The following is a 52,900-nucleotide window of genomic DNA, read 5'->3' as shown; positions in this document are numbered from 1 at the left end:
GTTAATAGATATACCGCTGATATATCAGATGGAGAGATGATCATGTGGACCGGAGTTTTTCCCGCCGTCACGACCAAATTCACCGCGGATGATCGTCTCGATCATGCCGAGATGGAGCGCTGCTTCAGCCTGCAGATGGAGGCCGGCTGCGACGGCATCATCGTCTGCGGATCGCTCGGCGAGGGGCCGATGCTGTCGCCCGACGAGAAGATCGAGGTGCTGAAGACCGCACAGAAGGTCGCCGGCAAGAAGCCGGTGCTGCTGACCGTCAACGAGGCCGGCACACGCGAGGCGGCCAGTATCGCCAAGCGCGCCGCCAAAGAAGGCGCCAATGGCCTTATGGTCGTGCCGAGCCCGATCTACCACACCAATGCGGAAGAGACGGTCGCGGCCCTGCGCGCGGTCGCCGAGGCGGGCGACCTGCCGGTCATGATCTACTCCAACCGGCTTGCCTACCGGGTCGACGTCAGCGTCGACCAGATGGAGGAGCTGGCGTCGGACAAACGCTTTGTCGCGATCAAGGAATCCTCCGACGACATCCGTCGCTCGACCGAGATCATCAATCGCCTGGGCAGCCGCTACGACCTGTTCACCGGCGTCGACAATCTGGCCTTCGAGGCGCTGTCGGTCGGCGCCATCGGCTGGGTCGCGGGACTGGTCACAGCCTTCCCGCGCGAGACCGTCGCCATATTCCAGCTGATGAAGCAGGGCCGCCGCGAGGAGGCGCTCGCCATCTACCGCTGGTTCCGGCCGCTGCTCGATCTCGACGTCTCGACCTATCTGGTCCAAAACATCAAGCTTGCCGAAGTGTTCGCGATCAACACAAATGACCGCGTTCGCATGCCGCGCCAGCCGCTGTCTGGAGAGCGCCGCAAGGCTGTCGAGAAGATCGTCAAGGATGCGCTCGCCGTGCGGCCGACACTGCCGCAGTTCTGAGCTGGTATGAAGCGAGCGGGGCGGAGACTGGGACATGCATGCAGGGGTGACGTACAAAGATGAATAGCGATGTTCCAATCGACATCGCCATCATCGGTGGCGGCATCATCGGCATCTGTGCCGCTGCGTCTCTCGCCGAGGCCGGACGCAGGGTCACCGTCTTCGACCGCACAGGCATCTGCGAGGAGACGAGCTCCGGCAATGCCGCCGCCTTCGCCTTCTCCGACGTGCTGCCGCTGGCCCACAAGGGCATGATCCGGCAGCTGCCGAAATGGCTGGCCGATCCGCTTGGCCCGCTCAGCATTCCGCCCGCCTATCTGCCGAGGCTTCTGCCCTGGCTAATCCGCTTCTGGCGCGCCGGGGCGCCCGGGAAATACGAGGCGAGCCTTGCCGCTCAGGCGGGCATGATGAAGCTCGCCGAGGCGGAGTGGATGGGCTTGCTCGATCGCTCCGGCACGCGGTCGATGCTGCGCGAGGACGGTTCACTGGAGCTCTATGAAAGCGAAGCCGAATTTCAGGCCGGGCTGCCCGGCTGGGCGGCGCGTGAGCGTTTCGGCATCGGTTTCCGCCATGTCGAGGGCGAGGAACTGGCCGCCTTGCAGCCGGGGCTGTCGCCGCGCTTCATCAAAGGCACGTTCGTGCCGGGATGGAAGACGGTCGCCGACCCGAAACTGCTGGGCAAGGCGGTGTGGGCCTATGCGCAGGCCAAGGGCGCCCGCTTTGAGCTGGCCCGGATCAGCGAAGTCGCGGCGGATCAGGATGGTGCGACGCTGACGTTGGCAGACGGCACCACAAGGCAGGCGCGACAACTTGTCGTCGCCGCCGGCGCATGGTCGCATCTGCTGGCGCGGCAGCTCAGCGATCGCATTCCGCTGGAGACCGAGCGCGGCTACAACACCACGTTGCCGACGAGTGCCTTCGACGTGAAGCGGATGCTGATCTTCTCCGGCCATGGTTTCGTCGTCACGCCGCTCGAAACGGGCCTGCGTGTCGGTGGCGCCGTTGAACTCGGCGGCATCGAGCGGCCGCCCAATTATGCCAGGTCGAAAGCGCTGCTGCGGAAGGCACAGAAATTCTTGCCGGGGCTCGATCCCTCGGGTGGGCGCGAATGGATGGGGTTCCGCCCCTCGCTGCCGGATTCAGTGCCCGTCATCGGCGGCGCGCCGGGAAAGCGGTCGGTGGTCTATGCCTTCGGCCATGGCCATCTCGGCCTGACCCAGGCGGCGGCCACCGGACGGTTGATCAGGGATCTTGTCCTGGGGCAGACTCCACTGATCGATCTGGCCCCCTTCAGTCCGCAACGATTTTGATTTTTCGGGTTTTTGATTTTCGAGGAGCGTCATGGCCAAGAAATCCTTCTTCTGCATAGACGGCCATACCTGCGGCAATCCGGTGCGGCTGGTCGCCGGCGGCGGCCCGCTGCTGCAGGGCGCGACGATGATGGAGCGGCGTGCGCATTTTCTGGCCGAGTATGACTGGATCCGCACCGGGCTGATGTTCGAGCCGCGCGGCCACGACGTGATGTCCGGCTCGATCCTCTATCCGCCGACGCGCGAGGATTGCGACATCGCCATCCTGTTCATCGAAACCTCCGGCTGCCTGCCGATGTGCGGTCATGGCACCATCGGCACGGTCACGATGGCCATCGAGCACGGTCTGATCAAGCCGAAGACGCCGGGCGTGCTTCGGCTCGACACGCCGGCCGGCCTTGTCATCGCCGAATACAAACAGGTCGGCGACTATGTCGAGGAGGTGCGCATCACCAATGTGCCGTCCTTCCTCCATGCCGAGGGACTGACGGTCGAATGCCCTGGGCTCGGCGAAATCACCGTCGATGTCGCCTATGGCGGCAACTTCTACGCCATCGTCGAGCCGCAGGAGAACTATCGCGACATGGCCGATTATTCGGCGGGCGACTTCATCGCCTGGAGCCCGGTGGTGCGCCAGCGGCTCAACGAGAAATATTCCTTCGTCCATCCCGAGAACCCTGGCATCAACCGGCTGTCGCACATGCTGTGGACCGGTGCGCCGACGGTGGATGGCGCGGATGCCCGCAATGCCGTGTTCTACGGCGACAAGGCGATCGACCGCTCGCCCTGCGGCACCGGCACCTCGGCGCGCATGGCGCAGCTTCATGCCAAGGGCAAACTCAAGGCCGGCGACAGCTTCGTCCATGAATCGATCATCGGTTCGCTGTTCAAGGGCAAGGTTGAAAAGGATGTCACCGTGGCCGGCAAGCCGGCCATCATTCCCTCGATCGGCGGCTGGGCGCGGATGACCGGACTGAACACCATCTTCATCGACGACCGCGACCCGTTCGCTCACGGATTCGTTGTCAAGTGATGGGGATCCTGACCTTGCGGAAAGCAACGGCTTGAAAAATGGATTGTGCAAAAAACGCAAGGATTCCTTTCATCACCTAATTTTGACGGTGATTTCTTCGAAACCGAGCGCATGATGCGGTCGAATCGTCAAAGACATTGCGTTATGCCAATGATAGGGTCCGCGATAGTCCAGGGGCTGGATGATGGCAAACGGGCAATCGGACAGCGTGCTTCGAAAACACGCATGACGATTGAAAAATGACGTTGCAATCCGGGCTCGAAACTTTACGACTAGGGGAAATACGAAAAGGAATGCGTCTGCATGGGCGACATTCCAGGGGAGCCATGTACACATGCAGTATTTTGTCCAGCAGCTTATCAACGGGCTGACGCTGGGATCGATCTATGGGCTGATCGCGATCGGCTACACGATGGTCTACGGCATCATCGGCATGATCAATTTCGCCCATGGCGACATCTTCATGGTGGGTGCCTTCACGGCACTGATCGTCTTCCTCGCCCTTGGCGCGCTGTTCTATTCGGTGCCGGTTGTGCTGGCGCTGCTGATCATGATGATCGTGGCGATGCTGCTCACCAGCCTCTATAACTGGACGATCGAAAAGGTCGCCTACCGGCCGTTGCGCGGTTCGTTCCGACTGGCCCCGCTGATCACTGCCATCGGCATGTCGATCGCGCTGTCGAACTTCGTCCAGGTGACGCAGGGTCCACGCAACAAGCCGATCCCGCCGATGGTCAGCCAGGTTTACAACATCAACGGCATCAGCGTGTCGCTGAAGCAGATCATCATTGTCGTCGTCACGGCGCTGCTGCTGGCGCTGTTCTGGTATCTGGTCAACAAGACCTCGCTCGGGCGAGCGCAACGGGCCTGTGAGCAGGACCGCAAGATGGCGGCGCTGCTCGGCATCGATGTCGACCGTACCATCTCGATCACCTTCATCATGGGTGCGGCCCTTGCTGCGGTCGCCGGCACTTTGTTCCTGATGTATTACGGCGTCATTGCCTTCTCGGATGGCTTCACGCCGGGCGTGAAGGCCTTCACGGCGGCGGTGCTGGGCGGCATTGGTTCGCTGCCTGGGGCGGTGGTCGGCGGGCTGATGATCGGCTTCATCGAGAGCATGTGGTCGGCCTATTTCTCGATCGACTACAAGGACGTCGCGGCGTTCTCGATCCTGGCCATCGTGCTGATCTTCCTGCCTTCCGGCATATTGGGCCGGCCAGAAGTCGAAAAGGTCTGAGACCATGGCCGTCACCGTATCTCCGGAGCGCGACACCGTCGCCACCCCCATGCAGCGCGCGTTGCGCGAGGCACTTTATGCCGCTGCCATATCGTTCGGCCTGTTCGTGCTGTTCATCGGCCTGAAGACCGGCCAGAACATTTCCAATGAACTGGTCCTGACGACACGCTGGGGCCTGCTTGCCGCCGTGGTGATCGCCACGGCTGTCGGGCGCTTCCTCTATGTCGCCTATGGACAGCCCTTCCTGGCCAACCAGAAGATCACCGACGTCGCCACCGGCCTGCTGCCGGCCAGCGTGGCGTCCCGCTTCTTCCAGCTGCCGGCCTTCATCGTGGCCTTGGTCGCGGCGGTGTTGTTGTTTGCGGTCAACAGCTCTCTCGTCGGATGGGTGGGAGCGGAGCCGGCGGGCTATCTGCAATTCCTGCGCGCCCTGGCGGTCATCTATGTGCTGGCCTGCGTGATCTATTATTTCCGGGGCTTCATCCATGCCAACTTCACCAAACTCGGCATTGCCGCGCTGATCCTCTATCCGATCCTGGTGGTGGCTATCCTGTCGCTGATGTCCTGGTCGTTCGTCGGCGGGCTGCAAGGTTCGCTGAAATGGGTCGACAATTTCGGCATCCAGATCCTGATCTATGTGATGCTGGCCTGGGGCCTGAACATCGTCGTCGGCCTCGCCGGCCTGCTCGACCTCGGTTATGTCGCTTTCTACGCGGTCGGCGCCTATGCCTATGCGCTGCTCGGCACGCAGTACGGCCTGTCGTTCTGGATCCTTTTGCCGGCCGCCGGCGCCATGGCCGCCTTCTGGGGCGTGCTGCTCGGTTTTCCGGTGCTGCGCCTGCGCGGCGACTATCTGGCGATCGTCACCTTGGCTTTCGGTGAGATCATCCGCCTGGTGCTGATCAACTGGCGCGAGGTCACCAACGGTTCGGCCGGTATTTCCGGCATCCCGAAGGTCACCTTCTTCGGCCTGATGACCTTCAACGTGTCGGACCCCAATTACATCGCCAAGGTGCTGCACCTCGCCACCTCGAGCGCCTACTACAAGATCTTCCTCTATTACCTGATCCTGGCGCTGGCGCTGCTGACAGCCTTCGTCACCATCCGGCTGCGGCGCATGCCGGTCGGCCGTGCCTGGGAAGCGTTGCGGGAGGACGAGATCGCCTGCCGCTCGCTCGGCATCAACACCACCACTACGAAGCTTACAGCCTTTGCCACGGGTGCGATGTTCGGCGGCTTCGCCGGCGCGTTCTTCGCAGCGCGGCAAGGCTTCGTCAGTCCGGAATCCTTCGTCTTCCTGGAATCGGCCATCATCCTGGCCATCGTCGTTCTCGGCGGCATGGGCTCTCTGGTCGGCATCGCGGTCGCCGCAATGGTGATGATCGGCGGCACCGAGGCGTTGCGCGAACTCGACTTCCTCAAGCAGGTCTTCGGACCGGACTTCACACCGGAACTCTACCGCATGCTTCTGTTCGGCATGGCCATGGTCATCGTCATGCTGTGGAAGCCGCGCGGCTTCGTCGGCAGTCGTGAACCAACCGCCTTCCTCAAGGAGCGAAAGGCTGTCTCAAGCTCCTTCACCAAGGAAGGACACGGCTGATGAATGCGAATCCTGTTCAGAAAGCCACTTCGGGCATGAACGACGCTATCCTTCAGGTCGATCATCTGTCGATGAAGTTCGGTGGCCTGGTGGCCATCGGCGATCTGTCTTTTGCCGCCAAGCGCGGCGAGATCACCGCGCTGATCGGCCCCAATGGCGCCGGCAAGACCACGGTGTTCAACTGCATCACCGGCTTTTACAAGCCCTCGGAAGGCATGATCACGCTCAACCGGAACGATGGTTCGACCTTCCTGCTCGAGCGGCTGCCCAACCATGAGATCCCGGCGCGTGCCAAGGTGGCGCGGACCTTCCAGAACATCCGCCTGTTCTCCGGCATGACCCTGCTGGAGAACCTGCTGGTCGCCCAGCACAACAAACTGATGAAGGCATCGGGCTACACGGTGCTTGGCCTTTTCGGCTTCAGCGGCTATCGCAAGGCCTCGGCCGAATCGGTGGAACTCGCCAAGCATTGGCTGGAAAAGGCCGATCTTGTCGACCGTGCCGACGACCCGGCCGGCGACCTGCCCTATGGCGCGCAGCGCCGCCTCGAGATCGCTCGCGCCATGTGCACGGGACCCGAGCTTCTGTGCCTCGATGAGCCGGCGGCCGGCCTCAATCCAAAGGAATCGGCGGCGCTCAACGAGCTGCTGATCGACATCAAGGACACATCCGGCACCTCGATCCTGTTGATCGAGCACGACATGTCGGTGGTCATGCAAATCTCCGACCATGTCGTGGTGCTGGAGTACGGCCGCAAGATTTCCGACGGCAGTCCGCAGTCGGTACGCACAGATCCGCGCGTCATCGCCGCCTATCTCGGCGTCGACGACGAGGAAGTCGAGGCGGTCCTCACCGAAGTCGGCGACGAAGATGTCATCGAACAGCTCGATACAGGGCCGGATGCCGCGCATGGTCCGGGAACATCGTCGTCCTATCTCGCCGGGCCGGTGACCGACACTGTCGGCCATAGTTCGGGCGAGCGGGTTACGGTGGCCAAGGGAGCGTCAAAGGCCGGTCAGGTCGACGCCAGGTCGCTCGCCGCGGCAAACAAGGCAGCCTCGCTGGCAGCCGTGCCGGCGGCGAAGGCAAAGCCTGCTCCGAAAGCGGCGTCAAAGGCGGCAACCGGCACGGCGGCGAAGTCGACCGCGTCGGCCAAGCCGGCAGTCAAGGCCACGGCGAAGGCTGGAGAGATCTCCAACCGGCTGGCGGCGCCTCGCGGCGGCAAGGCCGACAATTTGACCCGCATCAAGGGCATCGGTACGGTCAACGAGAAAAAGCTCAACGATCACGGCATCTTCCACTTCGACCAGATCGGCGCCTGGAAAAAGGCCGACGTCGAGGCCGCCGAAGCCTATCTCGCCTTTGACGGACGTATCGCGCGCGAGGAATGGGTCAAACAGGCCAGGTTGCTCGGCCAAGGCAAGGACACGGAATTCTCGCGCCGCGTCGATGCGGGCAAGGTGGCGACAAGCCATGCTTCCGCAAAGACTGCAAAGGCAGCCTCCGGAAAGACCGCGAGCAAGACCGCTGCCAAGCCTGTGGCGGGCAAGCGTGGAGGGGGCAAGTGATGGCCGCGACAACGCTGCTCGATATCAAGGGCGTGCAGACTTACTACGGCAACATCCGAGCCTTGAACGGCGTCGATGTCACTGTGAAGGAAGGTGAGATCGTGGCGCTGATCGGTGCCAATGGCGCCGGCAAGTCGACGCTGATGATGACCATTTTCGGCGCGCCGCGGGCTCGCGCCGGCACCATCACCTTTGCCGGCACCGACATCACCCAGATGCCGACGCACGAGATCGCGCGCATGCGCATTGCCCAGTCGCCCGAGGGCCGGCGGATCTTTCCGCGCATGACGGTGATGGAAAACCTGCAGATGGGTGCCAGCCTCGACAACCTCAAGCATTATGACGAGGACGTCGAGAAGGTGTTCACGCTGTTCCCGCGTTTGAAAGAGCGCATCACCCAGCGCGGCGGCACGCTGTCGGGCGGTGAGCAGCAGATGCTGTCGATCGGACGCGCGCTGATGGCGCGGCCGAAGCTGCTTTTGCTCGACGAGCCGTCGCTGGGTCTCGCGCCGCTGATCGTCAAGCAGATCTTCGACGCCATCCGCGAACTGAACCGCACTCAGGGGCTGACCGTGTTCCTGGTCGAGCAGAACGCCTTCGGCGCGCTCAAGCTCGCCACGCGCGGCTACGTCATGGTCAACGGCAATGTGACGATGAGCGGCACCGGCAAGGAGCTGCTCGCCAATCCGGAAGTGCGCGCCGCCTATCTCGAAGGCGGACACCACTGAGTTAGGAGCGGAATGCGTGCATTCGCCATTCCGCTCCAGATTGTTTGTTTGTCGCATGATCTTGTCCGGAAAGTCCGCAACTTTTCGGGGTCATGCTAAGGAGACTTCACCATGCAGGGCATTCTTTACGAGGAACCCTCGATCTGGCAGTTTTTCTTCGTCACCTGTCTGCTCGGCGGCTGGGCGGCCTGGATGACCGGCAAGGCCAGTGCCCAGACATGGCGCAGCTTCATCCAACTGTTCGCCTATATGCTGGGCCTCGGCATCGCCATCCGCTTCATCCATCACGCGCTGTTCGGCGGCACCATGTTCTCGCTGCACTACTACATCGTCGACACCATCGTGCTGATGATCCTCGGCTTCGTCGGCTATCAATACACGCGCACCAACCAGATGGTGACACAGTATAATTGGCTCTACGAAAGAGCTTCACTCTTGAGCTGGAAACCGAAAGGTTGACGTTCATCATTAACGCCGTCTCGAAATTGAATCGGCGTGACAAGTGCCTGAAAATCGGCAAACTATGCTTTCTGCGATAAGGGTGGGCATCGCATGAAAGCTTCATCCACGCCCACTCCGTAAATGGGAGCGTTTAAATGAAAAAGTCACTTTTGTCCGCCGTCGCCCTGACCGCGCTGGTCGCGTTCGGCGGCAACGCGTGGGCTGACGTCATGTTCGGCGTCGCCGGTCCGATCACCGGTCCGAACGCCGCCTTCGGCGCGCAGCTTCAGAAGGGTGCGGAAGCTGCTGTCGCCGACATCAATGCCAAGGGCGGCATCAATGGCGAGCAGATCAAGCTCGAAGTCGGCGACGACGTTTCCGATCCGAAGCAGGGCATCTCGGTCGCCAACAAGTTCGTCGGCGACGGTGTCAAGTTCGTGGTCGGCCACTTCAACTCGGGCGTCTCGATCCCGGCATCGGAAGTCTATGCGGAAAACGGCATCGTCGAAGTGACGCCGGCCGCTACCAACCCGCAGTTTACCGAGCGCGGTCTGTGGAACGTGTTCCGCACCTGCGGACGCGATGACCAGCAGGGCAGCATTGCCGGCGCTTATCTCGCCGCGAACTTCAAGGACGCCAAGATCGCCGTCGTGCACGACAAGACCACCTACGGCCAGGGCCTTGCCGACGAAACCAAGAAGGCAATGAATGCCAAGGGCCTGACGGAAGTCATGTATGAAGGCATCAATGTCGGCGACAAGGACTTCTCGGCGCTGATCGCCAAGATGAAGGAAGCCGGCGTTTCGATCATCTATTGGGGCGGCCTGCACACCGAAGCCGGCCTGATCATCCGCCAGGCGGCCGACCAGGGCCTCAAGGCGACGCTGGTCTCCGGCGACGGCATCGTGTCGAACGAACTGGCTTCGATCGCGGGTGACGCGGTTGCGGGCACGCTCAACACGTTCGGCCCGGATCCGCGCCTGATCCCCGCCAACAAGGAACTCGTCGAGAAGTTCCGCGCGCAGGGTTTCGAACCGGAAGCCTACACGCTCTACTCCTACGCCGCCGTGCAGGCTATCGCCGAGGCAGCGACCGCTGCCAAGTCGAACGATCCGCAGGCAGTTGCCAAGGCGCTGCATGAAAACGGCCCGTTCAAGACCGTGCTCGGCGATCTGTCCTATGACGCCAAGGGCGACCCCACGCTGCCCGGCTACGTGATGTACGAATGGAAGAAGGGCGACGACGGCAAGTACACCTACATCCAGAAGATGTAAGACTCGTCAGTCTCCAGACCGTTTACGGATGCCCGGCGCCTCGCGCCGGGCATTTTCTTTTTGTCATCAGGGGCGGCCGATGGAGCCGGGTCCCTTAGCCGGGAATGATCGCGCGTCACGGCAGAGCCGGCGCTTTTTCTGGCTGTTTGGATGAATGCGAAGGCCTCTGGCGCAATGATTCCATTTCAATCGGTTTAAATGCGCGTCAAATTTGTTTGCACTGCAGCATTTTCACGCTAATCATTGCGCCGATTTCTCTTCCTTCCGTTGCTGGAGCCCAGTCCTTGGCCATCACGAAGATCCTCGTCGCCAACCGGTCCGAAATCGCCATTCGCGTCTTTCGCGCGGCCAACGAACTCGGCCTCAAAACCGTGGCGATCTGGGCCGAGGAGGACAAATACTCCCTGCACCGTTTCAAGGCCGACGAGAGCTACCAGGTCGGGCGTGGGCCGCATCTGACCCGGGACATGGGACCGATCGAAAGCTATCTGTCGATCGAGGAGGTGATCCGCGTCGCCAGGCTTTCGGGCGCCGATGCCATTCATCCGGGCTACGGCCTGTTGTCGGAAAGCCCCGAATTCGCCGACGCCTGTGCCGAGGCCGGCATCACCTTCATCGGGCCGAAGCCGGACACGATGCGGCGGCTCGGCAACAAGGTCGCCGCGCGCAACCTCGCCATCGAAGTCGGCGTGCCGGTGATCCCCGCCACGGATCCGTTGCCGGACGACATGGACGAGGTCAAGAAACTGGCAAAGGAAATCGGCTATCCGGTGATGCTGAAGGCATCATGGGGCGGCGGCGGCCGGGGCATGCGCGCCATCCGCGCCGAAGCCGACCTTGCCCGTGAAGTCACGGAAGGCAAGCGCGAGGCGAAGGCCGCCTTCGGCAAGGACGAGGTCTATCTCGAAAAGCTGATCGAACGCGCGCGCCATGTCGAGGTGCAGGTGCTGGGCGACACCCATGGCAATGCGGTGCACCTGTTCGAGCGCGACTGTTCGATCCAGCGCCGCAACCAGAAGGTCGTCGAGCGGGCGCCGGCGCCCTATCTCGAAATGTCGCAGCGCGAGGAGCTTTGCGGCCATGCGCTGAAGATCGCCCGCGAGACCAGTTATATCGGCGCCGGCACGGTCGAGTTCCTGCAGGACGCCGACACCGGCAAATTCTATTTCATCGAGGTCAACCCGCGCATCCAGGTCGAGCACACCGTCACCGAGCAGGTGACCGGCATCGATATCGTCAAGGCGCAGATCCATATCCTCGACGGCTTTGCCATCGGCACACCGGAATCAGGCGTGCCGGCTCAGAAGGACATAAGGCTGAACGGCCACGCGCTGCAGTGCCGCATCACCACGGAAGACCCCGAACACAACTTCATCCCCGATTACGGCCGCATCACCGCCTATCGCGGCGCAACAGGCTTCGGCATCCGCCTCGATGGCGGCACCGCCTATTCGGGCGCTGTCATCACCCGCTTCTACGATCCGCTGCTGGAGAAGGTGACGGCGTGGGCGCCGACGCCGGCCGAGACGATCGCCCGCATGAACCGGGCGCTGCGCGAGTTCCGCATCCGCGGCGTCGCCACCAATCTGACCTTCCTCGAAGCGATCATCAACCATCCGAGCTTCGCCGACAATTCCTACACGACCAAGTTCATCGACACGACGCCGGAACTGTTCCAGCAGGTCAAGCGCCAGGATCGCGCCACCAAGCTCATCAACTATCTCGCCGACGTCAGCGTCAACGGCCATCCCGAGACGCGCGGCCGGCCGCAGCCGAAGGCCGATGCCGCGGCGCCCGTGGTGCCTTACCTCAACGGCAATGTGCCCGGCGGTAGCAAGCAGAAGCTGGATGTGCTCGGGCCGGAGAAGTTCGCCGCCTGGGTGCGCGACCAGAAAGAGGTGTTGGTCACCGACACGACGATGCGCGATGGCCATCAATCGCTGCTCGCGACGCGCATGCGCACGCATGACATTGCCGGCATCGCCGGTACGTATGCGCGTGCCTTGCCCCAGCTTCTATCGCTGGAATGCTGGGGCGGCGCCACCTTCGATGTCGCCATGCGCTTCCTCACCGAGGATCCATGGGAGCGGCTGTCGCTGGTGCGCGAGGCAGCGCCCAATCTGTTGCTGCAAATGCTGCTGCGTGGGGCCAATGGCGTCGGCTACACCAACTATCCCGACAATGTCGTGCAGCATTTCGTCAAGCAGGCAGCAAGCGGCGGCATCGACCTGTTCCGGGTGTTCGATTGCCTAAACTGGGTCGACAATATGCGCGTCGCCATGGATGCGGTTGGCGCCGAGGGCAAGCTGATCGAAGCGGCGATCTGCTACACCGGCGACATCCTCGATCCGGCGCGGGCGAAATACGACCTCAAATACTATGTCGGCCTGGCCAGGGAATTGCAGGCGGCCGGCGCCCACATCATTGCCGTCAAGGACATGGCCGGACTGCTGAAGCCGGCGGCGGCACGCGTGCTGTTCAAGGCGCTGCGCGAGGCGACCGACCTGCCGATCCATTTCCACACCCACGACACGTCGGGCCTGTCGGCGGCGACGGTGCTGGCGGCGGTGGAAAGCGGCGTCGACGCCATAGACGCGGCGATGGATGCTTTCTCCGGCAACACCTCGCAGCCATGCCTTGGCTCGCTCGTCGAGGCGCTGAAGGGCACCGAACGCGACCCAGGTCTCGACCCGCAATGGATCAGGAAAATCTCGTTCTACTGGGAAGCGGTGCGCAACCAGTACGCCGCCTTCGAAAGCGATCTCAAGGGGCCGGCCTCGGAAGTCTATCTGCACGAGATGCCGGGCGGGCAGTTCACCAATCTGAAGGAACAGGCGCGCTCGCTCGGACTGGAGACGCGCTGGCACGAGGTGGCGCAGACCTATCACGACGTCAATCTGATGTTCGGCGACATCGTCAAGGTGACGCCGTCCTCCAAGGTCGTCGGCGACATGGCATTGATGATGGTCAGCCAGGATCTCACCGTTGCCGATGTCGAAAACCCGGACAAGGATATCGCATTCCCGGATTCGGTCGTCTCGATGCTGCGCGGCGACCTTGGCCAGTCGCCAGGCGGGTGGCCGGCGGCGCTGCAGGGGAAGGCGCTGAAGGGCGACAAGCCGATCACGGTGCGGCCCGGCTCACTGCTCAAGCCAGCCGACCTAAAGGCCAACCGCAAGGAAATCGAGGAGAAGCTCGAGCGCAAGCTGTCGGAGTTCGAATTCGCCTCGTGGCTGATGTATCCAAAGGTGTTTACGGATTTCGCCGGAGCGCAGGAAACCTATGGGCCGGTCAGCGTCCTGCCGACGCCGACCTATTTCTACGGCATGAAGCCGGAAGACGAGATCTTCGTCGACATCGAGAAGGGCAAGACGCTGGTGGTCCGATGCCTTGCCATCGGCGATGTCGACGAAAAGGGCATGGTCACCGTGTTCTTCGAGCTCAACGGCCAGCCGCGTCGTGTCAAGGTGCCCGACCGGGCGCATGGCGCGTCCGCCGCCAAGGCCCGCCGCAAGGCCGAACCCGGTAACGAGGCGCATGTCGGCGCACCGATGCCGGGCGTCGTTTCGGCGCTTTCGGTGGCTGCCGGCCAAGCTGTGAAGGCCGGTGACGTGCTGCTTTCCATCGAAGCGATGAAGATGGAGACGGCGCTGCATGCCGAGCGCGACGGCACCGTTGCCGAGGTGCTGGTCAAGGCGGGCGACCAGATCGATGCCAAGGATCTGCTGATCGCTTTCAATTAGAGTTCGCAAAACGGACCGGTTGTCGGCTTCTGGCGGCAGCCCGCGTAGCTTGGTCGATAACGGCTTGACCCGCCGCCGCCGGTCGGGCATCGAACCGGCTCAAATTTTGCCGCAGTCGTCCGCGAGTCGCGGAGCCGATGCTTTTGGAGAAAAATATGGCCGACGATATCACCGATACCAGCCAGACTGTTGCCGCCGGCCAGCTGCGTGCCTTCATCGAGCGCATAGAGCGGCTCGAGGAAGAGAAGAAAACCATTTCCGACGATATCAAGGAAGTGTTCGCCGAGGCCAAGGGCACTGGGTTCGACACCAAGGCGATGCGCACGATCATCCGGCTGCGCAAGAAGGACCAGGCCGAGCGGCAGGAAGAGGAAACCATCCTCGATCTGTATAAGGCCGCACTCGGCATGGTGTAGAGACTGTTTGGAAATTCTACTCCGGCGGTCATCTGGTGGCGTTTTCTGCGCTTCCGGTGCTCGCGTACTTTAAGTACGCTCCGCTCCGGTTCTCGAAACCACTACCATATGACTCGCCAGAGCGAATTTCGAAACAGGCTCGGGCCGAGCATGATGCCGGAGCGAGCATCGAGCCATGAGCGAATTCGACTTCGGCGCCCGCCGCGCCTCTGAATTCCGCCAGCGCGGCTTCTGGACGCTGTTCGCTGAGCGGCATCCGGAAGAAAGGGCTCTGATGGCGCGGCGCGGACCCTGGTTCTGGCAGCGCGGGCTGCCCGACTTCGCCTTGGTCCTTTCCATGTATGTCGCGCCGGCGCAGAACCAGGTCGGCGTCTTCTTCGGTCGCAACGAGAAGTTCGGCGCCACGCAAGCCTGGTCGCGGCTGAAGCCGTTTCAGCGTGAAATCGAAGACAGGCTGAAGCTCAGGCCGGAACAGAGTTGCGAGGGCCTCGGCATCAATTCGATGTGGCGGGTGAACTGCTATGCCGAGGATAACTGGCCAGCCATGGCCGACTGGCTGGTGACCGAATGTTCGCGCTTCGAGCGTGCGGTAACCGAAGTCCTGGGGCAGGGATAGATATCCGGTGTTGCCAGAAGGTATCGGCTCCTTTTTCCGCTCACGCTGGCAAGGCCAGGTGCCGCTCGACCGGCTGTTCTGGCGCGACCTTGTCCTCGTCGGCACCGCGGTCAGCATCGTCGCATCGGTGCTGGCGCTCGTCTTGCTCGGATTGAAGTTGCCGCTCGGGCTTGTGCTGGCAGTGCATTTCGCGTCGGTGCCCTACAGCCTGTTCCTGACCTTGGCGGTGTGGCGGACCACCGAAAAGATTCCCGGGGCCAAGGCCTGGATGATGACGCTGGGCGCCACGCTGTGGCTGGTGGCGATGATCGTGGTCTGATCGTCTGCCCAGAGGGGGGCGACGGATATTTAAACGAAAAGGGCGACAGATGCCGCCCTTTCATAGTGTCGAACCCGGATGGCTCAGGCCGAGGGCTCGAATTTCAGCGCCACGCCGTTGATGCAATAGCGCAGGCCGGTCGGCGGCGGGCCGTCCTCGAAGACATGGCCGAGATGGCTGCCGCAGCGGGCGCAATGGCATTCGGTGCGAACCATGCCGTAGCTGCGGTCGACGGTGTTTTCGACCGAGCCCGGCACCGGGTCGTTGAAGCTCGGCCAGCCGGTGCCGCTCTCGAACTTCAGCTTGGATTCGAACAAGGGCTGGTCGCAGCCGGCGCAGGAAAAGGTGCCGGCGCGCTTCTCGTAGAGCAAAGCGCAGCTTCCCGGCCGCTCGGTGCCGTGACCGCGCATGACGGCATACTGCTCCGGCGTCAGCCGGGCGCGCCATTCGGCGTCGGTGCGAGTTACAGGGTAGGTGTGGGTGTCCATGTGATCTCCTCAGCCTTGCCGGCTCGCTCCTACAGCGCCGCGCGTCCATCGGACGCGCAAAGGACGCTGTAGCACTTCGGTTTTGCGCATGATCCTTTCCGAACCGGAGGTTCGGGGTCATGCGCGGATTGCAACCTCATATTCGCACCAAGATAGGCATTTGTTACGGCATTTTCCCGCATTTTCGATTGGGTTCTCATGCGATCGCCGCCAGATAGCGATTGACCGAGCCAGCCAACGCCGCTTTTGCGCCCCCGATGATGTTCTGGTTCCACCACGCGCCGTAGATATGCTCGAACGCGAATGGCTCCATCGCCGCCGCGATGCGGCGCACGGCCGCTGCATTGAGCGGAATGTAGTTCGGATAGCTGTACATGAAGCTGACATGGCGGCGCGTCGGCGTCACCTGCAGCATATCGCCGGCCAGCAAGACGTCGCCGTCATCGCGTTTCCAGTGCAGCACCTGACCGCCGGCAAAGTGGCCGCCGCAGCGTATGAGCGTCAGCGAAGGGTTTATGGCCAGCGTCTCGCCTTCCCAGCTGACGATCGCCTTGTGCGGTTGCATGATCCATTGGCGGTCATCGGCATGGAGATAAATCGGCACACCGCCAAACGCCTCGCTCCAACAGACCATCACCGAATAATAATGGCAGTGCGAGATGGCGATCGCCTCCAGGCCGCCGCGGCGGTTAATCTCGGCCACCGCCTCGTCGCTGACCATCGAAACGCAGTCCCACAGCACGTTGCCGTGTGGCGTCTGTGCCAGCAGCGCCCGCTGGCCGATGGCGAAGCGCGGCTCGATGCCGAAGGCGAGAACGCCGGCATCATCCTTCATCACAAGCCGATGCCCTTCAGCAAGTTCCTCCGGCGTGATCCACGCCTGCCCTTCCCAGCGCACATATTGGCGCTCGTCCTCGCAGATCGGGCAATATTTTGGAGGCGCCTCTGTCGCCGCGAACTGGACGCCGCATTGCAGGCAGAGAAAGCAGGTCATCGGATCTCCTGTCGGTCTTTCAGTGCTTTCTTGAAAGCTGCTTGGTCGCGCCTTCAAGCCCGGCCAAAGTCAGCGGGAACATGCGGCCGCTGAAGATGTCGCGGATCATCGCAATCGAATGGGTGTAGCCCCAGTTCTTGGGGTCTTCGGGGTTCAGCCATACCGCGTTCGGCCATTGCTGCAGCAGACGGCCGAGCCAGACGCTGCCTGCCTCCGGATTCCAGTGCTCGACCGAACCGCCGGGATGAGCGATCTCGTAAGGGCTCATCGAGGCGTCGCCGACGACGATCACCTTGTAGTCCGGACCGTATTTGTGAAGGAGGTCGAAGGTCGGAATCACCTCGGCATGCCTGCGGCGATTGTCCTTCCACACGCCCTCATAGAGGCAGTTGTGGAAATAAAAATATTCGAGCTGGCGGAATTCGGCGCGGGCGGCCGAGAACAGCTCCTCGACGCTCTTGATGTGGTCGTCCATCGAACCGCCGACATCGAAGAACATCAGAAGCTTCACCACGTTGCGCCGTTCGGGCCGCGTCTGCACGTCGAGATAGCCATGTTCGGCGGTGGCGTGGATGGTGCCGGGCAGGTCGAATTCCTCCTCGGCGCCCTCGCGCACCCAGCGGCGCAAGCGCTTCAGCGCGATCTTGATGTTGCGGGTGCCGAGCTCGACCGCATCGTCGAAGTTTTTGAACTCGCGCCTGTCCCAGACTTTCACGGCGCGGCGGTTGCGGCTTTCATGCTGGCCGATGCGCACGCCTTCGGGATTGTAGCCATAGGCGCCGAAGGGCGAGGTGCCGCCGGTGCCGATCCATTTCGAGCCGCCCTGATGGCGGCCTTTTTGCTCTTCAAGCCGCTGTTTCAAGGTCTCCATCAGTTTCTCGAAACCGCCCAGCGCCTCGACCAGTTTTTTCTCTTCGTCGGTCAGGTGCTTTTCGGCGATGCGGCGCAACCATTCCTCGGGAATGTCAGCGACATCGACGGCATCCGGCCCGCCCAGCGCTTCGATGCCCTTGAAGACATGCGCAAACACCTGGTCGAAGCGGTCGATATGGCGCTCGTCCTTCACCAGCGCCGCACGGGCGAGGTAATAAAAACCTTCGACATCATAGTCGACCAGCCCGGCTTCCAGCCCCTCGAGCAGCGACAGATATTCCCGCAGCGAAACGGGAACGCGCGCTGCCTTCAGTTCAAGGAAGAAGGGGATGAACATGCTTGGCTATCTGTGGCCTTCGATTTTCTCTCGTGCGGCACTTGCAATGAATGCGGAGCGCGTCAGGCCACGCCGGCCTGCTTCTTCGTCGATCGCCGCCAGCAGACCGGCGTCGAGCGACAGATTGGCTCGGACCGGCCGACCGGAGTCGATCAGCACCGGGATTATTACCGCGGATTCGCCCGCGGCCGTATCGAGTTCGTCATCCAAGAGCAGTTGCGCCACCGTACGCGAGACCGGCAACTGCGGATGTTTCGGTGCACGTGCTTCGACCCATTCGCGCACGGCGGAAGTCACATCGGCAATGGCCTCTTCGGGGCTTGCGCCGCCTCCGTGACAGCCGGGAAGATCAGGAACCCGCACCCCCCAGACATCATCAGCGCCATCGAGAATTCCAACATAGTGCGTCATGTGATTCTTCCTCAGATCCATCCAGCTAGCCGTGCGATCGACCGTGCGACACCCGGAGATTGTTCGCGGTGCCTGGGCACGATGATCATCACCTCAGGTCGGTCCGGATGCTCATACTTGTCATGCTTGCCGCCTCCGACACTTTCCCAGCCATCGCGCAAAAGCCTGATGATAGCGTACTGGTCTCGATCAACGGCATTCGCATTCCCGAATATGCGCAATATATTGCGCACTGGCGACTATTTCAATCGTCCGTTTTCTTCACAGAAGATCATACTCGATGAAGCCGGTGCGGCGCGCGACATGATCGTAGAGTTTGCGTGCGGTGGTGTTGGTTTCGTGCGTCATCCAGTAAACGTTCTTGACGCCGATTTTCGCGGCTTCTTGTCTTACTGCCTCGATCAGCGCCGCGCCGATGCCCTTGCCGCGCACGTCAGGGTCGGCGAACAGGTCCTGCAGATAGCAGTTGTTTTTTTCCGACCAGCCTGAGCGGTGGTAGAGATAGTGGGTGAGGCCAACCGCCTTGCCGTCCAGCGTGGCGATGAAGCCTTTCGGCTCGAACTCACCCTCGGTGAACAGCCGCTTCCAGGTGATGGCGTAGACCTCTTCCGGCAGCTTCGTCTCATAGAAGGTGAGGTAGTCGGTCCACAGCCGCCGCCAATCGGCGCGGTCGGACTGCGCGAGCGGGCGGACGATAATCTCAGCCATGTCATCTCCTCTGAAGGTTTGGCCGAGGCTGCCTGCCTGTTCGGCTGCTGGCAACGGTCCACAGAAGCGAAAGCGCTGCTGCTACCTATTGCTGCCTTCGTGCCATGAACGCCAGCCGCTCGAACAAATGCACGTCCTGCTCGTTCTTCAGCAATGCGCCATGCAACTTGGGCAGGGCGTTCTTCGGATCGGCGCGCAGATCTTCCGGCGCGATGTCGTCGGCGACCAGCAGCCTTATCCAGTCGAGCGCCTCGGAGGTCGACGGCTTCTTCTTCAAGCCGGGCACGTCGCGGATTTCGTAGAACTGGGTCAGCGCCGCGCGCACCAGGTTCTGCTTGATGCCGGGATAGTGGACATCGACGATTCTGTGCAGCGTGTCGACGTCGGGAAAGCGGATGTAGTGGAAGAAGCAGCGGCGCAGGAACGCGTCCGGCAACTCCTTCTCGTTGTTGGAGGTGATGATGACGATCGGCCTGACGGCGGCGCGGATGGTTTCGCCGGTCTCGTAGACGAAGAACTCCATCCGATCGAGTTCCTGCAGGAGGTCGTTGGGGAATTCGATGTCGGCCTTGTCGATCTCGTCGATCAAAAGCACGACCTTCCTGCCGGCGGCGAACGCCTCCCAGAGCTTGCCGCGCTTGATGTAGTTCCTGATGTCGTTGAAGCGCTCGTCGCCAAGCTGGCTGTCGCGCAGGCGCGAGACGGCGTCATATTCGTACAGGCCCTGCTGCGCCCGCGTCGTCGACTTGACGTGCCATTCGATGAGGTCGAGGCCAAGTGCTGACGCCACCTGGCGGGCCAGTTCCGTCTTGCCGGTGCCTGGCTCGCCCTTGACCAGCAAGGGCCGCTCCAGCGCGATCGCCGCGTTGACGGCCACCATCAGATCCTTGTCGGCGACATAGGCCGCCGTGCCTTCGAAACGCATTCTTGCTCCTCGGTTGGTCATGGCAACCGTAAGGACGCGGCTCACCCTGTGCAAGGTGCGCGCCGGCCGCGACGAATGGGCTTGAACCCTGATGGAAACATATGCCCGTCTCACTGGCGCTTAGCCGGCCGGCAGCCTATATTGGGCGGGACGGTCTGTGCTTCCCGGCAGGAGAACATTTTCCCCGGGGCCTTAACGATCCTTAGGGAGCTGTCCCTGGGAAGACCCGTGGGTTTTCTCACACGGCGCCCACCTACTTTGTAGGTTCCCGGGATCGCTCTCTCCACCGGTTGTGTGGATCGTCACTTATTGCCACGCGTCCCGCATTTCGGTGGATGATTGCGGTGGAAAACGTCGCTCCCAAAACTCCATCCAGATCTGACCTTTTCTACCCTGGCTGCATGACCTCTCTCAAAGACCTGAAAAAGCAGCTTCGCCGTGAGGCCCTCGGACGCCGCGATGCGCTCGATGAGTTCTGGCGGGTGGAGGTCGCGCTTGAAATGGCAGAGACAGCACGCGATCATCTCGATGTCGAGCCAGGCCAGATCGTTTCCGGCTTCTGGCCGATGCGTTCCGAAGTCGACGTTCGGCCGTTGATGTTTGTCTTGCGTGAAAAGGGCGCGCGGCTTTGCCTGCCGGCCATTCTCGACAAGACCACCATCGTCTTTCGCGAACTGGTGCGCGGCGCGCCGATGGTCGAGATGGGTTTCGGCACGGTCGGCCCGCACGAGGAAGCCGAGGTGCTCGACCCTTCGGTGATGCTGGTGCCGCTCGCCGCCTTCGATGCGCGCGGCCATCGCATCGGCTATGGTGCAGGCTATTACGACCGCGCCATCGCCAAGCTGATCGACAAGGGGCAGCCGCCGCGGCTGGTCGGCATCGCCTTCGACTGCCAGGAGGTGGCAATGGTGCCGGATGAGGAACATGACGTCGTCATTCCGGAAATACTGACCGAGAGCGGGTTGCGCCGCTTCGCGCCAAAATTGTAGATAGGAGACGCATGATCTTCACTGGCGTCATGCAGCTTTCGCTGACCTTCGGTGCGGGATCATATGAGACTTCTCTTCCTCGGCGACATGGTTGGAAAGACAGGACGGACGGCGGTGTGGGAACAACTGCCCGGCCTGATCTCCGACTTCAAACTCGATTTCGTCATCGTTAATGGTGAGAACGCCGCCGGCGGCTTCGGCATCACCGAAGAGATCTTTCGCGAGACGATCGCCGCCGGTGCCGATGTCGTCACCACCGGCAACCATGTCTGGGACCAGCGCGACGCGCTCGCCTTCGCGCCGCGCGAAGAGCGCTTCCTGCGCCCCTCGAACTTTCCCAAGGGCACGCCCGGGCGCGGCTCCGGTGTCTATATCTCCAGGAGCGGCGCGCGCGTGCTGGTCGCCAACATCATGGGCCGGGTGTTCATGCATCCCGAGCTCGACGATCCCTTCCAGGCCGGCGAACGCGAGCTTGCCGCCTGTCCGCTCGGCGAGCAGGCGGATGCCGTGATTATCGACTTCCACGCCGAGGCGACCTCGGAAAAAATGTGCTTCGCGCATTTCGTCGACGGCCGTGCCAGCCTCGTCGTCGGCACCCACACCCACCAGCCGACCAGCGATCACCAGATCCTCAATGGCGGCACCGGTTATATGTCCGACGCCGGCATGTGCGGCGACTATGATTCCTCGCTCGGCATGGACAAGGAGGAACCGCTCAACCGGTTCCTGTCGAAGGTGCCGAAAGGGCGTTTCGAGGCAGCCACCGGACCGGCGACCTTGTGCGGCGTCGGCGTCGATATTTCCGACCGCACCGGGCTCACCGAGCGGATCGCGCCGTTTCGTCGCGGGCCGCGGCTGGAGGAAACCGCACCGTCCTTCTGGTCGTGACATTGATATAGGCACCCTTAGTACCTAACTGCCGGCGACACTGCTCTAGATCGTTAAAAGAGGGGACGACCTCCATGCAGCTCATCGAATTCCTGGCGCCGCATTTCCAATTCGTGTCCGACCCGACCGCCTGGGTCGCGCTGCTGACGCTGATTGTGCTCGAGGTCGTGCTCGGCATCGACAACCTGATCTTCATCTCGATCCTGACCAACAAGCTGCCGGAAGCACAACGGGCCCGTGCCCGCCGGCTCGGCATCTCGGCGGCGCTGATCATGCGGCTGGTGCTGCTGGCCACCATTTCGATCATCGTGCAGCTGATCACGCCGGTGTTCACGGCCTTCGGCCACGGTTTTTCCTGGCGCGACCTGATCCTGATCGCCGGCGGCCTGTTCCTGGTCTGGAAGGCGACCAAGGAGATCCATCACACGGTCGATCCCGACGACCACAAGGATACGATGATGGGCGAGACGCTGCAGATCAGCCTTGCCGGCGCGATCTTCCAGATCCTGCTGCTCGACCTGGTCTTCTCGATCGATTCGATCATCACCGCCGTCGGCATGACCGACGAGATCGCCATCATGTACATCGCCGTGATCGTGGCGGTCAGCGTGATGATGCTGGCGGCCGGGCCGCTGGCCAACTTCATCGCCAAGAACCCGAGCATTGTCATGCTGGCGCTGGGCTTCCTTCTGATGATCGGCATGACACTGATCGCAGACGGCATGGGCTACCATGTGCCCAAGGGCTACATCTATGCGGCGATGGGCTTTTCGGCATTGGTCGAGGGGCTCAACATGCTGGCGCGGCGACGCAAGAAGTCGGGCGGCGGGCATTGAGGCAGCCCCTGAGCACCTAGTGCCCTGGCACGCCCTTCGGATGACGGTCGCCGATCAGGCCGAGCGTCAGGCCTTGTTCCAGCCACGCCTTGGCGCCGGCCAGCACCAGCGTGAAGCCGCCGGTTGAGCCGATGGCTTCTTTCACCTGCTCGTCGCCATTGCCGGCAAAGCCGAAATTGCGAACCTCGAGAAAGGTCGTCTCGCCAGGCATTTCCGTGAAAGTCCAGACCACGGTGGTCGGCGGATCGCTCCATTGCATGACGATCTTTTCGTTCGTGACGATCTCGCTGACGTCGACGGTCGTCGAGACACCGTACATACGCCACTCCCAGAGGACTTGCTTGCCGCTGTTCAGCCGGCCGCTGCCATGGGTGAACCAGAATTTCGTGGTGATGGCCGGATCGACGATGGCCTCGAATACATCGGCGACAGGCCGCCGGATCAGCATGCCGGCCTCGGCGGTTGGCTTTTCGCGGATGTCCATCGGATGCTCCTTTCGAGGCTTGGCGTTCACCAGGCGTCCGGTTCGCGCAGTATGTGAATAATGTTGGCCGGGTTGGTGATCCAGCCGCCGCGGAAGCCCTCGCCCAAGGGCTCGATGGCATCGCAACGCACAACACCGGCCTTGGCGAAATGATCCGCAGCCATGGGGAAATCCTTGGTGAACAGTTCCAGCCACACCTCGGCCTGGCTCATCATCGGCGCCTTATCGATCCACAGGCGGTTGGGGCCAAGCTCGAAGCCGATGGCCGGCGCCTTGTCCGTGAAAGGCTTCAGGCCGACGACGTCGCGGTAGAAGGCGATCGTCGCCTCATACTGGTGCGGCGGTACCTTCATGGCGATGTTGATGCCGCCGGTGATTTTCGTGGTCATTGCTGACTCCGTTGTCGTGTTCGGCTGTTGGTGGTCGACCTTGCCCAGACCAGTCATGCGAGATTGATCTGCCAGGAGACCCCGAACCTGTCGTTGAGCCATGCGAAACGGCGGCTGAAGCCGTAATTGTCGGGCGGCATCAGAAACCCGCCGTCCTTTGCCAGTGTCTCGACAATCCGGTCCAGTTCGTCCTCGGTGGAACAGTCCACATACAGCGAGAGCGACGGCGTGAAGGTGAAAGCGTGGTGGACGGAGCTGTTGAAGACCATGACTTCCAGGCCGGCGATCGACACGCGCGCAAGCTTGACCGTTCCATCCGGGCCGTCTTCGCCTGGGCCATAGCGTGTGATATCAAGGATGCTGCTGTCCGGAATGGTCTCGCTATAGAGGGCCATTGCCTCTTCGGCCTTGCCTTCGAACATCAGGAATGGCGTAACTTTCGTCATCGCAAGGCCCTCCATCTTCCTCTTGGACGCTCAAATTTGGGGTCGCTCAAATATTGGTCTCGTTGGCGGGTTCGCCCTTCATCTCGCTGCGGTAGTAGCCGTCGCGCAGATTGATGCCGTATTCGACATAGGCTTTCATGCAGGCCAGCATCTGCGACCAGCCTTCGCAGTTGAGGTAGGACTTCTTCAGGCCGACCGCGCCTTCCTGCCAGCCGCTCTCGGCGATGGTGACGAAGGTGCCGCGATCGTCGAGCGGCTCGAAATTCATCTCGATGCGGGTCTTGTAGGCGGGCTTGCCGTCGGCATCGGTGGCATCCCAGCGCAGCACGATGCGGCTGTCCTTGACCACTTCATCGACCTCGACCGGCACCTTGCCCCACCAGACGACGCCGGCACCGGCTTCCAGCGGGCCGCTGGCGCCGCCGATGGTGGTGAAATAGCCGCTGAGCTTTTTTGGATTGACGACCGCGTCGAAGACTTCGGCGACCGGTTTGCCGATGCGTCCTGAGACACTGAATCCAAGTGACATATCCACAACTCCTTCCCTTGATCGGTTCAAGAATATGTTATAGAAATATAACATGTCAAGCCGATCGCAAGATGACAATGTTTTCAAGGCGCTGGCGCATCCGCGCCGGCGCGAAATGCTGGACCAGCTGAAGGACACGCCGAAGACGACCGGCATGCTGTGCGATGCGTTTCCCGACATCGATCGCTGCACCGTCATGCTGCATCTCAAGGTATTGGAGGAGGCCGACCTGATCGTTGCGCGGCGCGACGGCCGCGAGCGCTGGAACCATCTCAACGCGCTGCCGATCAAGCAGATCCATGATCGCTGGATCAGCCAGTATGCCGGTCATGCGCTCAGCATCATCGACCGGCTGAAGTCGGATCTCGAGGCGTGAGCGGTCGCAGCATGCCATGCAGTGCCATGTCTTGCGCGGTGCGGCTGGACGAATTGAGCCGATTTATCTATAAGCCGGCCATTCCGACAGAGAACGTCGTGCTTCCACGAGTTGCACCTGGGACGCTCTGAAATTTTGAATTCGGGCATTGCGGCAGACGAGGTCAGATCACTTCGCTTCGGGATGCTCTAGCCGAGAAGACGACAGGGGTGCCATGGCCGGCCATTCACAGTTCAAGAACATCATGCACCGCAAGGGCCGCCAGGACGCGGTGCGGTCGAAAATGTTTTCCAAGCTGGCGCGCGAAATCACCGTCGCCGCCAAGAGCGGGACGCCCGATCCATCGATGAACCCGCGCTTGCGCCTTGCGATCCAGAACGCCAAGGCGGTGTCGATGCCGAAGGACAACATCCAGCGTGCCGTCAACAAGGCCTCGATGGGCGACGCCGAGAACTACGAAGCCGTGCGGTATGAGGGCTATGGCCCGGGCGGCGTCGCGGTCATCGTCGAAGCGCTGACCGACAACCGTAACCGTTCGGCGTCGAATGTGCGCGCCGCCTTTACCAAGGCCGGCGGAGCGCTCGGTGAAACCGGCTCGGTGTCGTTCATGTGGGACCGTGCCGGCGAAATCTACTATCCGGCCTCCGCAGGCAGTGCCGACAAGGTCATGGACGCGGCAATCGAAGCCGGCGCCGATGATGTCGAGTCGGATGAGGAAGGCCACACGATCTATTGCGCCTTCGAAAATCTCGGCGAGGTCTCGAAGGCGCTGGAAGGCGCACTCGGTGAGGCGGAATCGGTGAAGCTGATCTGGAAGCCGCAAAACAATATTCCGGTCGACGAGGACCGGGCACAGTCGCTGATGAAGCTGGTCGCCACGCTCGAGGATGACGATGACGTGCAGAGCGTCTACGCCAACTTCGAGGTCGACGACGAGACGATGGCCAAGCTCAGCGCGGCATGAGCGGAAGCCCGGCATGAGCGAGCAGTTCCTCCCCGCCATCCGCATCACCTACTGCACGCAGTGCCATTGGCTGCTGCGCGCCGGCTGGATGGCTCAGGAACTGCTGTCGACCTTCGGCACCGATCTCGGCGAGGTGACGCTGGTGCCCGGCACCGGCGGGATCTTCACCATCAGCTGCAACGACACGCTAGTCTGGGACCGCAAGCGCGACGGCGGCTTTCCGGACGCGGCCAAACTGAAGCAATTGGTCCGCGACGTCATCGACCCGGATCGCGACCTCGGTCATTCCGATCGGAAGACAAAGGCGTAGAGGTCGCCGGCGCTGCCGTCACTTGCGTCGCCACGCTCCGAAGGCGGCCCCAATCGCAATACCCACGGCGACGCCCATCGGAAGGTCATCCAGAGCGGTGCCGATCGCGGCACCGACACCAACTCCGATTGCCATGCCGAAGGCCATATTTGCGTATTGATCCTTCATCGGTCGCTCCATCCATCGTCGTCAACGCGTGGCGAACCAGAAGGATGCCAGCGCGGCTATGCCGCTGATGGCGCGGACATGGTTCCACATCACCCATTCATTGAGGTAGCGTGGCCACAGGCCTGCGCCATTGCTGCTGGCTGGATCGACGGCGGCGAGCGCATCGTTGAGCGGGACGTTGAAGATCATCGTCACCACCACGATGCCGATGAGATAGAGCAGGCTGCCGGCAATCAGCCAGAGCGAACCCGGCTGGCTCCAGCCAATCACCGCACCGATGGCGACAACGATGCAAACGAGCGCCGTGCCGAACAGCGCTGTCATGAACAGCGGGGTCACAGCTGTGACATTGATCGAATTCATCGCGGCAACGCCGCTTGCGGCTGGCATGCGGGCGAGGCCCGGCATGACGAAGCTGGAGAAAGCAAAGAAGACGCCGCCGACGACGCCCGAGCCGAGTGCGGCAATGAAGATGAGGGTGGGAAGAAGTTTCGCGATCATGTCATTTGCTCCATATGCCCGTTGCGTTTTCCTTCGCGTCAAGACATGAATAATCCTCACATTTGCAAAACGTGATAAACCCTCGTATTTTGTGAGTCAAGCGTTTAATGCATTTGGAGTCAGTCATTGGAAGACACGGCAGCCCCCGTTTCCCCGCAGGAGCAGGTTGCTTCACCGCGCCGGGCGCCGAGCCAGCAACGCAGCCGCGAGCGGGTCGAGCGCATGCTGGCGGCTGCCTCGGCGCTGATCGCCGAGCAAGGCAGCGATGCCATGCGCATGGGTGAGGTGGCGGAACGGGCAGGGGTGTCGATCGGGTCGCTCTACCAGTTCTTTCCGGACAAGCGGGCGATCATCTGGGCGCTGGCCGAGCGCTACACCGCCGAAAGCCAGTCCTGCATTTCGGCAGCACTGGCTGGTGTCAGCGACGCCAAAGGCCTGCAGTCCGCGTTTTCAGAGTTAGTCGACATCTATTACCGGCTGTTCCTGGCCGAACCGGTGATGCGCGACATCTGGTCGGGCACGCAGGCCGACAAGGCGCTGCGCCAACTCGAACTCGCCGACAGCCGCGCCAACGCCGAATTCCTCACCGCGGTGCTGAAACGGCTGCGGCCGGCGGTGGATCCGGCGACACTGGAAACCACGGCGTTTCTGGTCTGGCAGATGGGCGAGGCCGCCATGCGGCTGGCGATCTCCGTCGAGCGCCAGGAGGGCGACAGGCTGGTCGCCGCCTACAAGCGCATGGCGTTAAGGGAATTGCTGGCCGAGTAGGACCGCGCCGCAACAAAAAACCCGCCACAAGGGCGGGTTTTCGATCTGTGAAAGCTCGTTGAGCTTAGATGCCGAAACCTTCGAAACGCTTCTTGAACTTCGACAGGCGGCCGCCGCGGTCGAGCAGGGTCTGCTGGCCGCCGGTCCAGGCCGGGTGGGTGGTCGGGTCGATATCGAGGTTCATCGTATCGCCTTCCTTGCCCCAGGTCGAACGGGTCGTGTATTCGGTGCCATCGGTCATGACGACCTTGATGGTGTGGTAGTCGGGATGAATAGCGCTCTTCATGGCTCGGTTCCTGGCTTGCCGGCGCTGCCGACGGGCATAAGCCTGCGTCGATGCGCCTCTTTTTAAAACTCGAAGCCGCAGCTATTGAGGAGCCACGGCTTCTAAAACGGTCGGCGAGCCTATACATCAGCCGGAATTGAATCACAAGGCCGCGGCAAGCGCATATTGAGGCGCAGACCCCAAGGGCGGCTGGAGGAAACATCGGGATGGCGCAAATCACCAGCGCAGACGAGCGCCGGCGTTCGCTCAAGCCGCTCCGGCGCCTGTTCCCGTACATCACGCACTATCGCACACTGGTCGTCGGCGCCATCATCTCGCTGGTCATCGCGGCGGCAACCACGCTGGCGCTGCCGCTGGCGGTGCGACGCATGATCGATCATGGTTTTTCGTCGTCCAGCACTACCTTCATTGCCGAATATTTCGCCGCCCTGGTGGCGATGGCCGCCCTGCTGGCGGCGGCATCGGCCGGCCGCTACTATTTCGTCATCACGCTGGGCGAGCGCGTCGTCGCCGACATCCGGCGCGATGTCTTTGCCCATGTGACGACGCTGTCGCCTGCCTTCTTCGACACCGCCCAGTCCGGCGAGATCGTGTCGCGGCTTGCCGCCGACACGACGCAGGTCAAGTCGGCGGTCGGAGCCACGGCCTCGGTAGCGCTGCGCAATGTCATCCTTGGTCTTGGCGCGGTGGGAATGATGGTCATCACCAGTCCGAAACTGTCGGGCCTGGTCATTGCCGCCATTCCTGTCATCGTGCTGCCGCTGGTCGCTTTCGGCCGTTCGGTGCGGCGCAAATCACGCCAGGCGCAGGATACGCTGGCCGATGCCACGGCCTATGCCAGCGAGCAAATCGGCGCGGTGCGCACGCTGCAGGCCTTCACCAATGAGAGGCTGGTCACCGGGCATTTCTCGGCCGCGGTGGAAGCTGCTTTCGAGGCCGCACGCTCCTCGATCTTCGCGCGCTCCTTCCTTACCTTCTTCGCCATTTTCACCATCTTCTCGTCCGTCGTGGCGGTGCTGTGGTTCGGCTCGCGCGACGTGCTCGAAGGCTCGATATCGCCGGGTACGCTCGGCCAATTCCTGCTCTATTCGGTGTTCGCCGCCGGTGCACTTGGGGCGTTGTCGGAAGTCTGGGGCGAGCTTGCGCAAGCGGCGGGTGCCGCCGAACGGCTGACCGAGATCCTGGCCGAGAAGCCGGCGATCCAGGCTCCCGCCGATCCGAAGCCGCTGCCGGCCGTCGCCAAGGGCGCGATCGTCTTCGACAATGTCTCCTTCTCCTACCCGGCGAGGCCCGACCGCGCCGCCGTGCACGGCTTGAGCTTTCAGGTCATGCCGGGCGAGACGGTGGCGATCGTCGGGCCGTCAGGGGCCGGCAAGAGCACGGTGTTTTCACTGATCCTGCGCTTCTACGATCCCGAAACAGGCAAGATCCTGATCGACGGTGTCGACGTGCGCGAGGCCGATCCCGTTTCGGTCCGCCAGCGCATCGCGATCGTGCCGCAGGACGTCACCATTTTCGCGGCAAGCGCGCGTGACAATATCGGTTTCGGCCGGCCGGGAGCCAGCAAGGCCGAAATCGAGACGGCGGCGAAGGATGCACTTGCCGATGAATTCATCCTCAAGCTGGAAAAAGGCTATGACAGCCAGGTCGGTGAGCGCGGCGTGACGCTGTCAGGCGGCCAGCGCCAGCGGGTTGCGATCGCCCGCGCCATCCTGCGCGACGCCCCGATCCTGCTGCTCGACGAGGCCACCTCCGCCCTCGACGCCGAAAGCGAGACGCTGGTGCAGACGGCGCTGGAACGGCTGATGCAGGGCCGCACCACGATCGTCATCGCCCACCGCCTGGCAACGGTGCTGAAGGCCGACAGGATCCTGGTCATGGATGGCGGCTCGATCGTCGAGGAAGGCACGCATCAAAGCCTTGTCGCCAAGGGCGGCATCTATGCGCGGCTGGCCAAGCTGCAGTTCGAAACCGGCGCCAGCGCCTTCAGGGGTGCGGCGGAGTAGGCTCAGCTCAGTCCGGTTTCCAGTCCGCGAGTAGGACAACGCTGCCAAACTGTTTGGCTTTAGCAAAATGGCGCTGGTCAGCCGTGACAAAAGTGCCGCCACGTTCGATAGCCATTGCGTGATAGATGCTGTCAAACAGAGTTGGGTGGCCCTTGTCAGCAGTGGCCGACGTTGCAATTTTCTCGGCTGTAGCCAAGTCCTGGATAGTCGGCTCTTCAATTGCCAGCCCCAACTCTCGAAACTGATCGAAAAGCTGGCCGACTACGGCAAGCGGCAATTCGACATGCAAGGCGGCTGATAGTGCCTCATACAACACTATTGACGGAGCGAGATAACCTTGTCCCTGCTCCAACATGCGATCGACCAAATCGCGTGCGGCCTTGCTGTCCTCCTCTTGCTTGAGAAGCTTCACGAACACGGAAGCATCTACGACGATCATTTCTTGGTGCCTTCGAGCACGTCGAAGGGGCGGCCATCCCACTTCATCCGCTGGAGGCGTAGGAAATCGGTGGTACTTTCACCTCGAACGCTGGATTCGCGCGGCAGTTCGTCCAGCATTTTTTTAAGGCGCTTGACCGCAACGGCACGTAGCGCCTGATCTATTGCCTTCTCCACGAAACGCGATCTCTCGCTTTTCGGCACTTCGTCCTCCAGCCGGTTCTTGATTTCAGCGGCGATGGAAAAGGTGGCACGTTCTTTCGGAGTAGAAATTCCCACGATGCGTTCCTTCAATTCCTCATACGGAAATATATGCTCCAAGGGTATGAAACGCAATGCTCCTACGGCGTCAGGCCTTCCCGTACCGGTTCTTCAGGTGATCGGTGAAATAAATGGCGTTGAGCTTTTCGCCGGTGGCGCGTTCGAGCAGATCCGGCGTCGACCAGCGTGATCCCTGCGCCCAGATTTTTTCGCGGCGCCACTCGTTGATCGCCTCGAAATTGCCTTTGGCGAGATCGTCATCGGCGGCAGGATGATCCCGCGTCAGCGCCGCCCATTGCTGCGCCGCCATCATCGCGCCCAGCGTATAGGAGGGGAAATAGCCGAAGGCGGCCCCTGGCCAATGCACGTCCTGCATCGGCCCGTCGGCCGGATTGTCGATGGTGGAAAGACCGAGGTAATCGCGCATCTTGGCGTCCCAGGCTTCGGGCAGGTCGGCGACCTCCAGCCGGCCCGCGACGAGCTCCTGCTCCAGTTCGTAGCGCAGGATGACATGCAGGGGGTAGGTCACCTCGTCGGCATCGACACGGATCAGGCCGCGCTCGACGCGATGCACATGCGGCAGGATATCGTCGAGCGACCAGGCCTCACCGAGATGCTTTTCGATCACCGGCAGCGCCCAGTTCCAGAAGGCCGGGTTGCGGCCGAGCTGTTTTTCGACGAACAGGCTCTGGCTTTCATGCACGGCCATGCCGCGCGCCTTGCCGAGCGGCCAGTGTGACCATGCCTTCGGCAGGTTCTGTTCGTAGAGCGCATGGCCGGTCTCGTGCAGCACGCCCATCAGCGCCGACAGGAAGTCGGACGTCTTGTAGCGGGTGGTGATGCGCACGTCGCTCGGCACGCCGCCGCAGAAAGGATGGTGCGACACCGACAGCGACCCGTGTGTCAGGTCGAAGCCGATCGCCGCCATCATGGCAAGGCCGAGCTCGCGCTGCCGGTCGATCGCATAGGTGCCCGACAGCGGCTTCAGCGGGCGCTTGCGCAGCCGTGCGTCCTGGATAGCCAGCGCCTCCGGCACGAAGCCTTTCAGGAAAGCCTTCAGGTCGGCGAAGACTGGCGTGATGTCGGCGGTGCGGTTGCCGGGGTCGTACTGCTCCATCAGCGCGTCATAGGGGGCGAGGCCGAGCATGTCGGCACGCAGCGCCGCTTCCTCGCGCACCAGCGCCACGACGCCCTCCAGCGCCGGCTGGAAGCCTGCCCAGTCGTTCTTGCCGCGCAGGCCGCGCCACAGCTGCTCGCAACGCATGCGCGCGGTCGTCTGGCGTTCGACGAATTCGACCGGCAGGCAGGTCAGGTTGGTATATTGGCGCCGCAGTTCCGAGACCGCGGTGCGCTGCTCTTCACCCAACGCTTCCTGCTCTGCCGCGGCGATCCAGTCTGCTATCTCCGGCGCCGTTGCCCTGGTGTGATACATGCCGGCCAGTGCCGACATCGCTTCGGCGCGCTTCTCGCCGCCGCCGACGGCCATGTGCGTGGCCTCGTCGGCGCCGAGGATGGCCAGCGCATGCTCGAGCGCTTCGAGCTTGTGGCCGAAATCATCGAGTTTCTGAAAGGACATGGCGGCTTCCGCGATTGGGGACGGCGCGAACAGACACCAACGCAAATGCGTTTGCAACCCTCAGGCACCGCGCAACGGACGCATCTTGCGTGGGGGCGGTCATGCGTGAAATGCTGCCGGCAACAATTGGGGGAAACAACATGATCGGCAACATCCTGGTCGCGCTGGTGGCCTTGATCCATGCCTACATCGTCTATCTGGAGATGGTGCTGTGGGACACGCCGCGTGGGCACAAGGCATTCAATCTGACGCCCGAATTCGCCAGTGCCTCGAAGGTGCTCGCCGCCAATCAGGGGCTCTATAACGGGTTCCTCGCCGCCGGCCTGATCTGGGGGCTTTACCTCGGTGCGGCCGGTTTTCGGGTCAAGCTGTTCTTCCTGTCGTGCGTGGCCATTGCCGGCCTCTATGGCGCGGCAACGGTTGGCCGCAAGATCCTGTTCATCCAGACCGTGCCGGCGGCGATTGCCCTGATCGCGGTGTGGCTCGGCTGGTAAAAAGGACGCCCGCGGGATGGCTCCCGAAGGCGTCAACGGTCCCTTCCTCTTGGACCGTTTCAGCCGTCCTTTTGGACCGTTTAGCCGTTCGGGTAATTGCCGCCGTCGGCGCCGTCGCCTATCAAAAAACCACTGCCGGTATCGACCATCAACCGCTGGTCGATATTGTCGAGACGACGCAACAGGTCATGGTATTGCGCGGCCGGTATCCTGCCATGATAGGACGCGGCGACTTTCTTGGCCGTTTGACCGATGTGGGCCGTGCGCATTTCCAGGCGTTCCGCCACGGCTGGGGTGATGTTGTTGGCCTGTCTCGCGTCCACGATGCCCTGATGCACGCCCTGCACCTGTTGGATGAGCGCCTCGACACGCGGGCCAGTCATGTCGGTCGGATCGGTCGCGTCGAGAGCGCCTTTGTGATGGCCCGCGGCATAGGCGCCGGCAAGCGGAACGGCGATGAGGAACGCCGTGAGTGTCGCAGTTCTAAGCGAGGTCTTGAAAGAGCGCATCACGCGTCTCCTCTTGTAGAGGAAAGCGGCGGTTGTCCGCCCGCCTTCCGGCCTTGGGCCGTCCGGTTCCGTCGCGTCGCGATGAGGGGGGATTCATCGCCGGCGGTTCTCGGCCCGGGCGGCAAGCTAGGACCGCCCTGCGACAATGTGTAATTAAAAAAAGATAATCTTTTCAGGCCTTGCCGGCCTTGATCCGCGCCCTAGAGTTGAGCCGACGAACAAGTTCGCGTGAGGACGGATCAACGTTCGGTGAGCTTCAGTTCAATACGGCGGTTCTTGTTGCGCGCCTCTTCGGTGTCGGCGGGGTCGAGCGGCTGGAACTCACCGAAACCGGCGGCGACGAGCCGGTTGGCAGGCACGCCGTTCTCGATCAGGAATTTCACCACCGAGGTCGAACGGGCCGTCGACAGTTCCCAATTGTCGCGGTAGCGGCCGGCGCCGGAGAGCGGCTTGTTGTCGGTGTGGCCGTCGACGCGCAGCACCCAGTTGATCTCGGGCGGGATTTCCTTCTGCAACTCGATGATGGCGTCGGCGAGCTTCTTCATCTCGACCTTGCCGGCATCGTTGATCACCTCGGAGCCGGTCGGGAACAGCACTTCCGACTGGAAGACGAAGCGGTCGCCGACGATGCGGATGTTCTCGCGGTCGGCGAGGATTTCGCGCAAGCGGCCGAAAAAGTCGGAGCGGTAGCGGTTCAACTCCTGCACGCGCTGTGCCAGTGCGACGTTGAGGCGACGGCCGAGGTCGGCGATCTTGGTGTTTGAATCGCGGTCGCGGATTTCGGAGACGTTGAGCGCATCCTCGAGCGCACCGATCTGCTTGCGCAGTGCCGCGATCTGCTGGTTGAGGATCTCGACCTGGCTCAGTGCCTGCTGGCTGATCTGGCGCTGGCTGTCGAGTTCGCCGCCGAGCGCCGCGGCGCGCTGGTTGGCGGCGTCGCCGGCGCCCGCACCTTGCGCCAGCAATTGCTGGAGCCGGCTCCTTTCCGCTTCCGCCGCCGACAGCGATGCCTGCAGATTGGCCAGCGAGTCATCCTTGTCCTGCGCCGTCGAGCGCTCCAGCGCCAGCAACTGCGTCAGTTCGTTGATCTGGGAGTTGAGGCGCGAGAGTGCCGTATCCTTGCCGGAGATTTCGCGTCCCAGCAGGAACTGCGCCAGCACGAAGACCGTGAGCAGGAACATGATCGCCAGCAACAACGTCGACAGCGCGTCGACGAAGCCCGGCCAGTAGTCGATGCGGCGATCGGTGCGCCGGCCCCTGGCGAGTGCCACTTCAGTGCACTCCGGGCTTCTTCAGGGCATCGGCGATCTTTTCCAGCGTGTTGCGCATCGCCTTCTGCTCGTCGGACTGGGCCTCGACCCAGTCGCGCATGATCTGCTGTTCCGAGCGCATGTTCTTGACCAGGCCGGAAATGCCGTCGGCGAGATTGGCCATGGCGGTGGCGACGCGCGGGTTGGAGCCGCCGCCATTCTCCTGCATGCTGCGCAGCCGTTCCGACAGCACCCGGATCTCGTCGGAGGATTCGGTCTTGGCTGGGTCGGCGACGACGATGTCCGACGACAGGTCGGTCACCGAGGACAGCCAGTTTTCCAGTTCGGTGTAGAAGCGCGTCTGGGCGCGGCCGGCCTGCAGGTCGAGGAAGCCGAGCACCAGCGAGCCGGAGAGGCCGAACAGCGAGGACGAGAAGGCCGTGCCCATGCCGGCCAGCGGCGCGGAAAGCCCCTGCTTCAAGGAATCGAGCACCGCGGCGGCGTCACCGGTGCCGGGATCGAGCGATTCGATGGTCTCGCGGATCGAACCGATGGTGTTCAACAGGCCCCAGAAGGTGCCGAGCAGGCCAAGGAACACCAGCAGGCCGACGAGATAGCGCGAGGTGTCGCGGCTTTCGTCGAGGCGGGTGGCGATGGAATCGAGCATGGTGCGCATCGAACTGGTCGAGAAGGCCATCGCCGAGGAACGGCCGATCATCGCCTTCATCGGCGCCAGCAGCACCGGTTCTGTCGTTTCAGAGCCGGCACGGAAGGAGTTGACCCAGCGCACTTCGCGAAACAGTCGCCCGACCTGGGCGAAGGCCAAAAGGATGCCGACCACCAGCACGCCGACGATCAGGCCATTGAGGCCGGGATTGCTGCCAAAGGCGGTCGAGATCTGTCGGGTCAGAATGGCGGCGATGAAGGCGACGATGACCAGGAAGATCACCATGGTCAGCAAAAAGACCTGCGGGCTCGATAGTTTATGCGGGTCGTAGATCAGGACATCAGAACGTCTGCCCATGCCGAAGGATCTGAGAAAAGCCATCCGTGCCCCGTTTCCGATGCCGCCGCCGATCACGTAAACCGCGACTCTAAACGGAATTGTGACCAAATTGAATGGCGCTTGGCAATATAGCCGCGTCGATAGTGTCAGAGGCGATTGATGACCAGACAGTCGACCATGGCGGCCAGATGCAGACCGGCGCCGGTGACGACGAAACCGTGCCACAGCGCGTTGTGGAAGCGCAGCCCCTTCCAGGCGAAGAAGATGACGCCGCAGGAATAGACGATGCCGCCGGCGACGATCAGCGCTATCGATGTCGTCGGCAGCGTCTGGACAAGCGGCTTGACCAGGATGATGCCGCTCCAGCCGATGGCAAGATAGAAGCCGATCGCCAGCCGGTCGAAACGGCCGGGAAAGAACACCTTGATGGCAATGCCCAGCACTGCCGCGGTCCAGACCAGCACGATCATCCAGCGCGCCAGCGGTGAGCCTTCGAGCTGCGCCAGGAAAGGCGTATAGGTCGCGGCGATCAGCAGATAGATGGCGGCGTGGTCGAAACGCCGCAACACCCATTTCGCCGGCGACGACACCGGCCACAGATTGTAGGTCATCGACACCGAGAGCACGGTGAGCAGCGAAACCACGTAGAAGGCGGCGGCGATGTATTCGCCCGGTCCGACACGAAACGCCGCCAGCGCCAGCAGTGCGGAACCGGCCGATATCGCCAGCACGATGCCGACCGCGTGGACGATACCGTCTGCGATCATCTCGGCACGCGAATAGTGCCAGCGTCCGATGAACGGGATATCGGGGTAGGGTTCGTTGTCTCTCACTAAGCCGGGTTCCTGCACCGCGCCCTCCAATTTGGGCGCATGCCGGGCAGTATTTCAAGCTTTCGTTGCGGTTTTGCGACTGCGGCGCATCAGCGCGGCGTGCCTGTCAGCGGGAGGAGAGCGGCTTCTTCACGACCTTCAGCAAAGCGCGTTGGATGACCTCGTTGCCGGCGACGACCGAGCCGTTGTCGAGCATGTCCTGGCCGCCATCCATGTCGGAGACGAAGCCGCCCGCCTCGCGGATCAAAAGCAGCCCGGCGGCGATGTCCCAGGCCGACAGGCCGGTTTCCCAGAAGCCATCCATGCGGCCGGCGGCGACATAGGCGAGATCGAGCGAGGCGGAGCCGAGGCGGCGGACGCCGGAAACCTCGGCCATGACGTTGCGCAGTTCGACCAGGAAATTGCCGTGGTGGCCGCGGCCGAGATGCGGCATGCCGCAGCCGATCACGGTGTCGACCAGCTTGATGCGGCCAGCGACGCGCAAGCGGCGGTCGTTCATGAAGGCGCCGCCGCCGCGTTCGCAGGTGTAGAGTTCGTCCATCGCCGGATTGTAGATAACGCCGGCGACGATCTGGCCCTGGCGCTCCAGCGCGATCGAAACGGCAAAGAGCGGAATGCCGTGCAGGAAATTGGTGGTGCCGTCGAGCGGGTCCACGATCCAGCGATGCTGGCCGTCGTCGCCTTCGACCACGCCGCGCTCTTCCATCAGGAAGGAATAGCCTGGCCGAGCCTTGGACAGTTCGGCAAAGACGATGTCCTCTGCCTTGCGGTCGGCCTGGCTGACATAGTCGCCGGGGCCTTTCATCGAGACCTGCAGGTTCTGCACTTCGCCGAAGTCGCGCGACAGTGAGCGGCCGGCCTTCATTGCGGCCTGGACCATGACGTTGAGAAGGGCTGAGCGTGCCATAGTGCTTTTTCCCGGTGCTGCGCTTTAAACTCCGCCTCGATGCATGTCGGTGACCCAGAACCGGGGCCACTTTTGGCGACATGCGTCAGTCGGCGCGGCGCACGTAAGTGATTTCGTTGGTGTCGACGATGATGCGCTCGCCGGCGCCGATGAAGGGCGGCACCAGGACGCGGATGCCGTTCTCCAGGATCGCCGGCTTGTAGGACGATGCCGCCGTCTGACCCTTCACCACCGGGTCGGCCTCGGTGATGGTCAGCGTCACATAGTCGGGCAGCGAAATGCCGATCGGCCGCTCTTCGTAGAGCTGGACCGTCACCATCATGCCGTCCTGCAGGAAGGCGGCGCGATCGCCGACGAAGTCCTTGTTCAATTCGAGCTGCTCGTAGCTCTGGGTGTCCATGAACACCAGTGCGTCTTCCTGCGCGTAGAGGAAGGAAAAATCCTTCAGGTCGAGCCGGATTTGTTCGACCGTCTCGGCCGAGCGGAAGCGCTCGTTGAGCTTGGTGCCGTTGATGAGGTTCTTCAGTTCGACCTGATTGTAGGCGCCGCCCTTGCCGGGCTTGACGGTGTTGGTCCTGACCGCCACCCAAAGGCCGCCATCATGCTCGATGACATAGCCGGGACGGATTTCGTTGCCATTGATCTTGGCCATGATGAGATGATCCGGAATGATGCCAACGGCCACGCCGTTGGTATGGGATGTTCGCTGGGAAAGCGATTTCGGGCTCCCAAGACCACAAATCGCCAGAAGAGGCAAGGGAGCGGGCAGGTCGGTGCCAGGCGAGGGGAGCCGAGGTTACACTTGCAATGAAAGCGAGAACCGCAGTCAAGGCAGCCGGTTTGCCTTCTGCAGCGCCTGCTTGGTCTGGTCGTCGTCCAGCCCCTGCAGGAAGTCGTCCATCTGGGGGTCGATGAGGCCGGCACGGCGGGCGACGACGTACCAGGCGCCGGCAAGCACAAGGTCCGGATCGGTGCCGATGCCTTGCATGTAGAGCTTGGCCAGGCGGTTCTGGGCGGCGACATTGCCGCCTTCCGCCGCCTGCTTCATCCAGCCGAAGGCGGATTTCAGGTCGCGCGCACCGCCGCGGCCTTCGATCATCCAGGCGGCGAGATCGATCTGCGCGGTGTCGTAGTTCTGCCTGGCTGCCTGCGCCAGCAGGCGCCTTGCCTGGGCGTCGTCGCGTGGCTTGCCGCCGACGCCATTGGCGTAGATCTGCGACATCGCGTATTGCGCGTCCGCGAGGCCGGTCGCGGCGGCGCGCTCATAGTAGGAGACCGCCTTGGCCATGCCGGCGTCGCCGGGGTCCTGCTGGACCAGCATCTGCGCGAAATTGAATTGCGCCAGCCGGTTGCCGGCTTCGGCGGCGGCCTGCATCAAGGCGTAGGCCTCTTTTCCATCCTTTTTGACATAGCGGCCGTCGAGCAGCATCAGCGCATACTGGAACTGCGATTCCGGCACACCCTGTTCGGCGGCCAGCGCGTACCATTTCGCCGCTTGCGCCGAATTGACCGGTACACCGAGCCCCCGCGACAGGATCTCGGCCACCAAGGTCTGCGCCGCCGAATCGCCGTTTTGCGCCCGGACCAATGCCAAATTGTAAGCTGTCTTGTAGAGACCGCGCTGGAAGGCGCCATAGGCCGCGTCTGCGGGTTTTGCGCCGAAGCGGTCGGGATTGACTGTGTCGGCCGACGGCAGCGGCGCCGGTTCTGCCGTGGTGGCGGGCTGCGGCAGCGGCTTGTCGATCGGCTTGTCGGTGTGGATGCCGATTTCCGGCTTGGGCTGCGGCAGCGGGATGGTCTCCGCGGCCGCTGCCTGGACCATCAGCACCGCAAGCAGAGCCTGGAGGGGAAGCCTCGCCGAGGGCACGTCAGTCCTCGAAGCGAGGCGCGGTCTCGTCGAGCAGCGCGTTGGCGCTGGCGACCGCTGTCTTGGGATCGGTGCCGTCGGCAAACACGGCGCTCGACAGTGCCACGAATTCGGCACCTGTGGCGCCCACGGCTTCGACCGAGGCGATGTCGGATCCGGCCATGACGATGCACGGGATCTGGATCATGTCCGCCCACCATGCGCCGAGCGACAGGTTGCGCGGGTGCGGTCCGGGCTTGTTGTCGTAACCGAAGCGGCCGAAGAAGATGTAATCGGGCCGTGTCTCACCGAGCTCGAGCGCGTCGTCACGCGTCTTGGCGCCGCCGGTGCCGACCATCATCTTTGCCTGGAAATGCTCGATCGTCTCGGCGAGCTCGGCCTTGGAGACCTCGACATGGATGCCGTCGGCCTGGACGCGGCCGGCTATGCGGGTGTCGCCGGCGATGATGACAGCAACGCCGGCGGCTTGCGCTGCCGGCACGATCTGTTCGGCGAAAGCCTGGAAGGAGGCTTCATCCATGCCGTTCTCGGGCAGGATCAGCGAAGCGACATCGCCGCCACCGAATGCCGCGACAATACGGGCCGCCGGCACGCCGGGCGGCGCGATCAGCACGATGCGACAGCGGTTGGGGGGCGTTGCTTCATTCATGGTTCTTCGGGTCCCGCGTTTCGCCTATGCCGGGCGAAGATGGTTGGATTGCGGCATAGAGCAAAGTGCCCGCCTTGAACAGGCGGGCAGCCGGGATCGCGATGTTTGATCCGCCGGGCAGCCGGGAGGGCGCATCACTTGATCGGGTGCGGGCTCGCGACGGGCGGTTTGCCTTTCCACACCGTCCAGCCGAGATTCATGCCGGCAGCGGCGATCAGGATGGCGGTGGCGCCGACGACCTGGCTCAGATGCAGCCGATGGCCGAAGGCGACGACGTCGACCAGAATGGCGACGACGGGATAGATGAACGACAGTGATCCCTGCAGATGCGTCGGCAGCTTCTGGATGGCGCCGTACATCAGTATGTACATCAGGCCGGTGTGGACGATGCCGAGCGTCGCCAGCATAGACCAACTCCAGGTATCGACGGGAAGCTGGGAAAGATTGGCGAACGGCGCCAGCATGACCACGCCGACGCAGACCTGGATCAGTGCGATGAGGTGCGGCGGCGTGCCCTTGAGTTTCTTGGTGACGATGGCGGCGACGGCCCAGAAGAAAGCCGCGCCCAATGCCATGACGATGCCGGTAAAATAATCCGTGCCGACATCACCGGCGTCGGGGGCCGACTGCACGATCAGCACCATGCCGGCGAAGGCGATGGCCAGCCAGGTCAGCTTGGTCAGGGTCAGCCGTTCAGCGAAGAAAAGCGCACCGAAGCCGACCAACATGAAGGGCTGCGTGTTGTAGACAGCGGTGGCGATCGAGATCGACGCGCGCGAGAATGCGCTGAACAGCAGCAGCCAGTTGACGACGATTGCGACGCCGCCGAGCGCGGCGATGCCGATGATGCGCAGCGACAGCTTGTTGCGCAGCAATCCCAGCCCGGCGCAGATGATGAGCAGCGTCAGCGCGCCGAAAGCGCAACGCCAGAACACCACATCCATGATTGGCTGGCCGGACAGGACGACGAACCATCCGATCGTTCCCAGGATGGCCATTGCGGCTGACATTTCGACCGTGCCGCGCACCGTTTCGTTCACAACGAATCTCCGTATCGGTTGAGCCGCAATAATCTCATGCTGCCGCGAAGCTTTCCATCTGATTGGAAAGGGTGTATGGCCGGTTAGCCTAATTATATTAGGAGAAACTCCAAACTATCGGGGAAAGAAAAAAGATGCTGGATGATCTCGACCGAAATCTCCTTGAAATCCTGGTCAAGGATGCGCGCACCTCGCTGAAGGAGCTGGCCGCCCAGGTCGGGCTGTCGTCGCCAAGCGTTTCGGAGCGGCTGCGACGGCTCGAGGAGCGCGGCGTCATCCGGGCGTTCACCGTCGAGATCGATCCGCTGGCGCTCGGCTATACCTTGCAGGCGATTGTGCGCATCCGGCCTTTGCCGGGCAAGCTGCACATCGTCCAGAAGCTGATCGAGGACATCCCCGAATTCGGCGAATGCGACAAGGTGACGGGCGATGACTGTTTCGTCGCCCGGCTGTTCGTGCGCTCGATCGGCGATCTCGACGGGATTCTCGACCGTATCGCAGACAAGGCCGAGACAAGCACCGCCATCATCAAGGCGCAGCCGATCCGGCGGCGTCCACCGCCGCTCGATGCAGCTTCACCGCGCGACAGGGCAAAGGTCTTGCAGGCATCCTGATCGAGTTGGTGGAAAGCCGGTGGCCGGTTGGTTAGTGTGCCGGAACAAACGAGGCCGGAACCATGGCGCAGAACATATACGACCGTGAGGATTTCTTCGCAGGCTACAGCCAGCTCGGCCGTTCGGTCGAAGGGCTGAAGGGTGCCGCCGAGTGGCCGGCACTGCGCGCCATGCTGCCCGATGTCGGCGGCTTGAGGGTCGTCGATCTCGGCTGCGGCTTCGGCTGGTTCTGCCGCTGGGCCCGCGAGCATGGGGCGGCGCAGGTGCTTGGCCTGGATCTCTCGGAGAAGATGCTTGCCCGGGCAAGGGCCGCCCACCCGGATGCGGGCATAGACTATGAGACGGCCGATCTCGATCGGCTCAGCCTGCCGGAAGCCAGCTTCGATCTCGTCTACAGCTCGCTCGCCTTGCACTATGTCGAGGATGTGTCGCATCTGTTCGGGACCGTGCATCAGGCCCTGGCGCCCGGCGGGCATTTCGTCTTTTCGACGGAACATCCGATCTTCATGGCGCCGACCAAACCCGGCTGGGTGATCGATGCCGAAGGCCGCAAGACGTGGCCTATCGACCAGTATCTAGTGGAAGGACCGCGCAGCACGGACTGGCTGGCCAAGGGTGTCGTGAAACATCATCGCACGATCGGCACCACGCTCAACGCTCTGATCCAAGCCGGCTTCACCATCGGCCATGTCGAGGAGTTCCGTCCGACATCAGAGCAGATCGCGGCCAAACCCGAACTGGCTGAGGAACTCGAGCGGCCGATGTTCCTGCTGGTCTCGGCGCGTCGGTAGGCGCAGGCCTGCGTCGGCTCGCATGTGCGGCCGCCACGCTCATATTTGCTGTCGCTCCGCCCGGCATTCTGGGCTATTCAAGCGTCGACACGCTTTCCCTCCGGACCAGTCCCCCTCCCATGTCAGGCCTGCTTCTCGACCCGTGGTTCTATGCGGCCGCCATTCCGGCGGTCATTCTGGTCGGCCTGTCCAAGGGCGGCTTTGGCGGCGCCGTCGGCTTCGTCGGCGTGCCGCTGATGGCCCTGACCATGCCGCCGGTGCAGGCGGCGGCCATCCTGCTGCCGATCCTGTGCCTGATGGACATCGTCTCGGTATGGACATGGTGGGGCGTTTATAACAGAAAGATGCTGGTCGACATGATGCCGGGCGCCGTCATCGGCATCGGCCTTGGCTGGCTGACGGCGGCACTGGTCACCGAAGAGGCGGTGCGGCTGATCGTCGGCGCCGTCGCCATCATCTTCGTCCTGCGCTGGCTCTATCTGCAGTTCCGCCACGGCGCCGACCACGCAGCCGCGCCCAACCGTGTGGCCGCCGCGGTCTGGGGCACGGTCGCCGGGTTCACCAGTTTCGTCGCCCATGTCGGCGGCCCGCCCTTCCAGGTCTATGCCTTGCCGATCCGTCTCGATCCGAAGGTTCTGTCGGGCACCGCCGCGATCTTCTTTGCCGCCACCAATGCGCTGAAACTTGTGCCTTATTTCGCGCTCGGCCAGTTCGACACCGCCAATCTGACGGCATCGGCGGTGCTGATGCCGCTGGCGCCGCTGTCGACCATTGCCGGGGCCTGGCTGGTGCGCCGGATGCGGCCGGAAACCTTCTATCCCTTCACCTACGCAACCGTCGCGGTCGTGGCGCTGAAGCTGCTGTGGGATGGCATCGCAGGTCTTATGTAGAAAGGCGGCTGCGCCGCCGCCCGTCATCAGGGGTCAGGCAGCGCTCGGGACCAGGCGACGGTTACCGCCAAACGCCAGCGTGGCACCCGCCACGACGACCAGCATCATGCCGGCGAGGATGCCGATGTCATGCACGGTCGGTTTGAACACCATGTCGGCAATGATCACCAGCATCACCGCATAGTCGAAGCGTGCCGCGCTCATCATGCGCTGGCCGATGGCAAGAACGGCTGGCGTGACGCCCTCCCTGGCGATCATCTCGCCCATGCGCTCGCCGGTCGGCTTGAAGATGAACATGCCGATCGAAAAGGTCGTGGCGTAGCCGGCCAGGCCGATCAGGATCCACAGGTCGGAGAAGCCGACCCAGAACCAGCACATGATGAGGCCGAAAATCAGCGTCAGCATCGATATCGGCGCAAAGAACCTGCCGCCCAGCTGACCGCTGGCGCGCATTGCCTGCAGTTTTTCCTCTATGTTGCCCGCCCGCTCGGCAAGCATGCCCAGCAGGAACAGCACGAAGCCGCCACCGACCCACAGAATGGCGGTAGTGACGTGGAGGAATTTGACAATCGAGTACCAGTCCATGGGTTGCTCCTGCAGTGTCCGGTCAGGTTTGCGGCAGCGCTGATTTGCGCCGGCCGTCAGAGGAGCGGGCGTTTAGCGCGGGGCCTGTTTCGGAACGATGTCGCGAAAAATCCGGCTCTGTTTCAGCCTGCCCTCAACTTACGAAGTCGCCGAGATTGTGAATGCACTATCTGATTTTCTGCTAATATACGGATGTCGGGAGGGGTTGGCGCGACATCGTCCGGATACGTTGCCGATGCTAGTGCGCCAATGCCGGGAGCCCGGTGGCGACAACAATCGCCTGACGATCAACCCATTCCCGCAAACGGGAAAAGGCAATTCGGGGGACCATTATGCAAGGGATAGCACGGAATTTCTTCACGCTGGCCATCATCTATTCGCTGTGCGGCATGGCGCTCGGCCTATACATGGCGATCAGCCAGGATCACGGACAGATGCCGACCCACGCCCACACGATGGTGGCCGGATGGCTGATGTCGGCGGTCTTCGCCTTCTTCTACCATTTGTTTCCGGCAATCGGGCAGAAGACGCTCGCTACCGTTCATTTCTGGCTGACCGCAATCAGCGGTATCGGCCTGCTGATCGGCCTCTATTTCCTGCTTGCCGGCAATGCCGCGATCGAACCGCTGGTGGCGGCCTCCTCGATGGGCTTCTACGCAGCCATGCTGTTGTTTGCCTTCATCGCCTTGCCCGCCGTCTGGAGGACAGCCTGAGCTAACCTGACGTAGGAGATGCTGTGCTGTTACGGCACAGTATGGCGGCGTTCGGTCAAAAAACATCCGCGCCGTTAAGGCTTCATTAAGCTTTACAGGTGTTTACTATGTTCATCCAGTGATCTGGATTCTTACCGAGTGGTTGGAGCCACTTTGTTTGACGCCTCCCTGTTAAACTCCTGAGAGCCGCCTTATCCGCGGCTCTTTTTTTGTCTTCATTTCCCTTTTTGTCCGCATCTCGGCGGGGGCCGCCCAACGGTGGCTCGCCGTTAACCTTCTGTTAAACATGTGCTTGCCTTCGCCAGTGACGAAGCGCATTTTCAAGCTTCAGTCAGATAGGGTTCCGGGTGTATCGGCAGGGAGCCGAATCGGCCGGTTGCAAGTGCAGGGGCGTATCAATGAACGAGCCTTCGAAGGGCAGTGCGAAAACCGTCAAGCTGGCGGAGCGCCGGGTTTTCTCGCAATCCTTCAAGCCGCTTTACCAGGAAGGCATGGGCCTGGTCGAACAGGCTGCCGAATATCTCGACGGCAAGGGCCGGGCCGAGGCAAAGAAACTGTCGCGGCTGGGCGCCACGCTCTATGCGGCCGAATCGATGCGGCTGACCACCAGGCTGATGCAGGTTGCGTCCTGGCTGCTTTTGCAGCGCGCCGCCAATTCCGGGGAGATGACCCGCGATCAGGTCGCGTCGGAAAAATCCAAGGTGCGTCTCGACACAGCTTCCGCCCATGACGAAGCCGCCGGCTGGGCCGAGCTGCCCGAGGATTTCCTCGACCTCGTCACCCGCTCGCTTCGCCTGCAAGCGTTGGTGCGCCGCATGGACGACGAGATCTATGGCTCGGGGGCCATGGTCGAAATGCAACCGATGGCTCGCCGCCTCAATCCGGTTTCCGACCAGATCAGCCTGCTGAACACGGCTTTCGCTCGGGGTTAAAACCTCGGCCCGCCTTCTGTTTCCGGTTTGTTCACATTTCGCTGGCATCGCTGTCCGCCGGAGGTAAACTCGGCAAATGGCGGAAGCGATTCGCATCATCGGTATCGACCCTGGGCTTCGGCGCACCGGCTGGGGCATCGTCGAAAGCCTCGGCAATTCGCTGCGCTTCATTGCTTCCGGCACTGTGAAGTCCGACGACAAGGCGGCGCTTGCAACGCGGCTGTGCCAGTTGCATGACGGGCTGGCGGATATTCTGCACAGCGCGATGCCGCACGAGGCGGCGGTCGAGCAGACCTTCGTCAACAAGGACGCGGTGGCAACGCTGAAGCTTGGCCAGGCACGCGGCATCGCCATGCTGGTGCCGGCGCGTGCGGGGCTCGTCGTCGCCGAATATGCGCCCAACGCCGTCAAGAAGGCTGTGATCGGCGTCGGCCATGGCGACAAGAAGCAGATCCACATGATGGTGAAGGTGCTGTTGCCGAAAGCCGTCTTCGACACCGAACATGCCGCGGACGCGCTAGCCATCGCCATCTGTCACGCGCATCATCGGCAAAGCGTGGCCTACAGAATGGCGCTGGCCGGCTAGCTATGTTCTTGACTTGTTCACGTTGCAGGGATAAGTAATACCGCTGAGGTATTACCATGCGCGTGACCACCAAGGGGCAAGTTACAATCCCCAAGCCGATAAGGGACCGTCTGGGCATCGCCCCGGGCTCCGAGGTGGAGTTCGTGGCCACCGACGAGGGCGTACGGCTGGTTGCCGTCAACGAGAACCTCTCCCAGGAAGAGAAATTGCGCAGGTTCAGCGATGTCCTCGACCGGATGGAGGGGACGTTGGATCTGGGAGGCATGACCACCGATCAGTACATGGAGTGGTTGAGGGGGCCGCGTGAAGATCTCGACGTTGATTGACACAAATGTCCTGCTCGACGTTTGGGGTCCAGCCGGACCGCTGAAAGGATGGTCGGCATCGGCAATCGCCTCCTGCCGCCGCGACGGCGCGTTGGTGGTCAACACGATCGTCTGGTCCGAGTTGGCGCCGCTGATTGCGACGGAAACGGCGCTTCGAAAAGCAGTCGACATGCTTGAGATGGATCGCGAACTTGTACCTTGGGACGCGGCATTCCTTGCCGGCGTCACGCATTCCCGCTATCGCCGGGCCGGTGGCATCAGGGAAAGAACCTTGCCCGATTTCTTTATCGGCGCTCACGCGACCGTCGCTGGACATCGTCTTTTGACCCGCGACGCCGCGCGTTACCGTAGTTACTTCCCGGAACTCGACATCATCTCTCCTGAGACGCACCCATGAGAGCCCATCTTCCATGAAAGGTCTGGCATGATCGGCAAGCTCAAGGGTACGCTCGACGAGGTCGACGAGGACCATTGCCTCGTCGATATCCATGGCGTCGGCTATGTCGCCTATTGCTCGGCGCGCACGCTGGCCGCGCTGCCTTCGCCCGGCGAAGCGGTGGTGCTGTTCATCGAGACCTATGTGCGCGAGGACATGCTGCGCCTCTACGGCTTCCAGTCGCAGCTCGAGCGCGAGTGGTTCCGGTTGCTGATGAACAATGTGCCGGGCGTCGGCGCCAAGGTGGCGCTGGCCATCCTGTCGACGCTGGCGCCGGCGGATCTCGCCAACGCCATTGCGCTGCGCGACATCGCCATGGTTTCGCGCGCGCCCGGCGTCGGCAAGAAAGTGGCCGAGCGCATCGTCACCGAATTGAAGAACAAGGCGCCGGCCTATGCCGGCACCGCCTCGGGCACCATCGGCCTGAAGCAGGAACTCGGCGACGGCGTGGCATCCGCGCCGATCACCGACGCGGTCTCGGCACTGGTCAATCTCGGCTATTCGCGCGACACCGCCGCCAATGCTGTGGCGGCGGCGCTGAAGACGGCGGGCGAGGATGCCGATGCGCCGAAGCTGATCCGCTTCGGGCTGAAGGAACTGGCGCGGTGATATGGTTGTTGGAAAAGAAAATTCCGACTATCATATGATTGGTAGGAAATTTCTTAGAAAGTAAGAAAATGGGTGCTTACGCCAGTCTGACCTCGAAGGGTCAGCTTACAATTCCAAAAGATGTCCGGGATGCGCTGTCACTCAAAACGGGTGACATGATCGCCTGGACGGTCATGGATGGCTACCTGATTGGAACGCCGCGCAATCTCGACTTTGCGGACCTCGCCGGATTTCTGGGCGATCCGCCCGGCGGTCCGGCGTCACTGGAGGAAATCGACCTCGCGGTGCGGGATGCAGTTGGTAGGCATGTTGTCGGAGACGGATCGCAAGGCGGACGAGAGGGCGACGAGTGACGTCGATCGGCATTGATACGAACGTTCTGCTTCGAATGGTGCTGAACGACGATGCAGAGCAACGGGCGAAAGCCCTCGCATTCGGCGAAGGCCTCAGCGACGATGCTCCCGGCTTCGTCAGCTTGATCGTGCTGGTGGAATTCAGCTGGTCGTTGATTTCGCGCTACAGACTACCGAAAGAGCAGATGCAGGCGGCAATCCAGAGACTGTTGAAGGTCAAGACACTGTTGTTCGAAGATTTCGATGCCATCGTGATTGCGCTCGAAAGATCAAATTTGCCGCAGGTAGATTTTGCCGATGCGCTGATCGCCGAGCACAATCGAAATCTGGGTTGCTCGCATACAGTCACGTTCGATCAGCGGGCCGCCAAGTCCATTGCCAGTATGGAACTGCTCGCATGAGCCTGTCGCCCCGCCTGATTGCGCCGGAAAAACGCGGCGAGGATGCCGAGCAGACCTTGCGGCCGCAGACGCTCGACGATTTCGTCGGCCAGGCGGCGGTGCGGGCCAATCTCAAAGTGTTCATCGAGGCCGCCAAAGGCCGCAACGAGGCACTCGACCACGTACTGTTCGTCGGGCCACCCGGTCTGGGCAAGACGACGCTGGCACAGATCATGGCGCGTGAGCTCGGCGTCAATTTCCGCTCGACCTCCGGCCCGGTCATCGCCAAGGCCGGCGATCTTGCCGCGCTGCTGACCAATCTCGAGGAAGGCGACGTGCTGTTCATCGACGAGATCCATCGGCTGAGCCCGGCGGTGGAGGAGATCCTCTATCCGGCGATGGAGGATTTCCAGCTCGACCTGATCATCGGCGAAGGACCGGCGGCGCGTTCGGTCAAGATCGACCTTGCCCGCTTCACGCTCGTCGCCGCCACCACGCGGCTCGGCCTGCTCACCAATCCGCTGCGCGACCGTTTCGGCATTCCGGTACGGCTCAATTTCTACACGGTCGAGGAGCTGGAGCAGATCGTGCGGCGCGGCGCGCGCATCCTGCAAATGCCGCTTGGCGACGACGGTGCGCTGGAGATCGCGCGGCGTGCGCGCGGCACGCCACGCATCGCCGGCCGGCTCTTGCGCCGTGTGCGCGATTTCGCCTCGGTGGCCGGCGACGGCCATGTCGACCGCAAGATCGCCGACGAGGCGCTCACTCGGCTGGAGGTCGATGCGCTCGGCCTCGACGCGCTCGACCGGCGGTATCTCAGCATGATCGCGCGCAATTTCGGCGGCGGGCCGGTTGGCATCGAGACGATCGCCGCCGGCCTGTCAGAGCCGCGCGACGCCATCGAGGACATCATCGAGCCCTATCTGATCCAGCAGGGCTTTATCCAGCGCACGCCGCGCGGCCGCATGCTGACGGCCAATGCCTGGCGCCATCTCGGCCTCGACGCGCCGAAAGATCTGGCGCAGCAGCAGATCAACCTGTTCCAGGAAGAGTAATTTTGCAGCGCGCCGTCCCGTCGTCTGGGCCTGGCTCAGCATTGCGTTGGTACGTTTTTTATGCGCCCGGAATCTTCTCGATCGATCTTGGCTGAGCGATCAACGCAGCCCGCGGATCGCGTCCAGCACATCCGGCTCGGCCTTGTCGCCGTTGAAGGCGTCGACGATGCCGAAGGCGCCGCCATAGCTCCACACCGACCATGAGAAGCCATGCGCTTCGGCACGCCCGATCATGTCCCCGACATAGGCGGCCCGGTACTCGGCGGGCATCACATAGGAATTGCCATATTCCTGGCGGATCATGCCGAACTCGCCCAGCGTGATGTTTTCCGGCTTGACGCGGTTGGCCTTCGCCCATGCCTCGACCTTTTTGAACGGCGCATCCATCAAGCCGAGCAGCTTGTCGAGGCTGTCCATGCTGGCGACCTGTTCGTCGAGATAGGCAAGCAGGCCGCTCTGCCGTGTCCACGGCGCCTCGGCCTTGATCCTGGCGCGGATGGTGTCGAGCGTCACGTCGAGCTGTGCCTTGGGCACCGCGCTCAGCGGGTAAGGCAGGCCGGTCACGTAGGGGATGAAGTCGCCGGCCCAGGTCGCACCCTGATGGGTGAGCAGGAACGGATCGTAGGAATGGAATGTCCAGATGACGTTGTCGTCCAGGATCGTCTTCGGATCTATCTTTTCCAGCGAGCTCGCGGCGGAATAGCAGGCGCCGGTCAGCACGAGGGTCAGGTTCGTCGCCGAAGATCGCGCCGCCGCGAACAGTTTACGCTGGCGGTCCGGCCACAGGCTGGTGCCATCGCTGTCGCAGTCGACGATCGGTTCGTTCATTGGCTCGAAGGCAACTTGTCTGGGATCTTCGCCGGCCAGCGTGCGGGCCATCTTGCGGACCATCTCGAGATAGGCGTCGAAGGTCCGCGGGTCTTCCATCACTTCAGCCATGCCGATCTTGCGGCTGCCGCTGGCCGGGATCAGGTGCATGTCGACTACGACTTTCAGTCCGGCGCGGTTGATCATGCGCACGGAGTCCAGCACGCTGGCATAGAGGTCGTCACGCAAGGCCACGGTCTGGTCGGACAGGAAAGGCGAAGGGTCGACCGGCATGCGCAGGAAATCGAGGCCGGCATCCTTCAGCGCCTTGAGGTCCTCCTCCTTGAGAAATTTGCGCCATTCCGGATAGGGCAGGATGGCCTTGGCGTCGCCCCACTGGTCTTCACCGGGCCATGTAACCCATTGGTCGAGATTGAGGCCGCGCTTCATCGAGAATGTCGCGGTCTGGCCAGGCAGCGCCAAAGCCACCAGCACGAACAGCGCCGCCGTCAAACTCTTGATCATCGCCGTCAACAGTGCCATCCGATGTTATGTTCCGCGGGAACTGGTGCCTCGTCGGGGCTGAAAAAGGAAGCGCAATGGGCGATCATGGTGAATCGGCGACGCTGCTGGCCGGGCTTTCCGGCGCGCTGACCACGTTCGGCCACCGGCTGATGGCGCGGGTCTATTATGCCGACACGGATTTCTCCGGCGTCGTCTACCATGCGCGCTATCTCGAATTCTTCGAACGCGGTCGCTCCGACTATCTCCGGCTGACCGGCGTGCACCACACCGAGCTTGCCGATGGCAAGCATGGCGAGAAAATAGTCTGGGTGGTGCGGCGCATGGAAATCGACTTTCGCGGCCCCGCCCGTATCGACGACATCCTGACCGTCGACACCCGCACCGAGGAGATTTCCGGCGCGCGCATCTTCATGGCGCAGCAGCTCAAGCGTGGCGACGAACTGCTGGTCGAGGCCAAGGTCGAGGCGGCGATCATCGGTGAGAATGGCCGCCCAAGGCGTTTTCCCAGGGAGTGGGTGGCGGCGTTCATGCCGAGGGTGCGCTGATATTCAGGTGATGCCGGCCTGCAAACAGCAGCTTCCTGCGCTTCCGGTGCTCGCGTACGAAAAGTACGCTCCGCTCCGGTTCTCGGAATCTACCGTTTTCGGCTCGGCCTGACCTGAATCTCAGCACACCCTAGGCGCAGCCATTGAATTGATGGCCTTGCCGCTGGGCGTGGCAATGCGCCGCGCCTTATATACTAACCCATCCTTAACCATAACAGTTCATGAAGAGATTGGTGAAGATTGGCGTTATCGAACGCCTTCCTTTCACCAATATTTGCCCCGAAAAGGCCGATAACGGCACAGTTTGGGGTTGTTCCGGTAGCTTCGTGCGAACCGACCACAAGGGATGCCAGGGGCCAGCCGCCAGCTTCGCCCGGAAAATCTTAAGGACGTAACGATGGAAAATATCGCACTCGCCGACCCGGGCGCGCAATTGTCGGTTTGGTCGCTGTTCGTTTCGGCCAGTTGGGTGGTCAAGCTGGTCATGATCGGCCTGCTCTGCGCCTCGGTCTGGACCTGGGCGATCATCGTCGACAAGCTGGTTTCCTATGCCCGTATGCGGCTGGCGCTCAACCGGTTCGAGCAGGTGTTCTGGTCGGGGCAGTCGCTGGAGGAGCTCTACCGCACGCTCGCCGACCGCAAGACCACCGGCATGGGCGCCATTTTCGTGGCTGCGATGCGCGAGTGGAAGAAGAGTTTCGAGAAGGGCGCCAAAACGCCGCTCGGCCTGCAGACCCGCATCGACAAGGCGATGGACCTGGCGCTGACCCGCGAGATGGAAAAGCTGGAAGGGCGCCTCGGTTTCCTTGCCACCACCGGCTCGGCGGCACCCTTCATCGGCCTGTTCGGCACCGTCATCGGCATCATGACGTCGTTTCAGGCGATCGCCGGCTCCAAGAACACCAGTCTCGCCGTGGTTGCGCCGGGCATCGCCGAAGCGCTGCTGGCGACGGCCATCGGCCTGCTCGCCGCCATTCCCGCCGTCATCGCCTACAACAAACTGTCGTCCGATGCGAGCAAGATAGCCGTGCGCATGGAAGGGTTCTCCGACGAGTTCTCCGCCATACTCTCGCGCCAAATCGATGAAAAAGTGGCCCCCAAGGCCTGAGGAGTAGCAGATGGGTATGTCCATGGGCATGGGAGGACGCGGCGGGCGCGGCCACAGGCGGCGCGGCCGTCACCATGCACTGATGTCCGAGATCAACGTCACGCCGATGGTCGACGTGATGCTGGTGCTGCTGATCATCTTCATGGTCGCGGCACCAATGCTGACGGTCGGCGTTCCGATCGACCTGCCGGATACGCAGGCGAAGGCGATGAATGCCGACACGCAGCCGATCACCGTCTCGATCAACGCAGCCGGCGAGATCTATCTCCAGGAAACCGAGATCCCGATCGAGGAGCTGGTAGCCAAGCTGCAGGCGATCTCGAAGACCGGCTATGAGGAGCGCATCTTCATCCGCGGCGACAAGTCCACCGACTATGGCACGGCGATGAAGGTGATGGCCCGCATTTCGGCCGCTGGCTACAAGAACATCGGGCTGGTTTCACTGCAGGAACAGGACCAATAGACGCGCGATGAAGACCGGCCTCACCACATCGGTGATCTTGCATACGGCGGCGCTGACCTTCGGCCTGTTCACGCTGACGGCGCCGGCCGCGCTTCCGTCGTCCGACGTCGAGTCGGTCGCGGTCGATATCGTGCCGATGGAAGCCATCGCGCAGACGTTGCAGGGCGACAAGAAGGCCGTGATGCATGAAAAGCCGGCACCCGTGCCGACGCAGCGCCCGGACATCGTTCCGGATGCGCAGAAGGTCGGCGAGAACAGCGTCGACACCGACAAGCCGATAACGCCGGAAGCCAAGCCCAAGCCCGTCGACATGACCTCGGCTCCGCCGCCCGCGCCGACCCCGATCGAAAAGCCGAAGCCCGAGGACGTGCCGAAGCCGCAGGAGAAGCCCAAGCCCACCCCGGCAACGGAAGTGGCGCCGGCGCCGACGCCCAATGAAGAGGTCAAGCCCGAGC

Annotated in this window: 64 protein-coding genes, 1 other RNA gene and 1 pseudogene; 39 read left to right on the top strand and 27 right to left on the bottom strand. The window is 62.4% G+C overall.

The window, feature by feature from the left end; all coding sequences use genetic code 11:
- The first annotated feature begins 42 nt into the window (after positions 1-42).
- From EOA13_RS24440 to EOA13_RS24380, 13 genes are all read left to right on the top strand, one after another.
- The gene (locus EOA13_RS24440) at positions 43-936 is read left to right on the top strand and encodes a dihydrodipicolinate synthase family protein (RefSeq protein WP_127296228.1); all 894 of its coding nucleotides are present in this window, start codon (positions 43-45) and stop codon (positions 934-936) included.
- Positions 937-995: 59 nt separating this feature from the next.
- The gene (locus EOA13_RS24435; protein WP_164780295.1) at positions 996-2,246 is read left to right on the top strand and encodes an FAD-binding oxidoreductase; all 1,251 of its coding nucleotides are present in this window, start codon (positions 996-998) and stop codon (positions 2,244-2,246) included.
- A 31-nt stretch (positions 2,247-2,277) separates the two neighbouring features.
- The gene (locus tag EOA13_RS24430; RefSeq protein ID WP_127296227.1) at positions 2,278-3,279 is read left to right on the top strand and encodes a 4-hydroxyproline epimerase; all 1,002 of its coding nucleotides are present in this window, start codon (positions 2,278-2,280) and stop codon (positions 3,277-3,279) included.
- A 334-nt stretch (positions 3,280-3,613) separates the two neighbouring features.
- Entirely contained in the window at positions 3,614-4,516 is a 903-nt protein-coding gene (locus tag EOA13_RS24425; protein ID WP_013529092.1) for a branched-chain amino acid ABC transporter permease, read from the top strand.
- 4 nt (positions 4,517-4,520) lie between these two features.
- Positions 4,521-6,116 carry a high-affinity branched-chain amino acid ABC transporter permease LivM gene (livM, locus tag EOA13_RS24420; RefSeq protein WP_127296226.1) on the top strand — a complete coding sequence of 532 codons (1,596 nt, stop codon included), beginning with the start codon at positions 4,521-4,523 and terminating at the stop codon, positions 6,114-6,116.
- Positions 6,116-7,684: an ATP-binding cassette domain-containing protein gene (locus tag EOA13_RS24415; RefSeq protein WP_127296225.1), complete on the top strand. Its 1,569-nt coding sequence runs from the start codon at positions 6,116-6,118 to the stop codon at positions 7,682-7,684. The genes livM and EOA13_RS24415 overlap by 1 nt, the downstream gene beginning before the upstream one ends.
- A complete protein-coding gene (locus EOA13_RS24410; protein WP_127296224.1) occupies positions 7,684-8,412 on the top strand; it encodes an ABC transporter ATP-binding protein in 729 nt (242 codons plus the stop codon). The genes EOA13_RS24415 and EOA13_RS24410 overlap by 1 nt, the downstream gene beginning before the upstream one ends.
- A gap of 111 nt (positions 8,413-8,523) precedes the next feature.
- Positions 8,524-8,871 carry a DUF6867 family protein gene (locus EOA13_RS24405; protein WP_127296223.1) on the top strand — a complete coding sequence of 116 codons (348 nt, stop codon included), beginning with the start codon at positions 8,524-8,526 and terminating at the stop codon, positions 8,869-8,871.
- A gap of 137 nt (positions 8,872-9,008) precedes the next feature.
- Positions 9,009-10,127, top strand: a complete 1,119-nt coding sequence (locus tag EOA13_RS24400) for a branched-chain amino acid ABC transporter substrate-binding protein (RefSeq protein WP_127296222.1) — start codon at positions 9,009-9,011, stop codon at positions 10,125-10,127.
- A gap of 284 nt (positions 10,128-10,411) precedes the next feature.
- Positions 10,412-13,870 (top strand): pyruvate carboxylase, encoded by a 3,459-nt coding sequence (pyc, locus tag EOA13_RS24395; RefSeq protein WP_127296221.1) that lies wholly within the window; start codon positions 10,412-10,414, stop codon positions 13,868-13,870.
- A 155-nt stretch (positions 13,871-14,025) separates the two neighbouring features.
- Positions 14,026-14,286 carry a DUF2312 domain-containing protein gene (locus tag EOA13_RS24390; protein ID WP_013529099.1) on the top strand — a complete coding sequence of 87 codons (261 nt, stop codon included), beginning with the start codon at positions 14,026-14,028 and terminating at the stop codon, positions 14,284-14,286.
- A 175-nt stretch (positions 14,287-14,461) separates the two neighbouring features.
- The gene (locus EOA13_RS24385; protein WP_127296220.1) at positions 14,462-14,902 is read left to right on the top strand and encodes a hypothetical protein; all 441 of its coding nucleotides are present in this window, start codon (positions 14,462-14,464) and stop codon (positions 14,900-14,902) included.
- A gap of 7 nt (positions 14,903-14,909) precedes the next feature.
- Positions 14,910-15,221 (top strand): hypothetical protein, encoded by a 312-nt coding sequence (locus tag EOA13_RS24380; protein ID WP_127296219.1) that lies wholly within the window; start codon positions 14,910-14,912, stop codon positions 15,219-15,221.
- An 83-nt stretch (positions 15,222-15,304) separates the two neighbouring features.
- Here EOA13_RS24380 and msrB read toward each other — a convergent pair whose 3' ends face one another.
- The 6 genes from msrB to EOA13_RS24345 form a co-directional block, all read right to left on the bottom strand.
- Entirely contained in the window at positions 15,305-15,709 is a 405-nt protein-coding gene (msrB, locus tag EOA13_RS24375) for a peptide-methionine (R)-S-oxide reductase MsrB (RefSeq protein ID WP_127270383.1), read from the bottom strand.
- Positions 15,710-15,905: 196 nt separating this feature from the next.
- Entirely contained in the window at positions 15,906-16,703 is a 798-nt protein-coding gene (locus EOA13_RS24370; protein ID WP_127296218.1) for an MBL fold metallo-hydrolase, read from the bottom strand.
- A gap of 19 nt (positions 16,704-16,722) precedes the next feature.
- Positions 16,723-17,913, bottom strand: coding sequence for a VWA domain-containing protein (locus EOA13_RS24365; protein WP_127296217.1), 1,191 nt, complete (start codon positions 17,911-17,913; stop codon positions 16,723-16,725).
- Between the two features lie 6 nt (positions 17,914-17,919).
- Positions 17,920-18,345: a type II toxin-antitoxin system HicB family antitoxin gene (locus EOA13_RS24360; RefSeq protein WP_245490469.1), complete on the bottom strand. Its 426-nt coding sequence runs from the start codon at positions 18,343-18,345 to the stop codon at positions 17,920-17,922.
- Between the two features lie 240 nt (positions 18,346-18,585).
- Positions 18,586-19,032, bottom strand: a complete 447-nt coding sequence (locus tag EOA13_RS24350) for a GNAT family N-acetyltransferase (protein WP_127296215.1) — start codon at positions 19,030-19,032, stop codon at positions 18,586-18,588.
- Between the two features lie 85 nt (positions 19,033-19,117).
- Positions 19,118-19,957, bottom strand: coding sequence for a MoxR family ATPase (locus EOA13_RS24345; RefSeq protein WP_023811813.1), 840 nt, complete (start codon positions 19,955-19,957; stop codon positions 19,118-19,120).
- A gap of 149 nt (positions 19,958-20,106) precedes the next feature.
- Here EOA13_RS24345 and ssrS point away from each other — a divergent pair.
- The 4 genes from ssrS (at position 20,107) to EOA13_RS24325 (ending at position 22,670) form a co-directional block, all read left to right on the top strand.
- A non-coding RNA gene (ssrS, locus tag EOA13_RS24340) (6S RNA) lies at positions 20,107-20,262 on the top strand.
- 96 nt (positions 20,263-20,358) lie between these two features.
- On the top strand, positions 20,359-20,946 hold the full coding sequence (locus tag EOA13_RS24335; protein WP_127296214.1) for a 5-formyltetrahydrofolate cyclo-ligase: 588 nt from the start codon (positions 20,359-20,361) through the stop codon (positions 20,944-20,946).
- Between the two features lie 63 nt (positions 20,947-21,009).
- A complete protein-coding gene (locus tag EOA13_RS24330) occupies positions 21,010-21,834 on the top strand; it encodes a YmdB family metallophosphoesterase (protein ID WP_127296213.1) in 825 nt (274 codons plus the stop codon).
- Positions 21,835-21,908: 74 nt separating this feature from the next.
- A complete protein-coding gene (locus EOA13_RS24325; protein WP_127296212.1) occupies positions 21,909-22,670 on the top strand; it encodes a TerC family protein in 762 nt (253 codons plus the stop codon).
- A 16-nt stretch (positions 22,671-22,686) separates the two neighbouring features.
- Here the strand turns inward: EOA13_RS24325 and EOA13_RS24320 are convergent, their stop codons facing one another.
- Genes EOA13_RS24320 through EOA13_RS24305 form a run of 4 tightly spaced genes read right to left on the bottom strand, consistent with a single transcriptional unit; the run spans position 22,687 to position 24,518 of the window.
- The gene (locus tag EOA13_RS24320) at positions 22,687-23,154 is read right to left on the bottom strand and encodes an SRPBCC family protein (RefSeq protein WP_127296211.1); all 468 of its coding nucleotides are present in this window, start codon (positions 23,152-23,154) and stop codon (positions 22,687-22,689) included.
- A 26-nt stretch (positions 23,155-23,180) separates the two neighbouring features.
- Positions 23,181-23,543 (bottom strand): hypothetical protein, encoded by a 363-nt coding sequence (locus tag EOA13_RS24315; RefSeq protein ID WP_127296210.1) that lies wholly within the window; start codon positions 23,541-23,543, stop codon positions 23,181-23,183.
- A 53-nt stretch (positions 23,544-23,596) separates the two neighbouring features.
- Positions 23,597-23,989 (bottom strand): VOC family protein, encoded by a 393-nt coding sequence (locus EOA13_RS24310; protein WP_127296209.1) that lies wholly within the window; start codon positions 23,987-23,989, stop codon positions 23,597-23,599.
- A 46-nt stretch (positions 23,990-24,035) separates the two neighbouring features.
- Positions 24,036-24,518 (bottom strand): SRPBCC domain-containing protein, encoded by a 483-nt coding sequence (locus tag EOA13_RS24305; RefSeq protein ID WP_127296208.1) that lies wholly within the window; start codon positions 24,516-24,518, stop codon positions 24,036-24,038.
- Between the two features lie 52 nt (positions 24,519-24,570).
- Between EOA13_RS24305 and EOA13_RS24300 the strand changes: the two genes are divergently transcribed.
- From EOA13_RS24300 to EOA13_RS24290, 3 genes are all read left to right on the top strand, one after another.
- Entirely contained in the window at positions 24,571-24,894 is a 324-nt protein-coding gene (locus tag EOA13_RS24300) for a helix-turn-helix domain-containing protein (protein ID WP_127296207.1), read from the top strand.
- A gap of 214 nt (positions 24,895-25,108) precedes the next feature.
- Positions 25,109-25,858, top strand: a complete 750-nt coding sequence (locus EOA13_RS24295; protein ID WP_127296206.1) for a YebC/PmpR family DNA-binding transcriptional regulator — start codon at positions 25,109-25,111, stop codon at positions 25,856-25,858.
- A 13-nt stretch (positions 25,859-25,871) separates the two neighbouring features.
- Entirely contained in the window at positions 25,872-26,168 is a 297-nt protein-coding gene (locus EOA13_RS24290) for a SelT/SelW/SelH family protein (protein WP_127296205.1), read from the top strand.
- An 18-nt stretch (positions 26,169-26,186) separates the two neighbouring features.
- On the opposite strand, the gene EOA13_RS24285 is transcribed toward EOA13_RS24290, so the two are convergent.
- Together EOA13_RS24285 and EOA13_RS24280 are read right to left on the bottom strand one after the other, a co-directional pair.
- Positions 26,187-26,336: a hypothetical protein gene (locus EOA13_RS24285; RefSeq protein WP_023811827.1), complete on the bottom strand. Its 150-nt coding sequence runs from the start codon at positions 26,334-26,336 to the stop codon at positions 26,187-26,189.
- 21 nt (positions 26,337-26,357) lie between these two features.
- Positions 26,358-26,837, bottom strand: a complete 480-nt coding sequence (locus tag EOA13_RS24280; RefSeq protein WP_127296204.1) for an anthrone oxygenase family protein — start codon at positions 26,835-26,837, stop codon at positions 26,358-26,360.
- 126 nt (positions 26,838-26,963) lie between these two features.
- Between EOA13_RS24280 and EOA13_RS24275 the strand changes: the two genes are divergently transcribed.
- Complete coding sequence (locus tag EOA13_RS24275) at positions 26,964-27,605, top strand: TetR/AcrR family transcriptional regulator (protein WP_127296203.1); 642 nt, start codon at positions 26,964-26,966, stop codon at positions 27,603-27,605.
- A 64-nt stretch (positions 27,606-27,669) separates the two neighbouring features.
- Here the strand turns inward: EOA13_RS24275 and rpmE are convergent, their stop codons facing one another.
- Positions 27,670-27,891, bottom strand: coding sequence for a 50S ribosomal protein L31 (gene rpmE / locus EOA13_RS24270; RefSeq protein ID WP_023811830.1), 222 nt, complete (start codon positions 27,889-27,891; stop codon positions 27,670-27,672).
- Between the two features lie 206 nt (positions 27,892-28,097).
- Between rpmE and EOA13_RS24265 the strand changes: the two genes are divergently transcribed.
- A complete protein-coding gene (locus tag EOA13_RS24265; protein WP_127296202.1) occupies positions 28,098-29,897 on the top strand; it encodes an ABC transporter transmembrane domain-containing protein in 1,800 nt (599 codons plus the stop codon).
- Between the two features lie 7 nt (positions 29,898-29,904).
- On the opposite strand, the gene EOA13_RS24260 is transcribed toward EOA13_RS24265, so the two are convergent.
- Genes EOA13_RS24260 through EOA13_RS24250 form a run of 3 tightly spaced genes read right to left on the bottom strand, consistent with a single transcriptional unit; the run spans position 29,905 to position 32,172 of the window.
- Positions 29,905-30,336, bottom strand: a complete 432-nt coding sequence (locus EOA13_RS24260) for a type II toxin-antitoxin system VapC family toxin (protein WP_127296201.1) — start codon at positions 30,334-30,336, stop codon at positions 29,905-29,907.
- A complete protein-coding gene (locus EOA13_RS24255) occupies positions 30,333-30,629 on the bottom strand; it encodes a hypothetical protein (RefSeq protein ID WP_127296200.1) in 297 nt (98 codons plus the stop codon). Before EOA13_RS24255 ends, EOA13_RS24260 begins: the two co-directional genes overlap by 4 nt.
- 55 nt (positions 30,630-30,684) lie before the next feature.
- Positions 30,685-32,172: a carboxypeptidase M32 gene (locus EOA13_RS24250; RefSeq protein ID WP_127296199.1), complete on the bottom strand. Its 1,488-nt coding sequence runs from the start codon at positions 32,170-32,172 to the stop codon at positions 30,685-30,687.
- A gap of 140 nt (positions 32,173-32,312) precedes the next feature.
- On the opposite strand from EOA13_RS24250, the gene EOA13_RS24245 reads away from it, so the two are divergent.
- Complete coding sequence (locus EOA13_RS24245; RefSeq protein WP_127296242.1) at positions 32,313-32,666, top strand: DUF1304 domain-containing protein; 354 nt, start codon at positions 32,313-32,315, stop codon at positions 32,664-32,666.
- 80 nt (positions 32,667-32,746) lie between these two features.
- On the opposite strand, the gene EOA13_RS24240 is transcribed toward EOA13_RS24245, so the two are convergent.
- The 9 genes from EOA13_RS24240 to EOA13_RS24200 all read right to left on the bottom strand — a co-directional run bounded on the left by EOA13_RS24240 (position 32,747) and on the right by EOA13_RS24200 (position 40,727).
- Positions 32,747-33,175 (bottom strand): hypothetical protein, encoded by a 429-nt coding sequence (locus EOA13_RS24240; protein ID WP_127296198.1) that lies wholly within the window; start codon positions 33,173-33,175, stop codon positions 32,747-32,749.
- A 239-nt stretch (positions 33,176-33,414) separates the two neighbouring features.
- Entirely contained in the window at positions 33,415-34,446 is a 1,032-nt protein-coding gene (locus EOA13_RS24235) for a peptidoglycan -binding protein (protein WP_023811834.1), read from the bottom strand.
- A gap of 1 nt (position 34,447) precedes the next feature.
- A complete protein-coding gene (locus EOA13_RS24230; RefSeq protein ID WP_013529124.1) occupies positions 34,448-35,473 on the bottom strand; it encodes a MotA/TolQ/ExbB proton channel family protein in 1,026 nt (341 codons plus the stop codon).
- Between the two features lie 104 nt (positions 35,474-35,577).
- The gene (locus EOA13_RS24225) at positions 35,578-36,264 is read right to left on the bottom strand and encodes a hemolysin III family protein (RefSeq protein ID WP_164780293.1); all 687 of its coding nucleotides are present in this window, start codon (positions 36,262-36,264) and stop codon (positions 35,578-35,580) included.
- A 106-nt stretch (positions 36,265-36,370) separates the two neighbouring features.
- The gene (locus EOA13_RS24220; protein ID WP_023811836.1) at positions 36,371-37,171 is read right to left on the bottom strand and encodes an inositol monophosphatase family protein; all 801 of its coding nucleotides are present in this window, start codon (positions 37,169-37,171) and stop codon (positions 36,371-36,373) included.
- A gap of 85 nt (positions 37,172-37,256) precedes the next feature.
- Positions 37,257-37,823 (bottom strand): elongation factor P, encoded by a 567-nt coding sequence (efp, locus tag EOA13_RS24215; RefSeq protein WP_013529127.1) that lies wholly within the window; start codon positions 37,821-37,823, stop codon positions 37,257-37,259.
- 174 nt (positions 37,824-37,997) lie between these two features.
- Positions 37,998-39,038 carry a tetratricopeptide repeat protein gene (locus EOA13_RS24210; RefSeq protein WP_127296196.1) on the bottom strand — a complete coding sequence of 347 codons (1,041 nt, stop codon included), beginning with the start codon at positions 39,036-39,038 and terminating at the stop codon, positions 37,998-38,000.
- Between the two features lies 1 nt (position 39,039).
- Positions 39,040-39,687 (bottom strand): thiamine phosphate synthase, encoded by a 648-nt coding sequence (locus EOA13_RS24205; protein ID WP_127296195.1) that lies wholly within the window; start codon positions 39,685-39,687, stop codon positions 39,040-39,042.
- A 134-nt stretch (positions 39,688-39,821) separates the two neighbouring features.
- Positions 39,822-40,727 (bottom strand): DMT family transporter, encoded by a 906-nt coding sequence (locus tag EOA13_RS24200; protein WP_127296194.1) that lies wholly within the window; start codon positions 40,725-40,727, stop codon positions 39,822-39,824.
- A 134-nt stretch (positions 40,728-40,861) separates the two neighbouring features.
- Between EOA13_RS24200 and EOA13_RS24195 the strand changes: the two genes are divergently transcribed.
- The 3 genes from EOA13_RS24195 to EOA13_RS24185 all read left to right on the top strand — a co-directional run bounded on the left by EOA13_RS24195 (position 40,862) and on the right by EOA13_RS24185 (position 43,022).
- Entirely contained in the window at positions 40,862-41,341 is a 480-nt protein-coding gene (locus EOA13_RS24195) for an Lrp/AsnC family transcriptional regulator (RefSeq protein ID WP_127296193.1), read from the top strand.
- A 62-nt stretch (positions 41,342-41,403) separates the two neighbouring features.
- A complete protein-coding gene (locus EOA13_RS24190) occupies positions 41,404-42,132 on the top strand; it encodes a class I SAM-dependent methyltransferase (protein ID WP_127296192.1) in 729 nt (242 codons plus the stop codon).
- Between the two features lie 119 nt (positions 42,133-42,251).
- Positions 42,252-43,022, top strand: a complete 771-nt coding sequence (locus EOA13_RS24185) for a sulfite exporter TauE/SafE family protein (protein ID WP_127296191.1) — start codon at positions 42,252-42,254, stop codon at positions 43,020-43,022.
- Between the two features lie 33 nt (positions 43,023-43,055).
- Here the strand turns inward: EOA13_RS24185 and EOA13_RS24180 are convergent, their stop codons facing one another.
- The gene (locus EOA13_RS24180) at positions 43,056-43,607 is read right to left on the bottom strand and encodes a DUF2269 family protein (RefSeq protein ID WP_127296190.1); all 552 of its coding nucleotides are present in this window, start codon (positions 43,605-43,607) and stop codon (positions 43,056-43,058) included.
- Between the two features lie 332 nt (positions 43,608-43,939).
- Between EOA13_RS24180 and EOA13_RS24175 the strand changes: the two genes are divergently transcribed.
- From EOA13_RS24175 to ruvB, 9 genes are all read left to right on the top strand, one after another.
- Positions 43,940-44,320 (top strand): hypothetical protein, encoded by a 381-nt coding sequence (locus EOA13_RS24175; RefSeq protein ID WP_023811843.1) that lies wholly within the window; start codon positions 43,940-43,942, stop codon positions 44,318-44,320.
- Between the two features lie 398 nt (positions 44,321-44,718).
- A complete protein-coding gene (locus EOA13_RS24170; protein WP_127296189.1) occupies positions 44,719-45,252 on the top strand; it encodes a DUF1465 family protein in 534 nt (177 codons plus the stop codon).
- A gap of 76 nt (positions 45,253-45,328) precedes the next feature.
- Entirely contained in the window at positions 45,329-45,838 is a 510-nt protein-coding gene (gene ruvC, locus EOA13_RS24165) for a crossover junction endodeoxyribonuclease RuvC (protein ID WP_127296188.1), read from the top strand.
- A gap of 56 nt (positions 45,839-45,894) precedes the next feature.
- Positions 45,895-46,164: an AbrB/MazE/SpoVT family DNA-binding domain-containing protein gene (locus tag EOA13_RS24160; RefSeq protein ID WP_027162524.1), complete on the top strand. Its 270-nt coding sequence runs from the start codon at positions 45,895-45,897 to the stop codon at positions 46,162-46,164.
- Positions 46,142-46,561, top strand: coding sequence for a type II toxin-antitoxin system VapC family toxin (locus EOA13_RS24155; RefSeq protein ID WP_127296187.1), 420 nt, complete (start codon positions 46,142-46,144; stop codon positions 46,559-46,561). Before EOA13_RS24160 ends, EOA13_RS24155 begins: the two co-directional genes overlap by 23 nt.
- Positions 46,562-46,588: 27 nt before the next feature.
- The gene (ruvA, locus tag EOA13_RS24150; RefSeq protein ID WP_027037190.1) at positions 46,589-47,209 is read left to right on the top strand and encodes a Holliday junction branch migration protein RuvA; all 621 of its coding nucleotides are present in this window, start codon (positions 46,589-46,591) and stop codon (positions 47,207-47,209) included.
- A 68-nt stretch (positions 47,210-47,277) separates the two neighbouring features.
- Entirely contained in the window at positions 47,278-47,562 is a 285-nt protein-coding gene (locus EOA13_RS24145) for an AbrB/MazE/SpoVT family DNA-binding domain-containing protein (protein WP_023811849.1), read from the top strand.
- A complete protein-coding gene (locus EOA13_RS24140; RefSeq protein WP_127296186.1) occupies positions 47,559-47,963 on the top strand; it encodes a type II toxin-antitoxin system VapC family toxin in 405 nt (134 codons plus the stop codon). Before EOA13_RS24145 ends, EOA13_RS24140 begins: the two co-directional genes overlap by 4 nt.
- A complete protein-coding gene (ruvB, locus tag EOA13_RS24135; RefSeq protein ID WP_023811851.1) occupies positions 47,960-48,997 on the top strand; it encodes a Holliday junction branch migration DNA helicase RuvB in 1,038 nt (345 codons plus the stop codon). The genes EOA13_RS24140 and ruvB overlap by 4 nt, the downstream gene beginning before the upstream one ends.
- 99 nt (positions 48,998-49,096) lie before the next feature.
- Here ruvB and EOA13_RS24130 read toward each other — a convergent pair whose 3' ends face one another.
- Complete coding sequence (locus EOA13_RS24130; protein ID WP_127296185.1) at positions 49,097-50,347, bottom strand: cellulase family glycosylhydrolase; 1,251 nt, start codon at positions 50,345-50,347, stop codon at positions 49,097-49,099.
- Between the two features lie 56 nt (positions 50,348-50,403).
- Here EOA13_RS24130 and ybgC point away from each other — a divergent pair, with 56 nt between their 5' ends.
- The 4 genes and pseudogenes from ybgC to EOA13_RS24110 all read left to right on the top strand — a co-directional run.
- Positions 50,404-50,874, top strand: coding sequence for a tol-pal system-associated acyl-CoA thioesterase (gene ybgC, locus EOA13_RS24125; protein ID WP_127296184.1), 471 nt, complete (start codon positions 50,404-50,406; stop codon positions 50,872-50,874).
- A gap of 397 nt (positions 50,875-51,271) precedes the next feature.
- Positions 51,272-51,982 carry a protein TolQ gene (tolQ, locus tag EOA13_RS24120; protein WP_023811854.1) on the top strand — a complete coding sequence of 237 codons (711 nt, stop codon included), beginning with the start codon at positions 51,272-51,274 and terminating at the stop codon, positions 51,980-51,982.
- 10 nt (positions 51,983-51,992) lie between these two features.
- Entirely contained in the window at positions 51,993-52,445 is a 453-nt protein-coding gene (tolR, locus tag EOA13_RS24115; RefSeq protein WP_127296183.1) for a protein TolR, read from the top strand.
- Between the two features lie 7 nt (positions 52,446-52,452).
- Positions 52,453-52,900: pseudogene (locus EOA13_RS24110) on the top strand (hypothetical protein); the annotation flags it as partial.

Source organism: Mesorhizobium sp. M7A.F.Ca.US.011.01.1.1, assembly GCF_003998295.1.
Lineage (GTDB): Bacteria > Pseudomonadota > Alphaproteobacteria > Rhizobiales > Rhizobiaceae > Mesorhizobium.
The sequence above is the reverse complement of the archived record's forward strand: the minus strand, read 5'-3'. Positions and strand labels throughout refer to the sequence as shown.

What these genes read in the sequence shown, in the direction of transcription:
- EOA13_RS24410 (WP_127296224.1), top strand. Translation starts at nt 7,684, where the DNA reads ATGGCCGCGACAACGCTGCTCGATATCAAGGGCGTGCAGACTTACTAC.
- livM (WP_127296226.1), top strand. Translation starts at nt 4,521, where the DNA reads ATGGCCGTCACCGTATCTCCGGAGCGCGACACCGTCGCCACCCCCATG.
- EOA13_RS24130 (WP_127296185.1), bottom strand. Translation starts at nt 50,347, where the DNA reads ATGGCACTGTTGACGGCGATGATCAAGAGTTTGACGGCGGCGCTGTTC.
- EOA13_RS24415 (WP_127296225.1), top strand. Translation starts at nt 6,116, where the DNA reads ATGAATGCGAATCCTGTTCAGAAAGCCACTTCGGGCATGAACGACGCT.
- EOA13_RS24245 (WP_127296242.1), top strand. Translation starts at nt 32,313, where the DNA reads ATGATCGGCAACATCCTGGTCGCGCTGGTGGCCTTGATCCATGCCTAC.
- tolQ (WP_023811854.1), top strand. Translation starts at nt 51,272, where the DNA reads ATGGAAAATATCGCACTCGCCGACCCGGGCGCGCAATTGTCGGTTTGG.
- EOA13_RS24425 (WP_013529092.1), top strand. Translation starts at nt 3,614, where the DNA reads ATGCAGTATTTTGTCCAGCAGCTTATCAACGGGCTGACGCTGGGATCG.
- ybgC (WP_127296184.1), top strand. Translation starts at nt 50,404, where the DNA reads ATGGGCGATCATGGTGAATCGGCGACGCTGCTGGCCGGGCTTTCCGGC.
- EOA13_RS24175 (WP_023811843.1), top strand. Translation starts at nt 43,940, where the DNA reads ATGCAAGGGATAGCACGGAATTTCTTCACGCTGGCCATCATCTATTCG.
- EOA13_RS24320 (WP_127296211.1), bottom strand. Translation starts at nt 23,154, where the DNA reads ATGGACATCCGCGAAAAGCCAACCGCCGAGGCCGGCATGCTGATCCGG.
- EOA13_RS24335 (WP_127296214.1), top strand. Translation starts at nt 20,359, where the DNA reads ATGACCTCTCTCAAAGACCTGAAAAAGCAGCTTCGCCGTGAGGCCCTC.
- EOA13_RS24205 (WP_127296195.1), bottom strand. Translation starts at nt 39,687, where the DNA reads ATGAATGAAGCAACGCCCCCCAACCGCTGTCGCATCGTGCTGATCGCG.
- EOA13_RS24405 (WP_127296223.1), top strand. Translation starts at nt 8,524, where the DNA reads ATGCAGGGCATTCTTTACGAGGAACCCTCGATCTGGCAGTTTTTCTTC.
- EOA13_RS24290 (WP_127296205.1), top strand. Translation starts at nt 25,872, where the DNA reads ATGAGCGAGCAGTTCCTCCCCGCCATCCGCATCACCTACTGCACGCAG.
- EOA13_RS24185 (WP_127296191.1), top strand. Translation starts at nt 42,252, where the DNA reads ATGTCAGGCCTGCTTCTCGACCCGTGGTTCTATGCGGCCGCCATTCCG.
- EOA13_RS24300 (WP_127296207.1), top strand. Translation starts at nt 24,571, where the DNA reads ATGTCAAGCCGATCGCAAGATGACAATGTTTTCAAGGCGCTGGCGCAT.
- EOA13_RS24190 (WP_127296192.1), top strand. Translation starts at nt 41,404, where the DNA reads ATGGCGCAGAACATATACGACCGTGAGGATTTCTTCGCAGGCTACAGC.
- EOA13_RS24330 (WP_127296213.1), top strand. Translation starts at nt 21,010, where the DNA reads ATGAGACTTCTCTTCCTCGGCGACATGGTTGGAAAGACAGGACGGACG.
- EOA13_RS24305 (WP_127296208.1), bottom strand. Translation starts at nt 24,518, where the DNA reads ATGTCACTTGGATTCAGTGTCTCAGGACGCATCGGCAAACCGGTCGCC.
- rpmE (WP_023811830.1), bottom strand. Translation starts at nt 27,891, where the DNA reads ATGAAGAGCGCTATTCATCCCGACTACCACACCATCAAGGTCGTCATG.
- ruvB (WP_023811851.1), top strand. Translation starts at nt 47,960, where the DNA reads ATGAGCCTGTCGCCCCGCCTGATTGCGCCGGAAAAACGCGGCGAGGAT.
- ruvA (WP_027037190.1), top strand. Translation starts at nt 46,589, where the DNA reads ATGATCGGCAAGCTCAAGGGTACGCTCGACGAGGTCGACGAGGACCAT.
- EOA13_RS24345 (WP_023811813.1), bottom strand. Translation starts at nt 19,957, where the DNA reads ATGCGTTTCGAAGGCACGGCGGCCTATGTCGCCGACAAGGATCTGATG.
- EOA13_RS24400 (WP_127296222.1), top strand. Translation starts at nt 9,009, where the DNA reads ATGAAAAAGTCACTTTTGTCCGCCGTCGCCCTGACCGCGCTGGTCGCG.
- EOA13_RS24295 (WP_127296206.1), top strand. Translation starts at nt 25,109, where the DNA reads ATGGCCGGCCATTCACAGTTCAAGAACATCATGCACCGCAAGGGCCGC.
- EOA13_RS24160 (WP_027162524.1), top strand. Translation starts at nt 45,895, where the DNA reads ATGCGCGTGACCACCAAGGGGCAAGTTACAATCCCCAAGCCGATAAGG.
- EOA13_RS24260 (WP_127296201.1), bottom strand. Translation starts at nt 30,336, where the DNA reads ATGATCGTCGTAGATGCTTCCGTGTTCGTGAAGCTTCTCAAGCAAGAG.
- ruvC (WP_127296188.1), top strand. Translation starts at nt 45,329, where the DNA reads ATGGCGGAAGCGATTCGCATCATCGGTATCGACCCTGGGCTTCGGCGC.
- EOA13_RS24385 (WP_127296220.1), top strand. Translation starts at nt 14,462, where the DNA reads ATGAGCGAATTCGACTTCGGCGCCCGCCGCGCCTCTGAATTCCGCCAG.
- tolR (WP_127296183.1), top strand. Translation starts at nt 51,993, where the DNA reads ATGGGTATGTCCATGGGCATGGGAGGACGCGGCGGGCGCGGCCACAGG.
- EOA13_RS24440 (WP_127296228.1), top strand. Translation starts at nt 43, where the DNA reads ATGTGGACCGGAGTTTTTCCCGCCGTCACGACCAAATTCACCGCGGAT.
- EOA13_RS24390 (WP_013529099.1), top strand. Translation starts at nt 14,026, where the DNA reads ATGGCCGACGATATCACCGATACCAGCCAGACTGTTGCCGCCGGCCAG.
- EOA13_RS24370 (WP_127296218.1), bottom strand. Translation starts at nt 16,703, where the DNA reads ATGACCTGCTTTCTCTGCCTGCAATGCGGCGTCCAGTTCGCGGCGACA.
- EOA13_RS24325 (WP_127296212.1), top strand. Translation starts at nt 21,909, where the DNA reads ATGCAGCTCATCGAATTCCTGGCGCCGCATTTCCAATTCGTGTCCGAC.
- EOA13_RS24240 (WP_127296198.1), bottom strand. Translation starts at nt 33,175, where the DNA reads ATGCGCTCTTTCAAGACCTCGCTTAGAACTGCGACACTCACGGCGTTC.
- EOA13_RS24220 (WP_023811836.1), bottom strand. Translation starts at nt 37,171, where the DNA reads ATGGCACGCTCAGCCCTTCTCAACGTCATGGTCCAGGCCGCAATGAAG.
- EOA13_RS24230 (WP_013529124.1), bottom strand. Translation starts at nt 35,473, where the DNA reads ATGGCTTTTCTCAGATCCTTCGGCATGGGCAGACGTTCTGATGTCCTG.
- EOA13_RS24170 (WP_127296189.1), top strand. Translation starts at nt 44,719, where the DNA reads ATGAACGAGCCTTCGAAGGGCAGTGCGAAAACCGTCAAGCTGGCGGAG.
- EOA13_RS24430 (WP_127296227.1), top strand. Translation starts at nt 2,278, where the DNA reads ATGGCCAAGAAATCCTTCTTCTGCATAGACGGCCATACCTGCGGCAAT.
- EOA13_RS24350 (WP_127296215.1), bottom strand. Translation starts at nt 19,032, where the DNA reads ATGGCTGAGATTATCGTCCGCCCGCTCGCGCAGTCCGACCGCGCCGAT.
- msrB (WP_127270383.1), bottom strand. Translation starts at nt 15,709, where the DNA reads ATGGACACCCACACCTACCCTGTAACTCGCACCGACGCCGAATGGCGC.
- EOA13_RS24280 (WP_127296204.1), bottom strand. Translation starts at nt 26,837, where the DNA reads ATGATCGCGAAACTTCTTCCCACCCTCATCTTCATTGCCGCACTCGGC.
- EOA13_RS24435 (WP_164780295.1), top strand. Translation starts at nt 996, where the DNA reads ATGAATAGCGATGTTCCAATCGACATCGCCATCATCGGTGGCGGCATC.
- EOA13_RS24285 (WP_023811827.1), bottom strand. Translation starts at nt 26,336, where the DNA reads ATGAAGGATCAATACGCAAATATGGCCTTCGGCATGGCAATCGGAGTT.
- EOA13_RS24195 (WP_127296193.1), top strand. Translation starts at nt 40,862, where the DNA reads ATGCTGGATGATCTCGACCGAAATCTCCTTGAAATCCTGGTCAAGGAT.
- efp (WP_013529127.1), bottom strand. Translation starts at nt 37,823, where the DNA reads ATGGCCAAGATCAATGGCAACGAAATCCGTCCCGGCTATGTCATCGAG.
- EOA13_RS24360 (WP_245490469.1), bottom strand. Translation starts at nt 18,345, where the DNA reads ATGGATCTGAGGAAGAATCACATGACGCACTATGTTGGAATTCTCGAT.
- EOA13_RS24315 (WP_127296210.1), bottom strand. Translation starts at nt 23,543, where the DNA reads ATGACCACGAAAATCACCGGCGGCATCAACATCGCCATGAAGGTACCG.
- EOA13_RS24365 (WP_127296217.1), bottom strand. Translation starts at nt 17,913, where the DNA reads ATGTTCATCCCCTTCTTCCTTGAACTGAAGGCAGCGCGCGTTCCCGTT.
- EOA13_RS24145 (WP_023811849.1), top strand. Translation starts at nt 47,278, where the DNA reads ATGGGTGCTTACGCCAGTCTGACCTCGAAGGGTCAGCTTACAATTCCA.
- EOA13_RS24250 (WP_127296199.1), bottom strand. Translation starts at nt 32,172, where the DNA reads ATGTCCTTTCAGAAACTCGATGATTTCGGCCACAAGCTCGAAGCGCTC.
- EOA13_RS24310 (WP_127296209.1), bottom strand. Translation starts at nt 23,989, where the DNA reads ATGACGAAAGTTACGCCATTCCTGATGTTCGAAGGCAAGGCCGAAGAG.
- EOA13_RS24265 (WP_127296202.1), top strand. Translation starts at nt 28,098, where the DNA reads ATGGCGCAAATCACCAGCGCAGACGAGCGCCGGCGTTCGCTCAAGCCG.
- EOA13_RS24180 (WP_127296190.1), bottom strand. Translation starts at nt 43,607, where the DNA reads ATGGACTGGTACTCGATTGTCAAATTCCTCCACGTCACTACCGCCATT.